49 protein-coding genes (1 of these 49 running past the window's edge) are annotated in these 57,449 nt (G+C 65.0%); 31 read left to right on the top strand and 18 right to left on the bottom strand.

From position 1 onward, the window contains the following. From polA to K359_RS0131890, 5 genes are all read right to left on the bottom strand, one after another. Positions 1 to 2,019, bottom strand: the 5' portion of a protein-coding gene (gene polA / locus K359_RS0131910) for a DNA polymerase I (protein ID WP_029082959.1). Its footprint begins 1,047 nt before the window's first position; only the first 2,019 of its 3,066 coding nucleotides appear in the window; its start codon is at positions 2,017 to 2,019; its stop codon lies off the left edge, out of view. 202 nt (positions 2,020 to 2,221) lie between these two features. Then, positions 2,222 to 2,959, bottom strand: coding sequence for a response regulator (locus tag K359_RS0131905; protein ID WP_029082958.1), 738 nt, complete (start codon positions 2,957 to 2,959; stop codon positions 2,222 to 2,224). Further along, complete coding sequence (locus tag K359_RS0131900) at positions 2,956 to 4,704, bottom strand: DUF3369 domain-containing protein (protein WP_029082957.1); 1,749 nt, start codon at positions 4,702 to 4,704, stop codon at positions 2,956 to 2,958. The genes K359_RS0131905 and K359_RS0131900 overlap by 4 nt, the downstream gene beginning before the upstream one ends. Further along, entirely contained in the window at positions 4,674 to 6,665 is a 1,992-nt protein-coding gene (locus K359_RS0131895) for a HAMP domain-containing sensor histidine kinase (protein WP_156928763.1), read from the bottom strand. The genes K359_RS0131900 and K359_RS0131895 overlap by 31 nt, the downstream gene beginning before the upstream one ends. 97 nt (positions 6,666 to 6,762) lie before the next feature. Next, complete coding sequence (locus K359_RS0131890) at positions 6,763 to 7,719, bottom strand: TRAP transporter substrate-binding protein (protein WP_051346523.1); 957 nt, start codon at positions 7,717 to 7,719, stop codon at positions 6,763 to 6,765. A gap of 216 nt (positions 7,720 to 7,935) precedes the next feature. Between K359_RS0131890 and ugpB the strand changes: the two genes are divergently transcribed. From ugpB to K359_RS53515, 11 genes are all read left to right on the top strand, one after another. Continuing rightward, on the top strand, positions 7,936 to 9,255 hold the full coding sequence (gene ugpB / locus K359_RS0131885) for a sn-glycerol-3-phosphate ABC transporter substrate-binding protein UgpB (RefSeq protein WP_029082954.1): 1,320 nt from the start codon (positions 7,936 to 7,938) through the stop codon (positions 9,253 to 9,255). Positions 9,256 to 9,562: 307 nt separating this feature from the next. Next, complete coding sequence (locus tag K359_RS0131880; protein ID WP_198031208.1) at positions 9,563 to 10,513, top strand: phosphotransferase; 951 nt, start codon at positions 9,563 to 9,565, stop codon at positions 10,511 to 10,513. A 250-nt stretch (positions 10,514 to 10,763) separates the two neighbouring features. Beyond that, the gene (locus K359_RS0131875; RefSeq protein ID WP_029082952.1) at positions 10,764 to 12,386 is read left to right on the top strand and encodes an ABC transporter substrate-binding protein; all 1,623 of its coding nucleotides are present in this window, start codon (positions 10,764 to 10,766) and stop codon (positions 12,384 to 12,386) included. Between the two features lie 308 nt (positions 12,387 to 12,694). Continuing rightward, the gene (locus tag K359_RS0131870) at positions 12,695 to 13,708 is read left to right on the top strand and encodes an ABC transporter permease (RefSeq protein ID WP_029082951.1); all 1,014 of its coding nucleotides are present in this window, start codon (positions 12,695 to 12,697) and stop codon (positions 13,706 to 13,708) included. Positions 13,709 to 13,717: 9 nt separating this feature from the next. Then, positions 13,718 to 14,617, top strand: coding sequence for an ABC transporter permease (locus K359_RS0131865; RefSeq protein WP_029082950.1), 900 nt, complete (start codon positions 13,718 to 13,720; stop codon positions 14,615 to 14,617). A 97-nt stretch (positions 14,618 to 14,714) separates the two neighbouring features. Further along, a complete protein-coding gene (locus tag K359_RS0131860; protein WP_029082949.1) occupies positions 14,715 to 16,499 on the top strand; it encodes an ABC transporter ATP-binding protein in 1,785 nt (594 codons plus the stop codon). Between the two features lie 19 nt (positions 16,500 to 16,518). Beyond that, positions 16,519 to 16,698, top strand: a complete 180-nt coding sequence (locus K359_RS0131855; RefSeq protein ID WP_029082948.1) for a DUF4089 domain-containing protein — start codon at positions 16,519 to 16,521, stop codon at positions 16,696 to 16,698. 7 nt (positions 16,699 to 16,705) lie between these two features. Continuing rightward, positions 16,706 to 18,103: an AtzE family amidohydrolase gene (locus tag K359_RS0131850; protein WP_029082947.1), complete on the top strand. Its 1,398-nt coding sequence runs from the start codon at positions 16,706 to 16,708 to the stop codon at positions 18,101 to 18,103. A 1-nt stretch (position 18,104) separates the two neighbouring features. Further along, on the top strand, positions 18,105 to 18,497 hold the full coding sequence (gene hpxZ, locus K359_RS0131845) for an oxalurate catabolism protein HpxZ (protein ID WP_029082946.1): 393 nt from the start codon (positions 18,105 to 18,107) through the stop codon (positions 18,495 to 18,497). 43 nt (positions 18,498 to 18,540) lie between these two features. Beyond that, positions 18,541 to 19,272: a GntR family transcriptional regulator gene (locus tag K359_RS0131840; RefSeq protein WP_029082945.1), complete on the top strand. Its 732-nt coding sequence runs from the start codon at positions 18,541 to 18,543 to the stop codon at positions 19,270 to 19,272. Positions 19,273 to 19,310: 38 nt separating this feature from the next. After that, a complete protein-coding gene (locus K359_RS53515; RefSeq protein ID WP_156928760.1) occupies positions 19,311 to 19,658 on the top strand; it encodes a DUF2489 domain-containing protein in 348 nt (115 codons plus the stop codon). Between the two features lie 166 nt (positions 19,659 to 19,824). On the opposite strand, the gene atzF is transcribed toward K359_RS53515, so the two are convergent. Beyond that, the gene (gene atzF, locus K359_RS0131830; protein ID WP_051346519.1) at positions 19,825 to 21,645 is read right to left on the bottom strand and encodes an allophanate hydrolase; all 1,821 of its coding nucleotides are present in this window, start codon (positions 21,643 to 21,645) and stop codon (positions 19,825 to 19,827) included. Between the two features lie 204 nt (positions 21,646 to 21,849). Further along, complete coding sequence (locus tag K359_RS0131825) at positions 21,850 to 22,380, bottom strand: MarR family winged helix-turn-helix transcriptional regulator (protein ID WP_051346518.1); 531 nt, start codon at positions 22,378 to 22,380, stop codon at positions 21,850 to 21,852. A 155-nt stretch (positions 22,381 to 22,535) separates the two neighbouring features. Between K359_RS0131825 and K359_RS0131820 the strand changes: the two genes are divergently transcribed. Beyond that, positions 22,536 to 24,398 (top strand): feruloyl-CoA synthase, encoded by a 1,863-nt coding sequence (locus tag K359_RS0131820; RefSeq protein WP_029082942.1) that lies wholly within the window; start codon positions 22,536 to 22,538, stop codon positions 24,396 to 24,398. 419 nt (positions 24,399 to 24,817) lie between these two features. Here K359_RS0131820 and K359_RS0131815 read toward each other — a convergent pair whose 3' ends face one another. Beyond that, positions 24,818 to 25,342, bottom strand: a complete 525-nt coding sequence (locus tag K359_RS0131815) for a MarR family winged helix-turn-helix transcriptional regulator (protein ID WP_029082941.1) — start codon at positions 25,340 to 25,342, stop codon at positions 24,818 to 24,820. An 82-nt stretch (positions 25,343 to 25,424) separates the two neighbouring features. On the opposite strand from K359_RS0131815, the gene K359_RS0131810 reads away from it, so the two are divergent. Then, complete coding sequence (locus K359_RS0131810) at positions 25,425 to 26,627, top strand: cytochrome P450 (protein WP_029082940.1); 1,203 nt, start codon at positions 25,425 to 25,427, stop codon at positions 26,625 to 26,627. A 53-nt stretch (positions 26,628 to 26,680) separates the two neighbouring features. Further along, positions 26,681 to 27,907, top strand: a complete 1,227-nt coding sequence (locus K359_RS0131805) for an ABC transporter substrate-binding protein (protein ID WP_035977477.1) — start codon at positions 26,681 to 26,683, stop codon at positions 27,905 to 27,907. A gap of 151 nt (positions 27,908 to 28,058) precedes the next feature. On the opposite strand, the gene K359_RS0131800 is transcribed toward K359_RS0131805, so the two are convergent. Beyond that, entirely contained in the window at positions 28,059 to 28,724 is a 666-nt protein-coding gene (locus K359_RS0131800; protein WP_029082938.1) for an isochorismatase family protein, read from the bottom strand. A 149-nt stretch (positions 28,725 to 28,873) separates the two neighbouring features. Here K359_RS0131800 and K359_RS0131795 point away from each other — a divergent pair, with 149 nt between their 5' ends. Next, positions 28,874 to 29,824, top strand: coding sequence for a helix-turn-helix domain-containing protein (locus K359_RS0131795; RefSeq protein ID WP_029082937.1), 951 nt, complete (start codon positions 28,874 to 28,876; stop codon positions 29,822 to 29,824). Positions 29,825 to 29,843: 19 nt separating this feature from the next. Here K359_RS0131795 and K359_RS0131790 read toward each other — a convergent pair whose 3' ends face one another. The 3 genes from K359_RS0131790 to K359_RS0131780 all read right to left on the bottom strand — a co-directional run bounded on the left by K359_RS0131790 (position 29,844) and on the right by K359_RS0131780 (position 34,542). Further along, positions 29,844 to 31,508 carry a tannase/feruloyl esterase family alpha/beta hydrolase gene (locus tag K359_RS0131790; RefSeq protein WP_035977475.1) on the bottom strand — a complete coding sequence of 555 codons (1,665 nt, stop codon included), beginning with the start codon at positions 31,506 to 31,508 and terminating at the stop codon, positions 29,844 to 29,846. 238 nt (positions 31,509 to 31,746) lie between these two features. After that, on the bottom strand, positions 31,747 to 33,021 hold the full coding sequence (locus K359_RS0131785; protein WP_029082935.1) for an NAD(P)/FAD-dependent oxidoreductase: 1,275 nt from the start codon (positions 33,019 to 33,021) through the stop codon (positions 31,747 to 31,749). 114 nt (positions 33,022 to 33,135) lie between these two features. Further along, the gene (locus tag K359_RS0131780) at positions 33,136 to 34,542 is read right to left on the bottom strand and encodes an MFS transporter (RefSeq protein WP_029082934.1); all 1,407 of its coding nucleotides are present in this window, start codon (positions 34,540 to 34,542) and stop codon (positions 33,136 to 33,138) included. 182 nt (positions 34,543 to 34,724) lie between these two features. Here K359_RS0131780 and K359_RS0131775 point away from each other — a divergent pair, with 182 nt between their 5' ends. Both K359_RS0131775 and K359_RS0131770 read left to right on the top strand, forming a co-directional pair. Further along, entirely contained in the window at positions 34,725 to 35,033 is a 309-nt protein-coding gene (locus K359_RS0131775; RefSeq protein WP_029082933.1) for a hypothetical protein, read from the top strand. Between the two features lie 29 nt (positions 35,034 to 35,062). Then, positions 35,063 to 35,959 (top strand): sigma-70 family RNA polymerase sigma factor, encoded by an 897-nt coding sequence (locus tag K359_RS0131770; RefSeq protein WP_029082932.1) that lies wholly within the window; start codon positions 35,063 to 35,065, stop codon positions 35,957 to 35,959. Positions 35,960 to 36,136: 177 nt separating this feature from the next. Here the strand turns inward: K359_RS0131770 and K359_RS0131765 are convergent, their stop codons facing one another. Next, a complete protein-coding gene (locus K359_RS0131765; protein WP_051346517.1) occupies positions 36,137 to 36,676 on the bottom strand; it encodes a DUF805 domain-containing protein in 540 nt (179 codons plus the stop codon). Positions 36,677 to 37,065: 389 nt separating this feature from the next. On the opposite strand from K359_RS0131765, the gene K359_RS0131760 reads away from it, so the two are divergent. From K359_RS0131760 to K359_RS0131740, 5 genes are all read left to right on the top strand, one after another. Then, positions 37,066 to 38,238: an ABC transporter substrate-binding protein gene (locus tag K359_RS0131760; protein ID WP_029082930.1), complete on the top strand. Its 1,173-nt coding sequence runs from the start codon at positions 37,066 to 37,068 to the stop codon at positions 38,236 to 38,238. A 316-nt stretch (positions 38,239 to 38,554) separates the two neighbouring features. Then, complete coding sequence (locus K359_RS0131755; RefSeq protein ID WP_029082929.1) at positions 38,555 to 39,472, top strand: branched-chain amino acid ABC transporter permease; 918 nt, start codon at positions 38,555 to 38,557, stop codon at positions 39,470 to 39,472. Then, on the top strand, positions 39,469 to 40,416 hold the full coding sequence (locus K359_RS0131750) for a branched-chain amino acid ABC transporter permease (protein WP_198031207.1): 948 nt from the start codon (positions 39,469 to 39,471) through the stop codon (positions 40,414 to 40,416). Before K359_RS0131755 ends, K359_RS0131750 begins: the two co-directional genes overlap by 4 nt. A 4-nt stretch (positions 40,417 to 40,420) precedes the next feature. Further along, complete coding sequence (locus K359_RS0131745; protein ID WP_029082927.1) at positions 40,421 to 41,188, top strand: ABC transporter ATP-binding protein; 768 nt, start codon at positions 40,421 to 40,423, stop codon at positions 41,186 to 41,188. Beyond that, positions 41,181 to 41,909 carry an ABC transporter ATP-binding protein gene (locus K359_RS0131740; protein ID WP_029082926.1) on the top strand — a complete coding sequence of 243 codons (729 nt, stop codon included), beginning with the start codon at positions 41,181 to 41,183 and terminating at the stop codon, positions 41,907 to 41,909. Before K359_RS0131745 ends, K359_RS0131740 begins: the two co-directional genes overlap by 8 nt. A gap of 147 nt (positions 41,910 to 42,056) precedes the next feature. Here K359_RS0131740 and K359_RS0131735 read toward each other — a convergent pair whose 3' ends face one another. Continuing rightward, on the bottom strand, positions 42,057 to 42,632 hold the full coding sequence (locus K359_RS0131735) for a TetR/AcrR family transcriptional regulator (protein ID WP_029082925.1): 576 nt from the start codon (positions 42,630 to 42,632) through the stop codon (positions 42,057 to 42,059). A 125-nt stretch (positions 42,633 to 42,757) separates the two neighbouring features. Between K359_RS0131735 and K359_RS0131730 the strand changes: the two genes are divergently transcribed. Next, positions 42,758 to 43,855 (top strand): enolase C-terminal domain-like protein, encoded by a 1,098-nt coding sequence (locus tag K359_RS0131730; RefSeq protein ID WP_029082924.1) that lies wholly within the window; start codon positions 42,758 to 42,760, stop codon positions 43,853 to 43,855. 47 nt (positions 43,856 to 43,902) lie between these two features. Here K359_RS0131730 and K359_RS0131725 read toward each other — a convergent pair whose 3' ends face one another. Next, positions 43,903 to 45,339: a glutamine synthetase family protein gene (locus K359_RS0131725; protein WP_029082923.1), complete on the bottom strand. Its 1,437-nt coding sequence runs from the start codon at positions 45,337 to 45,339 to the stop codon at positions 43,903 to 43,905. A gap of 145 nt (positions 45,340 to 45,484) precedes the next feature. Next, positions 45,485 to 46,843: an aromatic ring-hydroxylating dioxygenase subunit alpha gene (locus tag K359_RS0131720; protein WP_029082922.1), complete on the bottom strand. Its 1,359-nt coding sequence runs from the start codon at positions 46,841 to 46,843 to the stop codon at positions 45,485 to 45,487. A gap of 123 nt (positions 46,844 to 46,966) precedes the next feature. On the opposite strand from K359_RS0131720, the gene K359_RS0131715 reads away from it, so the two are divergent. Next, positions 46,967 to 47,752, top strand: coding sequence for an IclR family transcriptional regulator C-terminal domain-containing protein (locus K359_RS0131715; RefSeq protein WP_029082921.1), 786 nt, complete (start codon positions 46,967 to 46,969; stop codon positions 47,750 to 47,752). 6 nt (positions 47,753 to 47,758) lie between these two features. Here the strand turns inward: K359_RS0131715 and K359_RS0131710 are convergent, their stop codons facing one another. Continuing rightward, positions 47,759 to 48,667 carry a helix-turn-helix transcriptional regulator gene (locus K359_RS0131710; protein WP_029082920.1) on the bottom strand — a complete coding sequence of 303 codons (909 nt, stop codon included), beginning with the start codon at positions 48,665 to 48,667 and terminating at the stop codon, positions 47,759 to 47,761. A gap of 174 nt (positions 48,668 to 48,841) precedes the next feature. Between K359_RS0131710 and K359_RS0131705 the strand changes: the two genes are divergently transcribed. From K359_RS0131705 to K359_RS0131685, 5 genes are all read left to right on the top strand, one after another. Continuing rightward, positions 48,842 to 50,374 (top strand): benzoate-CoA ligase family protein, encoded by a 1,533-nt coding sequence (locus K359_RS0131705; RefSeq protein WP_029082919.1) that lies wholly within the window; start codon positions 48,842 to 48,844, stop codon positions 50,372 to 50,374. Between the two features lie 170 nt (positions 50,375 to 50,544). Then, positions 50,545 to 51,354 (top strand): alpha/beta fold hydrolase, encoded by an 810-nt coding sequence (locus K359_RS0131700; protein ID WP_029082918.1) that lies wholly within the window; start codon positions 50,545 to 50,547, stop codon positions 51,352 to 51,354. 166 nt (positions 51,355 to 51,520) lie between these two features. After that, complete coding sequence (boxC, locus tag K359_RS0131695) at positions 51,521 to 53,209, top strand: 2,3-epoxybenzoyl-CoA dihydrolase (protein ID WP_029082917.1); 1,689 nt, start codon at positions 51,521 to 51,523, stop codon at positions 53,207 to 53,209. 149 nt (positions 53,210 to 53,358) lie between these two features. Beyond that, positions 53,359 to 54,810: a benzoyl-CoA 2,3-epoxidase subunit BoxB gene (boxB, locus tag K359_RS0131690; protein ID WP_029082916.1), complete on the top strand. Its 1,452-nt coding sequence runs from the start codon at positions 53,359 to 53,361 to the stop codon at positions 54,808 to 54,810. A gap of 123 nt (positions 54,811 to 54,933) precedes the next feature. Continuing rightward, positions 54,934 to 55,773: an alpha/beta fold hydrolase gene (locus tag K359_RS0131685; RefSeq protein ID WP_051346516.1), complete on the top strand. Its 840-nt coding sequence runs from the start codon at positions 54,934 to 54,936 to the stop codon at positions 55,771 to 55,773. A gap of 141 nt (positions 55,774 to 55,914) precedes the next feature. Here the strand turns inward: K359_RS0131685 and K359_RS0131680 are convergent, their stop codons facing one another. Then, the gene (locus tag K359_RS0131680) at positions 55,915 to 56,715 is read right to left on the bottom strand and encodes an SDR family NAD(P)-dependent oxidoreductase (protein WP_029082914.1); all 801 of its coding nucleotides are present in this window, start codon (positions 56,713 to 56,715) and stop codon (positions 55,915 to 55,917) included. Between the two features lie 239 nt (positions 56,716 to 56,954). On the opposite strand from K359_RS0131680, the gene K359_RS61745 reads away from it, so the two are divergent. Beyond that, positions 56,955 to 57,167, top strand: a complete 213-nt coding sequence (locus K359_RS61745; protein ID WP_156928758.1) for a hypothetical protein — start codon at positions 56,955 to 56,957, stop codon at positions 57,165 to 57,167. Beyond that, positions 57,154 to 57,360, top strand: coding sequence for a hypothetical protein (locus K359_RS0131670; RefSeq protein ID WP_029082912.1), 207 nt, complete (start codon positions 57,154 to 57,156; stop codon positions 57,358 to 57,360). The genes K359_RS61745 and K359_RS0131670 overlap by 14 nt, the downstream gene beginning before the upstream one ends. The last annotated feature ends 89 nt before the right edge of the window (positions 57,361 to 57,449 follow it).

The raw sequence follows: 57,449 nt of genomic DNA, 5'->3' as shown, positions 1-57,449 counted from the left end.
CTGCTTCGGGCTGCCGATATTGACCGGCTCGCCGGCGATCTGCTGGATCTCGGCCTCGACCCGCGCCGCGGTCTGGGCGAAATCACCCGACAGCCGCGACAGCACCTGGCGGTCGATCGAGATGCCGCGCCGCTCCATCCGCGCCAGCACCGACACCAGCGGCCGCTCCAGCGTCTCGTAGACCGTGGTCATCCGCTCGGCGACCAGGCGCGGCTTCAGCACGCGCCACAGCCGCAGGATCAAATCGGCGCTTTCGGCGGCGTATTCGGTCGCCTTGTCGATCGTGACCTGATCGAAGGTCAGCTTGCCCTTGCCGCTGCCGACGAGGCCGCCGTAACTGACGACGGCATGCTCGAACCAGCGTTCGGCGAGCGATTCGAGCGCATGCGAGCCGCGGCCGGCATCGAGCGCGTAGCTCATCAGCTGCGCATCATCGATGTTGCGCAAGGTGATGCCGTGTTGCGCCAGCATCACCGAGGTGAACTTGACGTTGAAGCCGACCTTCTGGATGCCGGCGGACTCCAGCAGCGGCTTCAGTGCGGCAAGCGCCTCGGCCGCCTTGATCTGGCCGGGTGCGAGGCCGGCATCGAACAGGCCGGCGCCGCCGCCGGGCTGGCGGTGGCTGAGCGGCACGTAGCAGGCGTCGTTCGGCGCCAGTGCCAGTGCGAGCCCGGAGAGCTCGCCCTGCATCGGATCGATCGATTCGGACATCGCCTCGATCGCGACATAGCCGGTGTCGGGCACGCGGGCGACGAAGGCCTTGAGCTGGTCGAGGCTGCCGATCGCCTGATACGCCTTGCGGTCGAAGCCGGTGTTGCGGATCGCTTCGCCGCGGGTCTCCGCCAGCGCGGCCGGCGTGCCCTTCAGGCTGGAATTCTTGTCGTCACGGGCGCCGCTCGGCTTGCCGCGACCATTCGAAGCCGGCCTTGCGGGTGCAGCAGCGGTCGATCCGTCTCCGGGCGCCGGCGTGACATCCGACGGCGGCAGCGGCGAGAACACGCTGGCGCCGCTCTTGTTGCCGGGATCGGCGTCGACATTGGCGGGATCGATCTGCGCGTATTCGGCGACGCGGCGGGTGAGGGTGGAGAACTCCATCGCCTTGAGGAAGGCGACCAGCCGGCGCGAGTCGGGCTCGTGCACGGCGAGGTCGTCGAGCGGCACGTCGAGCGCGACCTTGTCGTCGAGCAGCACGAGCTGGCGCGAGATGCGGGCCTTCTCGGCGTTCTCGAGCAGCGCCTCGCGCCGCTTCGGCTGCTTGATCTCGCTGGCGCGGAACAGCAGCTGATCGAGGTCGCCATATTCGATGATCAGCTGCGCCGCGGTCTTGATGCCGATGCCGGGCACGCCGGGAACGTTGTCGGTGGAATCGCCGGCCAGCGCCTGCACCTCGACCACCTTCTCCGGCGGCACGCCGAATTTCTCGATCACCTCGTCGCGGCCGATGCGGCGATCCTTCATCGTGTCGTACATCACGACCTTGTCGTTGACGAGCTGCATCAAATCCTTGTCGGAAGATACGATCGTCGTGGTCGCGCCGCGCTCGCTCGCCAGCCGCGCATAGGTCGCGATCAAATCGTCGGCCTCGAAGCCTGACTGTTCGAGGCAGGGCAGGTCGAAAGCGCGCACCGCCTCGCGGATCAGCGCGAATTGCGGGATCAAATCGTCCGGCGCCGGCGGCCGGTGCGCCTTGTAGTCCGGATAGAGCTTGTTGCGGAAGGTGATCTCCGACTTGTCGAACACGATCGCCAGATGCGTCGGCCGGTTGTCCTCCGGCATGTCGCGCAGCAGCTTCCACAGCATGTTGCAGAAGCCGAGCACGGCATTGACCTGCAGCCCGTCGGATTTGCGGTTCAGCGGCGGCAGCGCGTGATAGGCGCGGAAGATGTAGCCCGAACCGTCGACCAGGAAGACATGGTCGCCCTTCGCCGCGGGCCTGGTAGCAATGGGCTCGGCGGCAACGGGCTTGGGGGCGGTCTTCGGGGCTGATTTGGCGGGGTCTGTGGAGGCTGTTTTCGGCATGGCCGAAACTTAGGGATTTTTGCGCGGATTGACAGCCTTTGCGTCACAGAATCCGCTTGTGCCACACAACCAAATCGTCGTCCTGGCGAAGGCTGGGACCCATACCCACAATGGGTTGTTAGAGGACCGTCGTGCCGCCTGCCGGTTACGACGGCCGCGGCGTATGGGCCCCGGCCTTCGCCGGGACGACAATAGAGAAGAGCTACGCCTTGTCGCCGGTCGGCGAGAACAAATAGCCGCCGCCTCGGATGGTCCGGATCACCGACGGCTTGGTCGGATCGAATTCGATCTTGCGGCGGATCCGCATGATGCGCAGGTCGACGGCGCGGTCGAAGGCTTCCGCATCGCGCGCATTGGCGAGTTCCAGCAACCGCTCGCGCGACAGAACCCGCTTCGGATTGGCCGCGAACACCTTCAGCAGGCCGAATTCGGAGGCCGTCAGCGGGTGCTCATTGCCTTCGTCGTCGCGCAAGGCCTGGGCCTCGAGATCGAGCCATTTGGTGCCGAACCGCACCAATTGCTCCTTTTCGGCCTTCGCGCTGGCCGGTTCCGGCGCCGCAGTCTTCGCGGGGCCGCTCCGCCGCAGCACCGAGCGGATGCGCGCCATCAGCTCGCGCAGCTCGCAGGGTTTTGCGACGTAATCGTCAGCGCCGAGCTCGAGCCCGACCACGCGGTCGATCGGACTGGCAGTAGCTGTCAGCATGATGACGGGGACGTTGATCTTGCTCTTGAGGTCGCGAATGATCGACAGCCCGTCTTCCTCGGGCATGTTGAGGTCCAGCACCACGAGATCGGGCGTGCTGCTCTCGATCTCCTTGCGCAGGCTCTTGCCGCCATCGCACAGCGTCACGCCAAAGCCGTGCATCTTGAGGTAATCGCCGACCATCTCGCGGGCCGGCGCCTCGTCGTCGACGATGAAGATATGCGGGTTCTGGTTCATGATGTCTCTGTCGCCGGCAGTGTAACCGTAAAGGTCGACCCCTGTCCGGGACCGGGGCTCTGAGCGGTCACATGGCCGCCATGCATGTCGATGATGCGCTTGACGATGGAGAGGCCGAGGCCGGTCGAGCTCTCGCCCGCGGTCGGCTTGGCCGACAGCCGCTGGAACCGGCCGAACAGCCGCCCGAGATCCTCGGGGCTGAGGCCGGGGCCCTGGTCGGAGATGCGGATCACGGTGTCTTCGCCCTCGTGGCTGACCGAGACCGTGATCTTGCCGCCGATCGGCGAGTATTTGATAGCGTTGCTGACGAGGTTGTCGATCGCCTCGCGGATCCGGTCGGCGTCGCACATCGTGACGAAATGCTGCGGACCCGAGACCGAGATGCTCTGCTGCTTGTTGACGGCCGAGGGCAAATTGGCCTCGGTGACCTCGTTGACGAGGGCCGCGACGTCGACCGGCTCGCGGCGAATGGTGATGTCGAAGGCATCGGCCATCGCATCCGAGATCAGGTGGTCGACCATCGAGGTCAGCCGCTTGGTCGCATCCCGGATGTGCTCGACCTGCGACGTGACGCTCTCCTTCGGCGAGCCGGCGCCGATCAGTTCGGTCAGCATCTCGGTGCGGCCGAGGATCACGCCGAGCGGATTCTTCAGGTCGTGGGCGACGGTGCCGAGGATCTCGTTCTTGAAGCCGTTGGCGCGCTGCAGCCGCAGCCACTGCGCCGACAGCCGCCGGTTGGCCTGCATCAGCGCGCGGGTGCGCTGCGCGACGCGGTCCTCGAGCTGGCTGTTGGCCTCGTGCAGCTGCTGGTACAGGATCACATTGTCGAACGCGATCGACAGCCGGCTCGAGAAGATCTCGACCAGCGCACGGTCGGTGTCGGAGAGCTGGCGTTCGGCCTGCAGCAGCACCACGACCTCGCGGCCGCTGCCGGTGCGCGAATAGAGCACGCTGCGGTGGTCGGCGAATTCGTTCTTGCGGCGCTGGAATGCGGCCTCCACCATGTGCCGCAGGTCCGCATCGAGCGCCTTCGACGAGGTGGTGCCGATGAAGCGGCTGTAGCAGCCCGAGCAGGCCAGCACCGAGAAATCGCATGCGGCTGCGTTGCCGTCGTCGCGCAGCACCAGGATCCCGGCGCAATCGACATTGAGCAGCGAGGCGAGCTGGGTCAGCACGCCTTCGGCGAGACGCTGCATCGACTTGAAATCGTACAGGGTCGAGGCGGCGTCGATGATGATCTCGAGGCCGCGCCTTGTCTGCACCATGCGCTCGAGCTGCTGGTAGCTGCGCAGCGCGGCCGTCAGCGAGGTGAACAGCTTGTCGGCGGTGAGCTCGGTCTTCGCCTTGTAGTCGTTGATGTCGTACTGCACGATGACGCGCCGCTCCGGCGCCTGGCCGGGCTGGCCGGTGCGCAGGATGATGCGGACGGTCTCGTTCTTGATCTCGCTGCGGATGTACTCGACGAGCTCGAGGCCGGCGACGTCGGTCTCCATGATGACGTCGAGCAGCACGGCTGCGATGTCAGGGTTGTCCCGCATCAGCGTGCGGCCTTCGGCCGCGGAGTAGGCCGAGAGGATCTCCAGCGTCGAGCCGTTCAGATTGTAGTCGCTGAGCGCGAAACGGGTGCCTTCATGGACGGCGTGATCGTCGTCGATGACGGCGATCTTCCATTTGCGGGCCGACGAGTCCTCCGGGGGGCTCTCGGTATCGTCGATCAGTTGGAGGACATCGTCCTGTTCGGCCATTGACTGGTTCCGTCAGCTGCTGCGTCAGTGATCGTGGGCTGGCCCTTGGCGATCCTGGGCATGATAATGCGAAAAGTGGTGCCTTGTCCCACCCTTGACTCCAGCATCATGCGTCCGCCGAGCTGCTGGGTGACCAGGTTATAGACGATATGGAGGCCGAGGCCCGTACCACCTTCGTTGCGGCGCGTCGTAAAGAAGGGGTCGAACGCCTGCCGCTGCACGTCCGGCGTCATGCCAGCCCCGTTATCCGCGAAGATGATCTCGACGTCGTCGGCGCCGCGTCCGCGCGCCGAGATCGTGATGTTGCCGGAGCGGCCGTCGGCGAAGGCATGATTGACGGCGTTGAGGAAAAGATTGGTTAAGATCTGCCCATAGGCGCCCGGATAGCCGTCGATCAGGAGCCCCTCGGGCACGTCGACGGACAGCGCGATGGCGGCCTTCTTCAGGACCGGCCGCAGGCTCGCCACGATCTGGTCGGTCGATTCGCCCAGGCTGAACTGACGTCGCTCGGCATGCGAGCGGTCGACGGCGACCTGCTTGAACGACTGGATCAGTTCGCCGGCGCGCTGCAGATTGGAGACCAGCTGCTGCGAAGCGTCGCGCGAAGCGCGCACGAAGTCATCGAGCTTGGAGCGGCGCAGCGGCTCGGTCTTCAGGTCGTTGTCGAACATCTCGGCGCGGCGGGCAAAGCTCGAGGCCACCGTCAGGCTGATGCCGATCGGGTTGTTGACCTCGTGGGCGACGCCGGCCACGAGGCCGCCGAGCGCGGCGAGCCGCTCGGCATCGATCAGGTTCTGCTGCGCGGCATTGAGCTCGAGCAGCGCGCTTTCGGCCTTCTCCTTGGAGGTCCGCAGCTCGTCCTCGGTCTTGCGCTTGGCGATCGCGTTTTCGCGGAACACCTCGACCGCGCGCGCCATGGCGCCGACCTCGTCCCTGGCCGAGGTGCCCTGCACCGGCCGGTCGAGATCGCCCGAGGTGATCGTGCGCATCGCGGCCATGATCTGCGCGAGCGGCAGCCGGATCGACAGTGCGATCATGACGCCGGCCGACATGATGACGCCGAGGAAGACCACGGCAATCGACAGCACCCGGCGCGAAATCGACGACAGCGTCCTGTCGAAGGTCTCCTGCGCCTTCTGCTCGCGCTGGCGCATCTTCACCGAGAGATCGTCGATCGCGCCGATCGCGTCGGCCTGGCTGGCGTCGATCGAGTTGCGCAACAGGTCGGTGCGGTTGGTGAGTTGTTCGCTCAGCTTGCCGAGCCCGTCGCGCAGCTCGGCGGTCTTGACCTTGAGCCGCGCCAGCGCCATGCGCTGCAAATCGTTCTCGGCCATATCGGTCATGACCGGGATCGTCTTCTCGATCGTGTCGATGTTGCGGCGGGCCTCCTCGGCCGACGACGAGGCGAGCGAGAGGTAGTAGGCGTTGGCGGCGACCAGCAGCGAGGTGAACGCCTCGCGCGACTTGCCGAGCGCGGGCCAGATCAGCGCGTCGCGATGCCCGGTCGCGCCCTCGATGATCGAATAGAGTCCGGCCATGTCCTTGGTCGGCGTCAGCACCTGCTCGTCATAGGTCTTGGAGATCTTGGTCTGCAAGGTACGCAATTCACCGAAGCCGTCGAGGAAACGGCTGGTGACGCGTTCCAGCTGCTCGACCGAGCCCGACAGCATCGGGTCGGTCGAGGCCCGGTTGGTCAGCGTGCCGAGCACGGCCTCGCGCAGCAGCAGGATTTCCGCGAACAGGTCCGGGCTCGGCTGGTTGATGTAGCGGTGGATCAGGTTCTGCAGCCGGCTGGTCTCGCTTTCGAGCTTGGCCAGGATCTTGTCGGATTCCCGCACCTGGCGGACATCCTCCCAGGCGGAGCCGAGCACCTTCGAACCGTTCCAGATCAGCACCGCGAGCACGATCACGACCGCGGAGTTGAGCAGCGCGATCGAAAGAATGCGCCAGCGGATCGGCACCGCACGCAGCAACTGGACGATACGGAAACGGCCCTGCGGCCCAAAGGCCGCCGGCCGCCGTGTCTTCCTGTCCTGTTTGGGTGCAGCCAAGATCCGGTTACTCCATGTTGCGGATGCGTTCGATCAGCGCGGATAGAGCGGGATCGCGCTCGGCCCTGGCATAGATGCCGGCCATCGCCGCCTCGAACGGCTTGCGGTCGAAGTCGGTCACGACCTTGACGCCCGCGAGCTCCGCCTGCTTGCGCGAGCGCTCCTCGAGCTCCCGCCACTTGTCGCGCATATAGATGCTGGAGCGCTGCGCGGCATCGCGGAACATGGTCTGCTCGTCCGGCGAGAGGCTGGCCCAGGCCTTGCGCGACATCACCAGCACTTCCGGGCTCATGGTGTGCCGGGTCAAGGTGTAGTAGCCGGCGTATTTGTAGTGGCCGGTGGTGACGAAGGACGGCCAGTTGTTCTCCGCGCCATCGATCAGCCGGTTGGCGAGCCCGGTCAGCACCTGGCCGTAGGGCATTTCGACCGGCTGGGCGCCGAGCGCGCGGATCACGTCCGACATCTGTTCGGATTGCTGCACGCGCAGCCGCAGCCCCTTGAGGTCGTCGAGCGAGCGCACCGGGCGGACGCTGTTATAGATCGAGCGGGCGCCGGAATCGTAGAAGGTCAATCCGACGAAGCCATGGGCTTCGAAACTGTTCAGGATCTCGGTCCCGATCGGTCCGTCCAGCACATGTTGCAGGTGCTCAAGCGACCGAAACAGGAACGGCATCGCCAGCACGTTGACCGACGGCACCATGGTTCCGATCAGCGCGACGTTGGTCCGGTTCAGATCGATGGCGCCGGCCCGGGTCTGTTCCAGCGTCTCCTTTTCCTCGCCGAGCTGGCGGGAATGGAAGACCACGATGCGGTGCCGGCCGGAGGTCCGCTCGGCGATCAGGCGGTCCATGTAATTCAGTGCCTGAACGGTCGGATAGTCCTCATTCTGGGTATCGGCAGTGCGGAATTCGCGCGCAAAAAGGCTCGCCGAAACCGCTGTCCATAACAGCGCGACGGCAAGCATCATTGTCCGCGAAAGGCCGGCGCGGCGGTACACAGGCTACAATTCCCCTTGTGATTTGTGTCCAGGGCGGGAGAAAAAGGTTCAATGCTTTCTAGCAGAACGTGGGTGGTTCGCCCATCGGCCAAACGTTAAATCCGCGGTGCAACCTGCGGTGTCGATTGAATCCGGGGTTGTGGCGCCTTATGACTGCGCGCTGGCATCGAGGAACAGCTCGTCGTGAAGTTCGCTTTCAAACTCCTGCAACTCACCGTGGCGGCCCTTCTGCTTGTATCGCCCGCGCAAGCTGCGACCGAGATCATGTGGTGGCACGCGATGTCGGGTGAGCTCGGCAAGCAGCTCGAGAAGCTCGCCGCCGATTTCAACACCTCGCAGTCCGACTACCGGATCGTGCCCGTCTACAAGGGCAACTACACCGAAACCGTCACCGCGGCGATCTTCGCCTTCCGCTCGCGCAGCCAGCCGGCGATCGTTCAGGTCAACGAGATCGCCACCGCAACCATGATGGCGGCGCGCGGCGCGATCTATCCGGTGTTCGAGCTGATGCGCGATCAATCGGAAGCGTTCGCGCCGTCGGCCTATCTGCCCGCGGTGGCCGGCTACTATGCCGATGTCGATGGCAACATGCTGTCGTTTCCGTTCAACGCCTCGACGCCGATCCTCTACTACAACAAGGATATGTTCCGTTCGGCCGGGCTCGATCCGAGCCAGCCTCCGAGGACCTGGCCGGAGCTCGGCATCGCGGCCAAGCGGTTGCGCGCCGCGGGCGCAATGTGCGGCGTGACCACGTCGTGGCCGTCCTGGATCAACGTCGAGAATTTCTCCGCCTTCCACAATCTGCCGATCGCGACCAAGGCCAACGGATTCTCCGGGCTCGATGCGCAGCTGATCTTCAACAACCCGCTGCTGGTGCGCCATATCGCGCAGCTCGCGCAGTGGCAGGCCGACAAGACCTTCGACTATAGCGGCCGCGGGCAGTTGGCCGAGCCGCGCTTCCAGAAGGGCGAGTGCGGCATCTTCATCGGCTCGTCGGGCACCCGCGCGGACATCAGGGCCAATTCGAAATTCGAGGTCGGCTACGGCATGATGCCGTACGATCCCGACGTGCAGGGCGCGCCGCAGAATTCGATCATCGGCGGCGCGACGCTGTGGGTGCTGCGCGACCGGCCGCGTGCCGAATACGCCGGGGTGGCGAAGTTCTTCGCCTATCTGTCGCGGCCGGAAGTCCAGGCCGCCTGGCACCAGAACACGGGTTACCTGCCGATTACCCGCGCCGCGTTCGATCTCACCCGCACGCAGGGCTTCTATGATCGCAATCCCGGCGCCTCGATGTCGATCGAGGAGGTCACGCTGAAGCCACCGACCGACAACTCGAAGGGCATCCGCCTCGGCTCGTTCGTCCTGATCCGCGATGTGATCGAGGAGGAGCTCGAGCAGGTGTTCGCCGGCAAGCGTTCGGCGCAGGCCGCGATGGACAACGCCGTCGAACGCGGCAACCGCCTGCTGCGCCAGTTCGAGCGCGCCAATCCGGACCGGTGAGGGTGCACACATCCTCCCTGGATGACGGAGAAGCAGTTGAACAGCCTGGATGAATGTATGACTCAGTGACTGCGCAACAGATTCGGTGTCGTCCCTGCCTAGTGCGCAATTGCGCACGGGAGCAGGGACCCATAACCACCGAAGCTCATGGTTGCGCACCACTGGGACGACGAGTCCCTTTGATAACATCCGCCGCGGAGTATGGGTCCCTGCTCCCGTGCGCAATTGCGCACTAGGCAGGGACGACAGTTGAACAAGCCTTTGCGCGGGGATGACGGGGATAGATTGGGCTACGAGATTCCTTGAAATGATATCCCTTCCATCCATCACCACCTACGACAGCTACCGCGCCTGGCGCAGCGACACGTCGCGCTGGCTGCCGGTCGCGCGCGATATTGCCGACGGCCATGGGCTGTTCTGGCGCACCCCGCATGTGTTCTCGACCGGCACCAATCTCGTCATCGGGCTCGACGGTGAGCTGATCCTGAAACTCTTCCCGCCGTTTCTGCGCCCGCAATTCATCTCCGAACGCGGCGCGCTGGCGGAGCTGCGCGGACGGCTCGGCTTTCCAATCCCCGACCTGGTCGCGGAGGGCGAGCGGGACGGCTGGCCGTATCTCGTCATCACCCGCCTGTCCGGCACCGTCGGCTCGGAGGTGTGGCCATCGCTGTCGGAGCCCGAGCGGGAGCGCGTGCTCGCCGAGATCGGCGCCGTGATCGCAGCGGTGCAGCGCGTGCCGCCAGGCCGGTTGCTAGCGATCGAGCCGCGCTGGGAGGCCTTCATGCGCGGGCAGATCGCGCAGTGCCGGGCGCGGCACGAGCGGCTCGGCCTGCCGGCGAAATTCCTCGCCGGGCTCGATGATCTCTTGCGAGACGCCGCCGAATTGATCCCGATGGCCGCGCCGCCGGTGATCCTGACCGGCGAATACATCCCGGAGAATTTCCTGCTGGGGCGCCGGGCCGACGGCTGGCACGTCGCCGGCCTGTTCGACTTCGGCGATGTCCGGACGGGCTGGGGCGAATACGACCTGCTCGGTCCCAGCGCCTTCATGGCCGCCGGGCATCCGCGGAGGGTGCGCAGCTTGTTCGACGGCTTTGGCATCGCATCTGCGGATTTGACGTTCGCGCTGAAGCGGCGGCTGATGGCGCTATTGATGCTGCACTGGGCCAGCGATCCGCTCCGGCACATCTGCATCGCCGGGTGGCCGGACCGGGTCGACGATTTCGTGCAATTGCAGGAGCTGATCTGGCCGGATTAGCTCTCTTGGCGGGCGGCCCTGATGGTCGGCCAGAAAGCGAGCAGCGCCTATTTTGTGCTTGTTTGTTAAGCAGGCGGCCTTGCTTTGTATGCAATAGGCGGCGGCTACTGCGGTCGGATCAAAATACCTCTGCCGTTTTCTCCCGCCTTTGCCGCGTGTTAGCGGCGACATAAGGATCCATTAAGGGTTGGCACAAACCTTGCGATCCCTGTTCCAAAGCCATTTTCAAAAAAGGCATTTGGAGCATCACATGAAGCGTCGCGATTTCCTCAAATCGGTGTCTGGACTGGCAGCGGGGGCGCTGGCGCCGACCGCGCCCGCGATCTGGTCGCCGGCCAAGGCCGACGCGCGCTCCGAGACGCTGCTGATCGTCTCCGAGGGTGGTCCCAACAATCTCGATATCCACGGCATCGGCACCAACGTGCCCGGCTACGAGGTGTCGTGGAATTGCTACGACCGGCTGATCAGCCACGAGATGAAGAGCGGTCCGGGCGGCGTGCCCTATTACGACCGCGACAAGTTCAAGGGTGAGCTCGCCGAGGACATGAAGATCGACGACATGTCGATCACCTTCAAGCTGCGCAAGAACGCCAAATTCCACGACGGCACGCCGGTCACCGCGAAGGACGTCAAATGGTCGCTCGACCGCGCCGTCTCGGTCGGCGGGTTTCCGACCTTCCAGATGAGCGCGGGCTCGCTCACCAAGCCCGAGCAGTTCGTCGTCGTCGACGACTATACGGTGCGCGTCGACTTCCTCAGGAAGGACAGGCTGACGATCCCCGACCTCGCGGTGATCGTGCCCTGCGTCGTCAACTCCGAGCTGGTGAAGAAGAACGCGAGCGAAAAGGACCCGTGGGGTCTCGAATTCACCAAGCAGCAGACCGCGGGCTCCGGCGCCTACAAGGTGACCAAATGGACCGCCGGTACCGAAGTGGTCATGGAGCGCAACGACGATTGGGTCTGCGGTCCCTTGCCGAAGATCAAGCGCGTGATCTGGCGCATGGTGCCGCAGGCCGGCAACCGCCGTGCGCTGCTCGAGCGCGGCGACGCCGACATCTCCTATGAGCTGCCGTTCAAGGATTTCCAGGAGATGAAGACGAACGGCAAGCTCAACGTGGTCTCGCTGCCGTTCTCCAACGGCATCCAGTATATCGGCATGAACGTGACCAAGCCGCCGTTCGACAATCCGAAGGTGCGGCAGGCGATGGCCTACGCGATGCCGTATCAGAAGATCATGGATGCGGTGCTGTTCGGTCTCGCCAATCCGATGTTCGGCGCCTCAAAGGACAAGCCGACCGAAGTCGCCTGGCCGCAGCCGACAAAATACAACACCGATATGGAGAAGGCCAAGGCGCTGCTCGCCGAGGCCGGCTACGCCAACGGCTTCGAGACCACGATCTCGTTCGACCTGAATTTTGCGGGCGTCAACGAGCCGCTCTGCGTGCTGGTGCAGGAGAGCCTCGCGCAGCTCGGCATCAAGACCACGATCAACAAGGTGCCCGGCGCCAACTGGCGCACCGAGCTGAACAAGAAGGAAATGCCGCTGTTCACCAACGTGTTCTCGGGCTGGCTCGATTACCCCGAGTACTTCTTCTACTGGTGCTATCACGGCAACAATTCCGTCTTCAACACCATGAGCTACAAGTCGCCGGAGATGGACAGGCTGATCGACGGCGCGCGCACGGCTGCCGCAGCCGGCGACACCGCGGCCTATGACGCCGACGTCAAGGGCTTCGTCGATCTCGCCTACGCCGACATCCCGCGCATCCCGCTCTATCAGCCGTTCGTCAACGTCGCGATGCAGAAGAACATCTCGGGCTACCAATACTGGTTCCACCGCCGCCTCGACTACCGCGCAATGGCGAAGGGGTGAGGGCGCATGCTGATCGTCCGCGACACATCCGGAGGTGGTGTGGGTTCAGGTGAGGTGAGCACGCCTCTCAGGCTCCCTCCCCCCTTGCGGGGGAGGGTGGGGAGAGGGGTAAGCCGCGAACGCGCAAAGACGACATTAGGCGGGAAGGCGCCAAACCATTTCGCATCGTCACAAACAACTTCGCTGAGAATCCAATCCCGTTTGGCATCGGAGCAAGCGGTACCCCTCTCCCCAACCCTCCCCCGCAAGGGGGGAGGGAGCCCTGCCAGTCCCGTTGTGGCGTCGCAGCCAGAAACAGCGAGGCCAGCATGCTGACCCTGATCGGCAAGCGGCTGCTGTTCGCGATCCCGTCGCTGATCGGGGTTGTGATCGTGACGTTCCTCTTGACGCGCGCGCTGCCGGGCGATCCCGCGGCGTATTTTGCAGGGCCTGCGGCAACCAAAGAGGCGGTCGACCAGATCAGGAAGAAGCTCGGCTTCGACAAGCCGCTGATCGAGCAGTTCGTCCGCTACAGCAACGATCTCGCCCATGGCGATCTCGGCACCTCGCTGACCACCGGGCAGCCGGTCGCCGCCGAGCTGCGCAATCGCCTGCCGGCATCGGCCGAGCTCACTCTGCTTGGCCTCGTCGTCTCGATCGTAATCGCGATCCCGCTCGGCGTGCTGGCGGCGACACGGCCGGGCTCCTGGATCGACCATCTCTGCCGCGTCACCACGACGGCCGGCGTGTCGCTGCCGGTGTTCTTCACCGGGCTCGTGCTGGTCTATGTGTTCTACTTCCGGCTTGGCTGGGCGCCGGCGCCGCTCGGCCGGCTCGACGTGTTCACCAGCGCGCCGCCGACGGTCACCGGCTTCTATCTGATCGACACGCTGATCGCGCGCGACTTCGAGGCGTTCCGTTCGGCGCTCAGCCAATTGATCCTGCCGGCGGTGACGCTCGCAATCTTCTCGCTGGCGCCGATCGCGCGGATGACGCGCGCCTCGATGCTGGCGGTGCTGGCCTCCGATTTCGTCCGCACCGCGCGCGCCAGCGGCCTGTCGCCCGGCAAGGTGATCGTCACCTACGCCTTCCGCAACGCGATGCTGCCGGTCATCACCACGCTCAGCATGGTGTTCTCCTTCCTGCTCGGCGCCAACGTGCTGGTTGAGAAGGTGTTCGCCTGGCCCGGCATCGGTTCCTACGCGGTCGAGGCGCTGATCGCGTCCGACTTCGCGCCCGTGCAGGGATTCGTGCTGACCATGGCGGTCATGTACGTGCTGCTCAATCTCCTGATCGACATCCTCTATGGCGTGATCGATCCGCGCGTCAGGCTGGAAGGGTAGGGAGGACAGATGAGCAGCGTTGCCCCCACTGTTGAGCCGATCGGTCCCGCACGCACCTCCGGTCTCGCCGCGATCATTGAGCAAACCCGCTACGTCCTCGGCGAGAACAAGGTCACCGGCTTTGCCTTCGCGCTGCTGATCGTGATCCTGTTTGCCGCGCTGTTCGGGCCTTATGTGGTGCCGTACGACCCGCTCGCCTCTGATACCGCGGCCGCATTGAAGCCGCCGTCCGCCGCGCACTGGTTCGGTACCGACCAGCTCGGCCGCGACATCTTCAGCCGCGTCATCGTGGCTACACGGCTCGACACTTTCATCGCGGTCGCTTCCGTCGTGCTGGTGTTCCTGATGGGCGGGCTGGCCGGTATCGCCGCCGGCTATTTCAGCGGCTGGACCGACCGCATCGTCGGCCGCGTCGCCGATACCATCATGGCGTTTCCGCTGTTCGTGCTGGCGATGGGCATCGTCGCAGCGCTCGGCAACACCGTGCAGAACATCATCATCGCGACCGCGATCGTGAACTTCCCGCTCTATGCCCGCGTCGCGCGCGCCGAGGCAAACGTCCGCCGCAATGCCGGCTTCGTGCAGGCGGCGCGGCTCTCCGGCAATGGTGAGTACCGCATCCTGCTCGGGCACATTCTGCCGAACATCATGCCGATCATGATCGTGCAGATGTCGCTGACCATGGGCTATGCGATCCTCAACGCCGCGGGCCTGTCCTTCATCGGGCTCGGCGTCCGGCCGCCGACGGCGGAGTGGGGCATCATGGTTGCCGAGGGTGCGGGCTTCATGGTCTCAGGCGAATGGTGGATCGCGCTGTTCCCGGGCCTTGCGCTGATGATCGCGGTGTTCTGCTTCAATCTGCTCGGCGACGGCCTGCGCGACATCGTCGACCCGCAGCGGAGGACCTGATGACTGTCTCGGCACGGTGTCGCGCTACCTCGCCGCTACTTTGCATGGGGTTGTTTTGCGGATTTTTGGATGATGCATCGCATTGGGGGAGGCGGTCATGACCGCCCAGCCGCTGCTCGACGTCAGCGACCTCACGGTCGAGTTCACCACCCGCCGCGGCATCGTCAAGGCGGTGCAGCACGTCAATATCTCGGTCGGCAAGGGCGAGACCGTCGGCATCGTCGGCGAGTCCGGCTCCGGCAAGTCGGTGACCTCATATGCGGTGATGCGTATTCTCGATCGTGCCGGCCGGATCGCCGACGGCTCGGTGATGTTTTCAGGCATCGACGTCAAGGCGGCGACCGAGAGCCAGATGCGCGATTTGCGCGGCCGCGAAGTCTCGATGATCTTCCAGAATCCGCGCGCCGCCCTCAATCCGATCCGAAAGGTCGGGCATCAGATCGAGGATGTGCTGCGTCAGCATGTCCAGCAGGCGCAGGTCACCGACCGCGGCGAGAAGGCGATCGAGGCACTGGAGCAGGTCAAGATCGCGCGTCCGCGCGAGCGTTATCACGCCTATCCGTTCGAACTGTCAGGCGGCATGTGTCAGCGCGTCGTCATCGCGCTGGCACTCGCCTGCAACCCGCAGCTTCTGATTGCCGACGAGCCGACCACCGGCCTCGACGTCACCACCCAGAAGGCGGTGATGGACCTGATCGTCGAGTTGACCCGGCGCCGCGCGATGTCGACGATCCTGATCACGCATGATCTTGGTTTGGCTGCCGCTTATTGCGACCGCGTCGTGGTGATGGAGAAGGGCCGCGTGGTCGAAACCGCTGTCTCGGCCGACATCTTCGCGTCGCCGCAGCACGACTACACGAAGAAACTGATGCGCGCGACGCCGCGGCTCGGGGTGTCGCTGCGGGATCTGCTGCCGGAGGAAGAGACGAAGTCTCCGCAGCCTATCCCCGTCATGGCCGGGCTTGACCCGGCCATCCATCGACCTTCGCAAGACGCTTCTCCCTCGATGGACCCCCGGGTCAAGCCCGGGGGTGACGAGAGAACACGGCCCCTCCTGTCAGTCGAAAAACTCGTCAAGGAATATCCCCGCCAGGGCGCGGGCTCGGTGCTGGCAAAGCTGTTCGGTCGCAAGCCGCCGCTCGAGGAGGAGATCTTCCGCGCCGTCGATGGCATCAGCTTCTCGATTGATCACGGCGAGAGTGTCGGGCTGGTTGGCGAATCCGGCTGCGGCAAGTCGACGACATCGATGATGGTGATGCGGCTCTTGGACCAGACCTCCGGCCGCATCCTGTTCGACGGCGAGGACATCGGCGCCATCATGCCGCAGTCCTTCGCGCGGCTGCCGCGGCGCAGCCAGATCCAGATGGTGTTTCAGGATCCAACCGACAGCCTCAACCCGCGCTTCACCGCGACGCGCGCTATCGCGGACCCGATCATGCAGCTGGGCGATATCCGCGGGCGTGACGCGCTCCGCGACCGCTGCGAGGAGCTCGCGCGGCTGGTCGGTCTGCCGGTCAATCTGCTGGACCGTTTTCCGCACCAGCTTTCCGGCGGCCAGAAGGCCCGCGTCGGCATCGCGCGCGCGATCGCGCTGCACCCGAAGCTCGTCATCCTGGACGAGCCGACCGCGGCACTCGACGTCTCGGTGCAGGCGGTGGTGCTCAATCTGCTGCAGGACCTCAAGCAGTCGATGGGCATGAGCTATCTGTTCGTGTCGCACGATCTCAATGTGGTGCGCCTGCTGTGTGATCGCGTCATCGTGATGCGCGCCGGTCGCATCGTGGAGCAGGGCACGTCCGAACAAGTCTTGGGCAATCCGCAGGATGCCTATACAAGGGAGCTGCTGACGGCGATCCCGCATCCGCCGTTGCCGGTTGCTTGAGAAATTCATTGGGAGCGAAATGGCCGATCATCTCGACGACTACATGAACGCCGTCGCCCGTGCGATGGCGTTGCCGCTGGAAGACGCCTGGCGTCCCGCGGTGCGCGCCAATCTCGAGGCCTCGCTGCGGTTGGCGCGGCTGGTCGATGACTTCCCGCTGCCGGACGAGATCGTGTCCGCCGCGATCTATTCGACCTGAGACCGCGATGTCCGAAACTCCCACGTTCATGTCGGCCGCCGAAATCGCGCAGGCCGTATCAAGCCGCAAGATGACTGCCCTCGCAGCGACCGAAGCTGCGCTCGCGCGCATCGCGGCGCACGACAAGGTGCTCAACTCCTTCACCGACGTCACCGCCGATCGTGCGCGTGCCAGGGCCAGGGCAGTCGATGCCGCGCTCGCGGTAGGCCAATCGGTCGGCCCGCTCGCCGGCGTTCCCTTCGCGGTCAAGAACCTGTTCGACGTGCAGGGGCTCTCGACCCGCGCCGGCTCGAAGATCAACCGCGACCTGCCGCCGTCGCCGCGCGATGCCGCGCTGATCGAGCGGATGGAAGCGGCCGGCGCCGTGCTGGTCGGCGCGCTCAACATGGGCGAATACGCCTACGACTTCACCGGCGAGAACGTGCATGACGGCCCGTCGCGCAATCCGCATGACCCGACGCGGATGACCGGCGGCTCCTCGGGCGGCTCGGGCAGCGCCGTCGGCGGCGCGCTGGTGCCGATTGCGCTCGGCTCCGATACCAACGGCTCGATCCGCGTACCCTCGTCGTTCTGCGGCACCTTTGGCCTGAAGCCGACCTATGGCAGGTTGTCGCGCGCGCGGTCCTATCCGTTCGTCGCGAGCCTCGACCATCTCGGTCCGCTGGCGCGCAGCGTGAAGGATCTCGCGCTCGCCTATGACGCCATGCAGGGACCTGACGGCGATGATCCCGCCTGCATCGTGCAGTCGATCGAGCCGACCGTGCCGTTGCTTGCCAATGATGTCGGCCGGCTGCGCGTTGCGATCGCCGGCGGCTATTTCCAGCAGAACGTGTTTCCGGAGGCTGTCGAAGCGGTCGCACGCGTGGCGAAGGCGCTCGGTGCCACGCAGACAGTGGAGCTGCCGGAGGCGGCGCGCGCCCGCGCCGCGGCCTTCATCACCACCACCACCGAGGGTGCCGCACTGCATCTCGATCGCCTGCGCAAGCGTCCCAATGATTTCGATCCGGCGGTGCGCGACCGCTTCATCGCGGGTGCGATGGTCCCGGCCGTCTATGTCGACAAGGCGCAGAAATTCCGCCGCTGGTTCCGCGCCAAGGCAGCGGAGCTGTTCCAGTCGGTCGACGTGATCCTTGCGCCGGCGACGCCGTGCACCGCGCCGAAGCTCGGCCAGGTCAATTTCACGCTCGACGGCGTCGAGCTGCCGGTGCGCGCCAATATCGGCATCCACACCCAGCCGATCTCCTTTATCGGCTTGCCGGTCGTGGCCGTGCCGGTGCCGCTCGAGCCGATGCCGATCGGCGTGCAGATCATCGCCGCGCCCTGGCGCGAGGACATCGCGTTGCGGGTCGCCTACATGCTGGAACAGATGGGCGTTGCTGCGGCACCCGCACCGAGAGGACTCTGATATGGACATTGATCTTCCCGACGTGGTCGCCGAAGTCACCGCGCAGTTCCAGCGCTACGAGAAGGCGCTGGTGTCGAACGATGTCGCGGTGCTCGACGAGCTGTTCCGCAACGACAGCCGCACGCTGCGCTATGGCATCGGCGAGAACCTCTATGGCTATACCGAGATCATGGCGTTTCGCGCCGGGCGCTCGCCGGTCGGCCTGATGCGCAAGATCGACCGCACCGTGATCACGACCTATGGCCGCGACACCGCAATCGCCTCGACGCTGTTTTACCGGGACAGCACACCGGGTAGAGTGGGGCGGCAGATGCAGACGTGGATTCGCTTCCCCGAGGGCTGGAGAATCGTCGCGGCCCATGTCAGCGTCATCGACGAGCCCAAGACTACTTGAACAACGGCGTTTGAACCGGACTGCTTGAAAGGACGCTTGAGGCATGAGCCTGGACGATCTTCCGACGCGTATGCCGCCGGGCGCCGAGCCCGACGCGGCCGTGCGCCGCGTCGATCGCCCGTCGTCGCTCACCGACAAGATCACCCGCGCCGAAGAGCTGCGGCTGCAACTCGCCGACGAGATCGTGCGCGGCACGCTGCCGCCGGGCGCCGGGCTCGACGAGACCGACCTCGCGCGCCGCTTCAACGTCTCCCGCACGCCGGTGCGCGAGGCGCTGCGGCAGCTTGCCGCCAGCGGCCTGATCGATGCCCGCGCCCATCGCGGCGCGGTGGTGGCGCGGCCGTCCCTTGAAAGGCTCACCGGCATGTTCGAGGCGATGGCCGAGCTGGAGGCGATGTGCGCCGGCCTTGCCGCCGAGCGGATGACGCCGGCGGAGCGCCACGCGCTGGAAGCGGTCCATGAGGAGCTGCGGGTCTTGAGCTACACCGGCAATCCCGAGCGCTTCCACGAGGTCAATGAGCGCTTCCACAACGCGATCTACGCCGGATCGCAGAACGCCTATATCGCCGAGATCACCCTGGCGACCCGCGTGCGCGTGCAGCCATTCCGCCGCGCCCAGTTCCGCAACCTCGGGCGGCTGGCAAAATCCCACGCCGAGCACGACCGCGTCGTCGTCGCCATCATGCGCGGCGACAAGCCAGGTGCCGCCGCCGCAATGCGCGCCCATATCGAGCAGGTGCGCGGCGAATACGAGACCTACGCGGTGTCGGTGTAAGGCACGACCAGAGCAGGCTGCAAAGAAAGGGCGTCACCTTGAGCCATGACGAATCCAAGATTGCTGCAGCGCGCCGAAGCATATTTGAAGCTGCGCAAGATATGCTCGCGGGACGGCTTTCGTACATCGAAGGAGCAAGAAAAATCTGTCCAGCCCGCTTCGCGTGGGGGCTGGATGAATGGGACCCGGATTTGGTGCCCTTCGTCGGCATTTTCTCCGAAACGGATGCGCTGCCGGTGGGCGATGAGAGATCACTCTGGCAAAAGTCGGCGCTGGAGGCTCTTGCGCCGGAGATAGCTCGAATGGAGGCTTGGGCCCGGAAATTTGGAGAGCCTCATTCTAAAAGCCTCGTAGAGCGTTTTTCCTGCGGAGAAATTGAATTGTAGCGGCGAGTATGGAGCCCTCCTTACCTCGCCCCGCTTGCGGGGAGAGGTCGGATCGCATCGTTAGATGCGATCCGGGTGTGGGGGGACAGGTCTTTCGGTAGTCACGGAACGTTGAGAGAAGCCCCTCCCCGCAAGAGCGGGGCGAGGGAGCACACCATTCCCGCGGTTACGCCTTCACCTTCTCCGCCATGAACGCCCGCCAACCGCCATAGGCGGAAATATCCTTCGCGCCGTTGATTGCGGCGGGCTCGACGATGAAGCCCTTGGCCTGCCGTCCGTCGGCGAGCCTGATCGTGCCGATCGAGAGCGGCGGCGGAATCGCGGCAACGAATTTTCCGAACGCGGCCGGCGACATCGCCCAGAGCTCGAGCTTGATCGCGTGTCCTGCGTCGCCCTCGATGCGCAGCATGCCGGGCTTCGGCGGCGTGGTGTCGAGTGCGTAGAGCCTGTAGTCCGGCGCGGTGACCGCCTCCTCGAGCAGGCGCGCATCCAGCGTCGTCAGCTCGTGGTTCAGCGCCATGCCGGAGAGATGCGCGCCGACCACTGCGATGGTGATCTCGTCGGCCCCGGCCTGCGCCGGCACTGCGGCGAGCGGTGGCTGCGGCAGCGCCTTGGCGCCGATGGCAAGTCCGGTGTCGGCGTGGAACACGCGGCCGATGCCGGCAAGCTCGGCATCGCGGCCGGCGGGCGCGAGCAGCGTGATGCCGAACGGCGCACCGTCGGGCCGCATCGCCGCCGGCAGCGCGAGGCCGCAGAGATCGAGCAGGTTGACGAAATTGGTGTAGGTGCCGAGCCGCGAGTTCAGCTCGATCGGGTTGGCCAGCACGTCAGCGGTGGAATAGACGGTCGGGGCCGTCGGCAGCACGATCGCGCCACACTGCGCAAAGGTGCGCTCGGCGACACGGCGCAGCGCCTGCAGGCGGTACAGCGCAGTGAACGTATCCGCCGCCGTGAGCCGCGCTCCGCCGATCGTGATCTCGCGCGTCACCGGATGGATTGCGTCCGGCGACGACGCCAAGAGGTCACGGATCACGAGATAGCGCTCGGCGACCCACGGCCCCTCATAGAGCAGCCGCGCGGTTTCGTAGAACGGCTCGAGATCGAACTCGACGAGGTCGGCGCCAAGCGACTGCCAGCGCTTGCATGCCTCGCCATAGGCTTTCTCGGCCTCGCGGTCGCCGAAGAAGATCAACTGACCGCTTTTGGGAATGCCGAGCTTCAGCTTGGCCGGAAACGTTGCCAGTGATGCCAGCGGCCGGTCGCGCGAGAACGGATCGGCTTCATCCGGCCTGGCCATCACGGCGAGCGCGGCCATCGCATCGTCGACGGTCAGCGAGAACACCGAGATGCAGTCGAGCGTTCGGCACGCAGGCACGAGTCCCGCGTTCGAGATCAGCCCGAGGCTCGGCTTGAGGCCGACGATGTTGTTGAGCATCGCCGGCACCCGGCCGCTGCCGGCGGTGTCGGTGCCGAGCGACAGCGCGACCAGTCCCGCGGATACCGCGACCGCGGAGCCCGAGCTCGATCCGCCGGGCACGAGATCGCCGCGCACCGGATTTTTGGGAATGCCGTAGGGCGAACGCACGCCGACCAGGCCGGTGGCGAACTGGTCGAGATTGGTCTTGCCGATGATGATGGCGCCGGCCGCGCGCAGCCGGGCGACCGCGGTGGAGTCGTGCGCCGGCATGTAGGAGAAGGCCGGGCAGGCTGCGGTGGTCGGCAGGCCCTTGACGTCGATATTGTCCTTCACGGCGACCGGCACGCCGTAGAGCGGCAGCGTCGGGTCGGCGAGGCGCCCGGCCTCGGCGAGCGCCTCCTTTTCGTCGCGCAGGCTGATGAAGATGGCGGGATCGTTGTGCTCGCGGATGCGCTGGTAGCTGCGCGCCACCGTTTGGGCCGGCGTCATGGTCCCGGCGCGATGCGAGGCGACGATCGCGGCGACAGTTTCAGTCACGTGGTTGGCCCCGTCTGTTGAGCGGCAAGGCATCGGATGTCCTGCGCGAGGGAATTGTAGCCTGATCGAAGCAAGCAATGTGCCATTGTGTACAATTCGAATGCGCTCGCGTCACGGCAAATTATTGTACGATATCAATTGTTTGAAGCGGTCGCCAGCAACTGCTGCAGACTCGCCTGCGAATGCTTCTGCCTAATCTTAGGGCAGGTCTGATCAAGCCGAAATCTGAGCCGGAGGTCAGGTGAAGCAGGCAAGGATCTGCAGCAGCCGCTCGCGGTTTTCCTTGCCGATCTTCGCGGCGACATGCCGCTCGTGCTCGGCGGCGAGCCGCTTGAACTGGGCCAGCGCGGTCCTGCCGCGCGCGGTCAAATGCAGCGCATGGGTGCGGCGGTCGGTGGCGGAGGGGATACGGCTGACGAAGTCGCGTTCTTCCAGGCTGTCGAGCAGATGAACCAGCCGCGCGCGCTCGATCCCGAGCCGCTTGGCCACCGCCATCTGGCTCAGGCCCGGATTGGCGCCGATCACGGTCATGACCGAATATTGGGTCGGACGGATATCGGCCGCCGCCAGCGTCTTGATGAAGTCCTGGAAGATCCAGAGTTGGAAGCGCCGCACCGCGTAGCCGGCGTGGCCGGCCAGCGCGTCGAGGCCGATCTCGTCGCCGTTGTCGCCGCGATGTGCCCGGCCGTTCGCCGCCCGCGCCTGGGGGCGGCGGATTGCCGCTCCGGTTCCTGCCGCCTTGCGCAACGTCTTTTGCTGGCTTGCCATGGCGGCGATGCTAGCGCGCCCGAGGCGCAAGGGAAAGATTGTTGTTGACGACAACAATTGTTGCTCGCAACTTTGTAGCCAAAGAGCCCGGCCGGGACCGCGATGCTGCACGATGTTGCAGCGCGGTCCTGCAAGATGCGGGCGAGGAGGAAATTATGACGATGGCCGCCAGCGCAGACAATCCAGACCGCCTGTTCGCGACGCCCGCGATCGTTGCCGACCGCCGTCAAGACGGCAGCATCCTGGTTCGATCCACCATGCCGCTGAAGCAAGGTGCCCGCTGCATCGGCGACTGGCTGGAGCATTGGGCGCGGCAGGCGCCGGATCGCATCTTCCTCGGCGAGCGCGCCAGTGCCGAGGCGCCCTGGAGCACGGTCAGCTATCGCGATGCGCTCGGAATCGTGCGCCGCGCTGCATCGTGGGTGCTGGCGCAAGGGCTGAGCGCCGACCGGCCGCTCGTCATCCTGTCCGACAACGGCATCGATCACGCACTGTTTGCGCTCGCCGCCCAGCATGTCGGCGTGCCTTCGGCCGCGATCTCGCCGGCCTATTCGCTGATGTCGCGGGATTTCGACAAGCTGAAGAGCATGATCGAACTGCTCGATCCCGGCGCGATCTATGTCACGGGCACAAAGCTGTTCGCGCCGGCACTTGCCGCGATCGAGCCGCTGCATCGGGCGACCCTCGTCAGCGGCAATCCCGGCGATGCCGACGCAATGCCGTTCCGCACCGTCGCAACGACGCCGGAAGCGCCCGAGATTGCAAAAGCCTTCGCGGCGGTGACGCCGGACACGATAGCAAAATTCCTGTTCACCTCGGGCTCGACAGGCACGCCGAAGGCCGTGATCAACACCCAGCGCATGCTGACATCGAGCCAGCAGGCCAAGGCGCAGACCTGGACGTTCCTGGATCAGTCCGGTGGCGAGCTTGTGATCCTGGACTGGCTGCCCTGGAGCCACACCTTCGGCGCCAATCACAATTTCAATCTGGTGCTGCGCAACGGCGGCACGCTCTATATCGACGGCGGCAAGCCGGCGCCCGGCCTGTTCGCGACCTCGCTCGCCAATCTGCGCAGCGTGGTGCCGACGGTCTATTTCAACGTGCCGCGCGGCTTCGACATGCTGATCGCGGCGCTCCGCACCGATGGCGAGCTGCGCCGCAAATTCTTCGAAGGAACCAAATTCGCCTTCTATGCCGGCGCGGCGCTGCCGCCGAATCTGTGGGACGCGCTGGAGGAATTGTCGCTGCAAACCGTGGGGCGGCGCTTGCCGATGGTGTCGGCCTGGGGCTCGACCGAAACCTCGCCGCTCGCGACCGATTGTCACTTCCTCGCCAAACGCTCCGGCAATATCGGCGTGCCGATCCCCGGCACCGAACTCAAGCTCGTGCCGTCGGGCGACAAGCTCGAGGTGCGCGTGCGCGGGCCCAATGTCACGCCGGGTTACTGGAAGGCGCCCGGGCTCACCGCCGAGGCCTTCGACGACGAGGGCTTTTACAAGATCGGCGACGCCGTCACCTTCGCCGATCCTGACAGGCCCGATCTTGGCCTGTTCTTCGACGGCCGCGTCGCCGAGGATTTCAAGCTCAATTCAGGAACCTGGGTCAGCGTCGGCACCTTGCGCGTCGCGGGCATCGCGGCACTGGCCCCGCTTGCGCAGGACATCGTCGTCACTGGTCATGGCCGCGACGAGGTGCGGTTCCTGGTGTTTCCGAACATTGCCGCCTGCCGCGCACTGGCGGAACTTTCCGAGAGCGCCGACGTGCGAGAGGTGATCAGCCATCCTGCGATCCGCTCCGCGATCGGGCAGGGGCTGGCAAAACTGAAGGCGCAAGGCGGCCATTCCTCCGGCCACGCCACCCGTGCGCTGCTGCTGGCCGAGCCCGCCTCGGTCGATGGCGGGGAGATCACCGACAAGGGCTACATCAACCAGCGCGCCGTGCTGACGCGCCGCGCCGCAGCAGTGGCGGTCCTGGAGGACGGCGCGTCGGCCGAGCCGATCGCCTGCGCGGGCTCGTGACGTGATTTGTACCGGTAGGGTGCTGGCAGGGCGCCACGTACACCGCCGTCGTCCCTGCGAAAGCAGGGACCCATATTCCGCGGCCGACGTTGTGTACAAAGGTCGTCGTTCCGCTGGCGCGCAATAATCAGCATTGGTGGTCATGGGTCCCGGCTCGGAGGCCGGGACGACACCGAGTTTGTGGAACGTCTGGCGGACCATACACTTGAGCCGTCCGCACCGGTTCCCCGGAGCCTTGCCCCGCAAGGGTTCGTATTTTTAGTTGCCATGGCAACTAAGCTGTGCGAGTTTCCGTGCCAATCGGGACAGGGCCGGTCAACGGCCACGCGTTTGGGAGGAAAATGTTGCGCAGCAGCGCGCGAGCGGCACGCATGGAAGACCGGGCGAATATCGCGGTGGCGCAGGGTGCCGCCGTACGGTCAGGTCGTGCTTTGCCCGGTCACGGCGCCGAGATTCTCGTGCAACCGGCGCAACAGGTCGATCAGCACCTCGCGCTCGTCCTTTTTCAGGCACGACAGCAGCCGCCGCTCGCGCTCCAGCGCCGCGACGATCACCTTGTCGTGGATGGCGCGGCCGCGCGCGGTCAGCGTGATCGAATGGGTGCGGCCGTCGTCGGGCGCCGTGCGGATCGTCAAAAGCCCGCGCTTCTGCAGCGCCGCGAGGTTGCGGCTGACCGGGCCCTTGTCGAAGCCGATCACCTGACAGATCCGCGAGGCCGGAATCCCCGGCTCGATCGCCAGTTGCGAGATGATTCGCCACTCGGTGACGTTGACGCCAAAGTTCTTCTGGTAAAAGGCGGTGGCGCTGTTCGACAGCTTGTTGCCGATGAAGGTGATGAACGCCGGCACATAGCGATTGAGGTCCAGCAGCGGGCCGTCGGTGGCGTCTGCGGGATCGGCCGGTCTCGGCCGGCGGGGCTTTCGGGGGAGGGGCTGACTGCTCATTTCTCAAATCATCGCTGCGAAACTGCTCGGGAGCAATAGACATGCGGCCCGTGTTGACAAGATCAAACCTCGGGAGGTCCCGATGACTGCAACGGCAGGGACGTCCGTCCCGCACCTCGACGTCGATCCGTTTGCGCTCGAATTCTTCGCTGATCCGTTCCCGACCCATGAGCGGCTGCGCGAGGCCGCACCCGTGGTCTATCTCGACAAGTTGAACGTCTACGGCGTGGCCCGCTATGCCGAGGTCCATGCGGTCCTGAACGATCCCGCGACCTTCTGCTCCAGCCGCGGCGTCGGCCTCAGCGACTTTTCCAAGGAGAAGCCGTGGCGGCCGCCGAGCCTGATCCTGGAGGCCGACCCGCCGGCGCATACCCGCACCCGCACGGTGCTGAGCTCGGTGCTGTCAGCGACCGTGATGAAGCAGCTTCGCGGGCGATTTTCCGCCGCCGCGGAGGCCCGCGTCGATGTGCTGTTGGAGAAGCGCCGTTTCGACGCGATCGAGGACCTTGCGGAAGCCTATCCGCTGTCGATCTTCCCGGATGCGCTGGGCTTGCGGCCGGAGGGCCGCGAGCATCTGCTGCCTTACGCAAGCCTGGTGTTCAACGCCTTCGGGCCGCCGAACGAGCTCCGCAAGCAGGCGATCGAGCGCTCGGCGCCGCATCAGGCCTATATTGCCGAGCAGTGTCAGCGCGACAATCTCACCCCGGGCGGCATCGGGGCCTGCATCCACGCCCATGTCGATAGCGGTGCCATTACCGCGACCGAGGCGCCGCTGCTGGTGCGCTCGCTGCTATCGGCCGGTCTCGACACCACCGTCAACGGCATCGGTGCCGCCGTCTACTGCCTTGCCCGCTTCCCCGACCAGTTCGAGAGGCTGCGCGGCGACCCGACGCTGGCGCGCAACGCTTTCGAGGAAGCCGTGCGGTTCGAAAGTCCGGTCCAGACGTTCTTCCGCACCACGACCCGCGACGTCGAGCTCAGTGGCGCCAGCATCCCCGAAGGCGAGAAGGTGCTGATGTTCCTGGCTGCGGCCAATCGTGATCCGCGCCGCTGGGAACAGCCCGATAGCTACGACATCACGCGTCGTACGTCGGGCCATGTCGGCTACGGTTCGGGCATCCATATGTGTGTCGGCCAACTTGTCGCCCGCCTCGAAGGCGAAGTGATGATGGCGGCGCTCGCGCGTCGTGTCGCCAAGATCGAAATATCAGGCGAGCCAAAGCGCCTTTTCAACAACACACTGCGCGGGCTCAGCAGCCTGCCGGTCGAGATCACGCCGGCCTGACGAGAAGCTCAATACCGGCAAAGGTTGGTTGAGGAAACAGGGGAGTGGATAGGATGAGGGGCTTCGGAGTTGGGCGATTTAGGATTGGACTTGCGCTGGCACTGGCCTGCGCCGCAGGCAGCGCACGCGCGGAGATTTCCGGCGATGTGGTGCGCGTCGGCGTGCTCAACGACATTTCCGGCATCTTCCAGGACACCAACGGCATGGGCTCGGTGGAAGCCGCGCGCATGGCGGCGGAGGATTTCAACGGCGGGGCTAAGGGCATCAAGGTCGAGATCGTCTATGCCGATCACCAGAACAAGGCCGACGTCGGATCTGCGATCGCGCGCAAATGGCTCGATGTCGAAGGCGTCGATGCCATTGTCGACGTGCCGAACTCGGCCGTCGGCCTCGCCATCAACACCATCCTGCGCGATAGCAGGATGACGTTCCTGGCGTCGTCGACCGCAAGCTCCGATCTCACCGGCAAGGCCTGCTCGCCGAACACCATTCAATGGGTCAACGACGCCTGGGCGACCGGCAACACCACCGCGGCCGCGATGATGCAGCGCGGCGGCAAGGACTGGTATTTTGTGACCGTCGACTACGCACTCGGCAAAGGCATTGAAGCTGAAGCGACGAACTATATCGAGAAGCACGGCGGCAAGGTCCTGGGATCGAGCAAGCATCCGCTCGGCACATCGGACTTCGCGTCCTTTCTGCTGCAGGCGCAGAACTCGAAAGCAAAGGTGATCGGGCTCGCCAATGCCGGCGGCGACACCATCAACGCGGTGAAGCAGGCGGCCGAGTTCGGCATCCAGCAGGGCGGCCAGACCATGGTCGCGTTCCTGCTGTTCGTGAACGACGTCCACGGCATGGGCCTGAAGGTCGCGCAGGGCCTGCAGCTGCTGGAGGCCTTCTACTGGGACATGAATGACGACACCCGCGCGTTTGCAAAACGCTTCGCCGCGCGTCCCGGCATGAACGGCAAGATGCCGAGCGGCAACCAGGCCGGCGTCTATGCCGCGACGCTCGCCTACCTCAACGCGGTTGCCGCCACCGGCAGCGACGACGCCAAGGCCGTGGTGCCGCAGATGAAGACCTTCAAGGGCATGGACAAGCTGTTCGGCGAGACCGCGATCCGCCAGGACGGCCGCGTCGTCCACCCGATGTACCTGTTCGAGGTGAAGAAGCCGGAGGAGTCGAAATACCCTTACGACTATTACAAGCTGATCGCGACCATCCCTGCCGACCAGGCCTTCCGCCCGCTGGCCGATGGCGGCTGCTCGCTGGTGAAGTGAGGCGCGCTCCGTTTGCCTCGCCCCGCTTGCGGGGAGAGGATGACGCGCTCGAAGAGCGCGGCGGGTGAGGGGGACCCTCCACGAGTCGCAATCGTGGATGGAGCCCCTCACCCCGACCCTCTCCCCGTAAGAACGAGGAGAGGGAGAAGACCTACGCCGCCTTCGGGCTCGCTGCACCGTCCGTCACCTTCACCCGCGCCAGCATCTCGGCCGCCGTCATCACATGCGCTGTCGAGAACGCGAGGATCGTCAGCGTGGCGCGATGCACCTGCTCGGCTGACAGAGCGCCCTGGCCGACATCCGGATAGTCGAACGTGCCCGTCGCATCCGACAGGAAGACCACCTTGTAATTGTGGAACATGGCGTCCCGCGCGGTGGCGTGGCAGCAGTTCTCGGTCGTCGTCCCTGAAATGATGACCGTCGTGATGCCCCATTCGCGCAGGATGAGGTCGAGGTCGGTGGCGAAGAACGCGCTGTAGCGGTGCTTCTTGATGACGTGCTCGCTCGGCGCGGGTGCGAGGTCATTGAAGATCTCGACGCCCGCGGTGCCATCGACCAGCGACGACCGGTCGGCGATGGGCGAATAGAGATCGTCATAGAGCCCCATGTCGCTGCCGTCGCGGCGATGCACATGCGCGGTGTAGATGACGCGGATGCCCTTGTCGCGACAGGCCTTCAGCGTTTGCGCCAGCCGGGGCACCATGGCGGCCGCTTGCGCGGAACGCAGCTTGGCGCCCTCGGCCACGAAATCGTTCTGCATGTCGACAACGATCATGACGGTTCGGGCGGGATCGATGATGTCGCATTGGTAGCCCATGTGGTGTCTCCTCTTCTAAAGGGAGATATTTCTACATCCCCCGCGGCAGCCGTTCTTGGCTGCGCCGGCCAATCGCTGGCCTGTGCTTGCCAGAACCGGGCGGCGGACGCAGAATATCCCGCTGCCGGGTTGGGTGGGAGCAAGGTCCGATGCAGACCCCAGATCACACAGTCGTCGCGCAAACGCTTGTCGCGCCAGGTGACAGTTTCGACCGCTGGCATCACGTCACCTGCCGCGAGTTCTCGTTGACCGAATGCCGCCGGGTCGCCGACGAGGCGTTTGCCGCGTCGATCTCGATCCGCAATTTTGGCCCGCTTGCGATCAACGACATCTGGTCGTCGACCCCGGCGGCCGACCGGATCCGGGTGGTGCGCAGCGCGAGCGACGTCCGCCGGGACCCGCGCGACTATTTCATGCTTTGGCTCACGTTGCGCGGCGAGGTCGGCTTTACACAGGGCGGGCGCGAGGTGCAGATGCGCCGCGGCGATCTCATGCTCCATGACCAGGCGCAGCCGTTCACGCTCGAATTCGCCCCGAGCGCGCGTTCGATCATGGTGTCGATCCCGCGGCCGCTGCTGCTCGCGCGCCTGCCGGATGCGCAGCGCCTGACCGCACGGCGGGTCGGCAACGATTCGAAAGTGGGAGCGCTGGCGGGATCGCTGATCGGCCGGTTGACGCGGCTCGATGATGCGGCGGGACCGGCTGCGGTACGGCTCGGCGCCTCGGCGCTCGACATTTTCGCAACGACGCTGCAAACCGAGCTGACGGATGACATGCCGCGGCACGGCGACGAACGGCTGGCGCGGGTCAAGGGCTACATTCTCGCCAATCTCGACGATTCCGAGCTCGATCTCGATGCGATCGCCAAGGCGCAGCATATGGCGCCGCGCACGCTCAATCGCCTGGTCGCGCGCGAGGGTACGACGCCGATCCGCTGGCTCTGGCAGCAGCGTCTCGCCGGCGCCTACCGGGCGCTGGCCGAACGACGCTTCAGCCACGTCACCGATGTCGCGTTGAGTTTCGGCTTCAGCGACGTCTCGCATTTCAGCCGCGCCTTCAAGGCCGCGTTCGGCCGGTCGCCCCATCAGGTGATGGGGTGACGCGCGGATCGACCTTTCGTCACGGCGCGCAGGAGAAACTCGACGCCGCGATCACCGGTCCAGTCTTGTGGTGCGGCCAGGCCGGCCAGCGGCACAGCGGCAGCGCGCGCAACGTCTCGAAACCCGGCGCCTGCACTTTCTGCTCCGTCACTTCCAGATCGGCGGGCGTCTTGCCGTTCTCGACCCAGTCGACCAGCACCGCCAGCATGTCGACATTCGCCGGCGCGCCGGAGCCGACATGGTCGACGCCGGGCGCGGTGTAGAGCCGCGCAAACTCCGCCGTCTTCTCCTTGCCGAGCGTCTTCTCGACAGTCTCGAAATAGCGGATGCCGGCATAAGGGCTTTGCGCATAATCGGCCATGTGCTCGAGGATCACGAGCTTGCCGCCATGGGTGTGGAAGCGGCTGAGATCCGTATCGGTTGAATCCATCAGCGCGGAGACCTGCCGCACGCGATCCTTGTAGTCCTCCGGCCTGTAGGTCGTGACGTCGAGTTTTGGATCGCGCGCGAAGACATACTGGATTCCGCCGGCGCCGTAGATCCAGGCGATGCCGTTGGTGGGCGCGGGCGGTTGCGCCGGCGCCGTGGTGCCGAGCCACCACGCCTTCCATCCGCCGGTCGGGCCGAATGCCGGTGTGTTCTCGCCGGACACGCCCCAGCCCGGATAGTCGTCGAGCCCGTTGGCGAGCGGGAACGAAAATTTGTAGGTCGCATGCAGCGTGTCGATCGCCGCGATCTGCTTGTCGGTCAGACAGTCGTCGCCGCTCTGGCCCGCCGCGCATGCCAGCGAGGCCGGCTTGAACGCGGCCTTGCAGCCGACCGGGTCCTGCACCAGCGCGTCGTCGGAGCCGTCCTGTCTGTCGCAGGCCTTCAGCACGGCATCTGCCACCAGCTTCACCTGGGCCGGGCGGATCCAGCCGTCGCCCATCGTGACAAGGCCCGAGCGGGTGCCGGCATGCTGCAGCCCCACCCAGTTGATCACGGGCACGCGCGCGAAAATGCCGTCGAAATCGTCGGGGTAGCGCTGCGCCATGGTCAGCGCCTCGCGGCCGCCTTCGGACGATCCCATGAAATACGTCTTCGCCGGCGGTTTGCCGTAGGCGCGCACAACAAGCGTCCGCGCTGCGTCGCGCACTTTCTTGTAGGCCTTGTGCGAAAAATTCTCGAACGCCTCGTCGTTGAGCGCGAACAGCTGGGGCGGCTCGCCGGGCTTCGACTCGTGGCCGGAATCGGTGCCGACGGTCGCGAAGCCGAGTGCCAGCGGCGAGGATTTGTCGAACGGATAGGCCGGCGGCAGGCCAAGGCCGCTGATCAGCACGCCGTTGAAGCCGCCGCCGCCATACTGCAGCGAGCGGCCGTTCCACTCCACCGGCAAGTTGACCTCGAACTTGATCGGCGGTGCCGTGGGATCGGCGGGATCGATATGGGCGAGCACCTTGCAGAAGGCGGGATTGGCCGGGACGACGCGGCCGGATGGTGTCGGTCCCTTCTCGGCAACCGCGAGCGGCGACGGCGCCTGGAGCATTGCGCTATCGACCTTGATCGTGCCATCGGCGGGGCCGGCAAGTCCGCTACAGGTGGCCACGGGATCGGCGAGCATCTGCGCCGCCGCCGCGTCGCCTGCGAATGACGTCAGCGTGGCAAGCGAAGCCGCAAGCGCCCATGCGCGCGCATCGATCTGCATTGTTTCCTCCCCGCAATAATTGTTGCCGTGGCAAGTATTTCACGCGAGGGGTCGGTGCACAATGGTTGCAAGCAGTTCCGTCATCCCCGCGCAAAGGCTCCGCCTTTGTCGCTGGAGGTGCTCGCGAAGCGAGCCTCGAAGGATGCACGGCCACCAGCTCGGCCGTCGACCCTTCGAGGGCCGCCGAAGAGGCGGCCACCTCAGGGCGACGGTGCGCAGGGGCTGCGCGGAGCAATGCCTACTGCGCGACCTTGCTGCTGCCTTGGGTGATCAGCCGCGCGGCGCGCTGGTTGCGGGCGTGGACCCAGAGCCAGCTCAGCGCGACGCTGAGGCGGTTGCGCAGGCCGATCAGGAAGTAGATGTGGGCGATGCCCCAGATCCACCACGCGAGCGCGCCGCGCAGCTTGATCTTGCCGAAGTCGATCACGGCGAGCCGCTTGCCGATCTGGGCGAGGCTGCCGGCATGCTTGTAATGGAACGGCGGCAGCGTTTCGCCCTTCAGCCGCGCCTTGATCAGGGCTGCGGCGTAGCGTCCTTCCTGCTTTGCGGCCGGCGCGATGCCGGGCACCGGATTGCCGTCCGGGCCCTTGATGGTGACGGTGTCGCCGACGGCGAAGATATCGGGATGGCCGGGCACGGTGAGATCCGGCTCGACCTGCAACCGGTGCGCGCGATCGGCCGGCGCGTTCAGCCATTCGGCGGCGCGCGAGGCGCGCACGCCGGCGGCCCAGACGATGGTGCGCGCCGCGAGCTTCTTGCCGCCATAGACCACGCCGTCGGCCGCGCATTCGGTGACCGCTTCGCCGAGCACCACCTCGACGCCGAGGCTCTGCAGCGCGCGCTGCGCATAGGCCGAGAGATCGTCCGGGAAACCGGCCAGCACGCGCGGGCCGGCCTCGATCAGCACCACGCGCGCCATCCGCGTGTCGATGTGGCGGAAGTCGCGCGGCAGCGTGTCCTTGGCGAGGTCGGCGATGGTGCCGGCCATCTCGACGCCGGTCGGGCCCGCGCCGACCACGACGAAGGTGAGCAGCGCCGCGCGCGCGTCCGGATCGGTCTCGCGCTCGGCGCGCTCGAACGCAACCAGAATGCGCCGCCTGAGCGTGGTGGCGTCCTCCAGCGTCTTCAGGCCGGGCGCGAACGGCTCCCATTCGTCATGCCCGAAATAGGCGTGGCGCGCGCCGGTGGCGAGGATCAGCGTGTCGTAGGGAATGCTGCCGCCGTCATCGAGCTGCACCTGCTTTCCGGCCGCATCGACGCCGCAGACATTGGCAAACAGCGTCGTCACCTCGGGCCGGTCGCGCAAGAGATAGCGGATCGGCCAGGCGATCTCGCTGGTCGCAAGCGATGCGGTCGCGACCTGATAGAGCAGCGGCTGGAACAGATGGTGGTTGCGGCGGTCGATCAGCGTGATCTCGACCGGCGCGCCGGAGAGACCGAAGGCGGATTCCAACCCGCCGAAGCCGGCGCCGACGATCACCACGCGATGAGGTTTGGCCGGCGCTTGCGTCATGAGATGTCGCTCTCGGTTCCGAACGGCTTCGTCATTTGATTATGTAGTCATTCGCAGCCTCATTCCAACACGAAATGCCCGATCGCCCGATAGCGAAACCCAATCGTTGCAACGTCATGCATCCTGCGGCGCGGCTGCTGCGACGGCTCGTCGCCGCATCGGCAGGAATAGTCCCGCGACAGCGCCAGCAAACGACAGCGTTGCTGCAAGGCTCATCGCGGGAGCAAATCCGCTGGTGAAATGTCCGGATGAATCGGCGGCGCCATTGGCTACGAGGCTCGCCACCAGCGCCGCGATGCCGAACATGCCGCCGAGGAAGCGGCCCATGTTGAAGATACCAGACGCCTTGCCCATCTCGCTGACGGCAACCGCGCTCAGCACCGCGTTCTGCGCAGCCGGCATCGCCATCGAGACGCCGACGCCAGCGAGCACCAGCGGCGCAACCAGCGCGGAATAGGACACCGACGGGCCCACGATCTCGCTGATCCAGCCGAGCCCGATCGCCTGCATTAGCAGACCGGTGACGACCAGCGAGCGCTCGCCGAACCGGTTGACGGCGGCGCCGGCGATCGGTGCCGTGACGAACAGCGTCGCCGTCCACGGCAATAGCCGCAGCCCGGCGCCGAAGGCGTCGAAGCCGAGCGCGATCTGCAGGAACTGCGGCAGCAGGAACAGCACGCCGTACATCGCGGCATAGAACAGCACGCTTGCGGCCATGCCGGAGGCGAACGGTCTTGCCGCGAACAGCCGCATCGGCACCATCGGGTTCGTCGCACGCAGCTCCCACAACACGAACATCACAGCCAGCGCGGCGCCGGCGATCAGCGCGCCGGTCACCTCCGCGCTGGCCCAGCCGACGCTGTTGCCGCGCAACAGGCCCCAGACCAATGCCAGCGCGGCGAGCGCGACCAGCGACAGTCCCGCGACGTCGAGCGGCGCTGCCGGTCCAAAACTTTCGCGCAGGCGCGCCAGCACGAGGGTAATCGCGACCAGGCCGATCGGCAGGTTGATCCAGAAGATCCAGCGCCAGCCGAGATGCTCGGTGATGAAGCCGCCGATCGCGGGGCCGATGATCAGCGCGCATCCGGTGACGCCGCTGAAAATGCCGAGCGCGCGGGCGCGTTCCTCCCGGCCGAAGGCGCCGCTGAGGATCGCCATCGCCAGCGGCATCACCAGCGCTGCGCCTGCGCCCTGCAGGGCGCGGGCGGCGATCAGTGCCGCGGCGTTGCCGGCCAGCGCGCAGGCCACCGATGCCACCACGAACAGGCCGATCCCGGCCGCGAACATTTTCCGGCGCCCGAAGCGGTCGCCGAGCGCGGCGCCGGTCAACAGCAGCACCGCGAAGGTCAGGTTGAAGGCGTTGACGGTCCATTGCAGCGTCTCCACCGGACTGCCGAAATCGGCGCGGATGGTCGCGAAGGCCGTGGTCATGATCATGGCGTCCAGCGCCATCATGAAGGATGCCAGCGCGGTGAGGCCGAGCACCCAGCGCTGTTCGGCGCGCTCTCGAGGGGTCTGCATGGTCGTTCTCCGTTGGCGTGCGGCAAGGTTGCGGCGCGCTTCGCAGGCCAGGACGAACCGGGGCCGGCAAAGGATGCGGCCGAAAATAACTTTTGACGGACCGCATCCTTTGGCGGTCGGCAAACGTCCTTGGGTCTGACGCGGCCTGTTCCGGCCGCAGAGATCGAGCCAAGGAGGTTGCGATGAGACGGACCCTGATCAGGTACAAGGCGAAGCCGGAGATGGCCGAGAAGAATGCCGAGCTGGTTTCGGCGGTGTTCGCCGAGCTGAAGGCGGCAAAGCCGGATGGCGTGCGCTATCTGACCTTGCGGCTGGAGGACGATACCTTCATCCACATGGTCGAGACCGCGGCCGACGACGGCTCGAGCCCGATCCCGAAGCTCGCGGCGTTCCAGGTCTTCCAGGACGGCATCCGCGATCGTTGCGCCGAGCCGCCGCTGGTTCGCAGTGCCGTGATTGTCGGCAATTATCGTATGCTGGATGAGCCGTGAACCGAGTGAACCGACTTGGCGGAGCCATCATGACGTCACCACCCCAAGCGCCTGAAGCGACCGAGGTCGACGCGCTGCTGGCGGCGATGCGGCCCAGGCTGCATCGCTACTGCGCCCGTATGGTCGGATCGGTCATCGATGGCGAGGATGTGCTGCAGGACGCGCTGATCAAGGCGGTGGAGGCCTTTGCGTCCGCAGCGCCAATCCAGAACGTGGAAGCCTGGCTGTTCCGGATCGCGCACAACACCGCGCTCGATTTCCTCAGGCGGCGCAATCGCCAGGACGCGCTCCACGCGCCGGAGGAGGTGGACATGATGGCCGGAGAGCTCGATGATGTCAGCCGCCGCGAGATCGCAGCGGCGAGCCTGCGCACTTTCATGCGTCTGCCGGTGGCGCAGCGCTCCAGCGTGATCCTGATGGACGTGCTCGGTTGCTCGTTGCAGGAGGTCTGCGGCATCATGGATTTCAGCCTGCCCGCGGTGAAGGCGGCGCTACACCGCGGACGGACGCAGTTGCGGGATTTCGCCCGCGAGCCCGACGACGCGCCGCGGCCCGGCCTGTCGCCGGCCGATCGCAACAGGCTGAATGCCTATGTCGGCCGCTTCAACGCCCGCGACTTCGACGCCATCCGCGCCATGATCGCCGATGACGTCAGGCTCGAGCTCGTCAATCGGACACGGCTCAACGGCAAGGCCGAGGTGTCGCGCTACTTCGGCAATTATTCGAAGATCCACGATTGGCACCTGGTGACCGGACAGGTCGAGGGACGCCCCGCGATCCTGGTGTTCGACCCGGACGCACGAGGCGCGCCGCCGCGCTCGTTCATGCTGCTCGACTGGTCGGCCGACAAGGTTGCGACGATCAGGGATTTTCGGCATGCGGACTATGCGATCGATGGCGCCGAATGGGTGGTGGATAAAGGGTGACCGGTCGGCGCTCCGCGCGTTGCGCAATGATCGCGCCACAAACTCAGCGTCGTCCCGGCCTCCGAGCCGGGACCCATAACCACGAATGACAATCGTTCTTGCACGCTGGGGCCTCAGCGCTCTTCAACAATCCAATCCTGTGGTTATGGGTCCCTGCCTTCGCAGGGACGACGGCCGCTACCGCGTCTTGCCGCCGAACTCGCCGCTGGCGATACGCGCAACGCGGTTGCCGGCTGCGGCCGGGGTGCTGCCCCTGCTTGAGAAGCCGTCATCGCCCGTCTCATGTGGCGCTTCGCCGAGGCGTTCGCCGGGCCAGAACGTCAGGGCCAGCATCAGCGCAAGGTTGACGAGCGTGCCGACCGTCGTGCCGGTGTGCTGGTAGGTCAGCGCATATTCCGGATATTTTCCGGCGACGACCCGGTCGATCACGACGAGCGCGATCCAACCCACCATCACGCAGACCGGGTCCCATCCGATGTCGCGGATACGCATCGATTGCAGCATGAAGGTCATGGCAAGCACGACATAGAAGCCGATCAACAGCGGCATGCTGTTGGCGGCTTGCGCCAGCAGCACATCCGTCCGGCCGCTCGCCGGTGCATTGCCGGTGATGCCGAACACCAGCATCAGGTAGCCGCAGCCGACCACGAAGCTGAAGAAGAAATAGGCCAGCCGGCCGAGCCGGGCGTTGAAGCCGAAAATGTAGTTCAACAACATGCGACGCGTCCCTTTGGACCGAGCCTCGTCCGGCGATGCTTTCGAGAGCATGAAGTCCGGGACGGCTTCCCGGGACGTGGTTTCCGAGCGCTTTACCGAATCCTTAAAGCCTGCTGCAGTGCGGCGGCGGTCTCCGGAGGGAGCGGGGTGCGACAATCGTTGCCTACGCAACCGGCATTATATTTCTTGCTTTGCCCGGTTTAGACGAATTATGATGCACAGTGCTCGGGTATGCGCCGAAGGTTCTAATAGGGTGCCGTCGGTTCATGCTTGCTGCAGACTTGCGATATCGCGCACAAAACACGTCACAGAACGACGCGCGTATAGCGTGACCCCCGGGCCCTCGTGATCGAGCCTGGCGGGATCTTTGGTTGAGGAGGGGAGTGAATATGAAAAAGGCATTTTGGCTGGCAGGCGCCATGGCACTGGCGCTCGCGCAGCCCGCGACGGCGGCTGACAGCGTCAAGATCGGCTTTGTCTCGACCTTCAGCGGTCCGACCGCCGTGATCGGCAACGACATGCGCAATTCGTTCGAACTCGCGCTCGACCATCTCGGCCGCAAGATCGACGGCAAGCCGGTCGAGGTGATCTACGAGGACGACCAGCAGAAGCCCGATGTCGGCAAGCAGAAGACCGAGAAGCTGGTGCAGTCCGACAAGGTCGACTTCATCGTCGGCTACATCTGGTCGAACGTGCTGCTGGCGTCGCTGAAGACCGCGGTCGATTCCAAGACCTTTTTGATCTCGGCCAATGCCGGTCCGTCGCAGCTCGCCGGCGAACTGTGTTCGCCCTACGTGTTCTCGACCTCCTGGCAGAACGACCAGACCCCGCAGGCGGTCGGCACCTACATGAACCAGAAGGGCGTCAAGTCGGTATTCCTGATCGGCCCGAACTACGCCGCGGGCAAGGACATGCTGGCCGGCGTCAAGAGCACCTTCAAGGGCGAGGTGGTCGGCGAGGAGTATACGGTGTGGCCGAGCCAGCTCGATTTCTCCGCCGAACTCACCAAGGCGAAGAATTCCAAGGCCGAGTCGATCTTCGTGTTCTATCCGGGCGCGGCCGGCGTGCAGTTCCTGAACCAGTATGCGCAGGCCGGCATCAAGCAGCAGATCCCGCTCTATACCGCCTTCACCATCGACGAATTGTCGCTGCCGCTGCAGAAGGACAATGCGCTCGGCGTTCCCGGCGCGCAGCAATGGGTCAACGATCTGCCCAACGAGGAGAACAAGAAGTTCGTCGCCGACTACCGCAAGAAGTATCCGGGCCTGCGCCCGACGTTCTACGGCGCGCAATCCTATGACGCTGCCAACCTCATCAACAGCGCCGTGGTCGCGGTGAAGGGCGACCTGACGAAGAAAGACGCGATGAAGGCCGAGATGGAGAAGGTGAACTTCAAATCGGTGCGCGGCCTGTTCAAGTACGGCAACAACCACATTCCAGTCCAGAACTTCTATCTGCAGGACGTGGTCAAGGACGCCGACGGCCAGCTCTCGCTGAAGACGGTCGCGACCATCGTCAAGGATGACCAGGATCGCTTCCACGACAAGTGCGCGATGAAATAACTCTTGGGCAATCTTGGCCCGAGCCTTGCTTTTCATTCACCTCGCCCCGCTCCTGCGGGGAGAGCATAGGCCGCCTCCGGCGGCCGTTCTTGAAGAAGAACGCCGAAGCAAAGCTTCGGCTATGCGCGAAGCGATTGGGTGAGGGGCTCCTTCCACGAGTTCGATTCGTGGAGATGGCCGCTCACCCCAACCCTTTCAGGGCGAGCTTTGCTCGTCCCGGCCGCGCAAGAGCGGGGCCGAGGGAGAACAACAAGCCGTAAAAGCGGCAGCGCATGCGCGCTGCCGCTGTTTTGTTTCAGCCCGATATGAAGGATCCATGTACCTCGTCGTCGAACAACTGCTGAACGGCCTGCAATTCGGCCTGCTGCTGTTCCTGCTGGCAGCCGGACTGACGCTGGTGTTCGGCATCATGGACTTCGTCAATCTGGCGCACGGCTCGCTCTACATGATGGGCGCCTATTTCGCGGCGACCTTCGTGGCCTGGACCGGCAGTTTTGTTCTTGGCGCGCTGATGGCGCTGGGCGCCACGCTGCTGCTCGGCATCGCGCTCGAATATGCCGCGCTGAGGCATCTCTACGGCCGCGACCATCTCGACCAGGTGCTGGCGACATTCGGCCTGATCCTGTTCTTCAACGATGCCGTCCGGCTGATCTGGGGCCCGGCCGGTCTCGCGCTGCCGCTGCCGGTCTGGCTCACCGTTCCGGTGCAGATCATTCCCGGCGTGTACTATCCGGCCTACCGGCTGATGATCATCGTGGTCGCGCTGGCGGTCGCAGCATTGCTCTATCTCGTCGTGATGCGCACCCGCGTCGGCATGCTGATCCGCGCCGGCGCCTCCAACCGCGAGATGATCGGGGCGCTCGGCATCAACATCAAGCTGCTGTTCACGTTGGTGTTCGGCCTTGGCGCCGCGCTCGCCGGGCTCGCCGGGCTGATGCAGGCGCCGATCCTCACCGTGCAGATTGGCATGGGCGAGAACATCCTGATCCTCGCTTTCGTCATCATCGTGATCGGCGGCATCGGCTCGATCCGCGGCGCGTTCATGGCCGCGGTGTTCGTCGGCATCATCGACACGATGGGCCGAGCCTTCCTGCCCGACCTGCTGCGCAAGGTCTTGAGCGGGGCTGCGGCCTCCACCGCGGCGCCGGCGTTGTCCTCGATGCTGATCTATCTCTTGATGGCCATCATCCTCGTGCTGCGGCCTGAAGGGCTGTTCCCGGCGGCCAAACGATGATGCCCAAGCTCAACGCCTCCAATTCCGTCGCGGCGCTGCTCTGCGCTGCCCTGGTCTTGCTGCCGGTCTATTCGGCGGTGACCGGCAACATCTTCATCCTGACGCTCTTCACCCGCATCGTGATCTTCGCGCTGGCCGCCGCCAGCCTGAACCTGATCATGGGCTATGGCGGCATGATGAGCTTTGGCCACGCCGCCTATCTCGGCATCGGCGGTTATGCCGTCGGCATCCTCGCCACTGAAGGCATCGGCTCCGGCTTCATCCAGTGGCCGGTGGCGCTCGCGGTCTCGGCGCTGTTCGCGTTGGTGATCGGCGCGCTGAGCCTGCGCACCCGCGGCGTCTACTTCATCATGATCACGCTCGCCTTTGCGCAGATGGCCTATTACATCACCTCCGGCCTGTCGCGTTACGGCGGCGACGACGGCCTCACCGTCTACAAGCGCAGCGATTTCGCCGGCCTGATCGACCTCTCGAACCGCACCCAGTTCTATTACCTCTGCCTGGCCTGCCTGTTCGGCGGCCTCTATCTGATCTGGCGCATCGTCAATTCGCGCTTCGGTCTCGTGGTGCAGGGCGTCCGCTCCAACGAGCAGCGCATGCAGGCGATCGGCTTCCATGCCAACCGCTATCGCCTGGTCTGCTTCGTGATCGCGGGCACCATCTGCGGCCTTGCCGGTGCGCTGCTTGCCAACAACACCGACTTCGTCAGCCCCGCCGTGATGTACTGGACCCGCTCCGGCGACCTCATGGTGATGGTGATCCTGGGCGGCATGGGCTCCCTGTTCGGCCCTGTGATCGGCGCGATCGTCTATCTCCTGCTCGAGGAGCTGCTGTCGCAGGTCACCGAATATTCGGGACTGATCCTCGGTCCGGTGCTGCTGTTGATCGTGCTGTTCGCGCGCGGCGGCATCATGGGCCTGCTCGGGAGGATGCGCCGTGCCTGATTCCCTGGCTGAGCCCCTGCTCCGCGTCGAAAATCTGGTCCGTCGCTACGGCGGCATCACCGCGACCGACAACCTCTCGATGGAGGTGGTGCCGGGCGAACTGCACGCCATCATCGGCCCCAACGGCGCCGGCAAGACCACGCTGATCAGCCAGCTCACCGGGCAGGTGATGCCGAACTCCGGCACCATCCGCTTCGCCGGCCGCGATGTCACGGGCCTGCCGTCCTATAAGCGCAGCCGGCTCGGGCTGGCGCGCTCGTTCCAGATCACATCGCTGCTGAAGGATTTCTCGGCGATCGACAATGTCGCGCTGGCGGCGCAGGCGCACGACGGCCACTCCTTCCGCTTCTGGGGCAATGCGCGCAAGGAGCGGCGTCTGCGCGACGCCGCGCGCGCGGCGCTGGAGCGCGTCGGCCTCGGTAAGCGTGCCGATGTGCTGGTGTCGCAATTGAGCCATGGCGAGCAGCGCGAGCTCGAGCTCGCGGTCGCGCTCGCCACCAAGCCGCAGCTGTTGCTGCTCGACGAGCCGATGGCCGGGCTCGGCGTCACCGAATCCGCGCGGATGGTTGCGCTGCTGAAAGAGCTGCGCAAGGAAGTGACCATCGTGCTGGTCGAGCACGACATGGAGGCGGTGTTCGCGCTGGCCGACCGTATCACGGTACTGGTCTATGGCCGCGTCATCGCCTGCGACGTGCCGGATGCGATCCGCAAGCATGAAGAGGTCAAGCGCGCCTATCTCGGCGAACAGCATGCGGTGACAGGCCATGGCTGATATCAAAACCGCTGAAACCCTGCTCGAAGTCGATGGAATCGAGACCTGCTACGGGTTGAGCCAGGTGCTGTTCGGCCTGTCGCTGCAGATCAGATCGGGCGAGATGGTCGCGCTGATGGGCCGCAATGGCATGGGCAAGACCACGACCATCCGCTCGATCATGGGCCTGACGCCAGCGCGATCGGGCGCGATCCGCTTCGCCGGCGAGGCGGTGCGCGGCCTGGCGTCCTACAAGATCGCAAAGCTCGGCATCGGCCTGGTGCCCGAGGGACGCCAGATCTTTCCGAACCTGACGGTGCGCGAAAATCTCGTCGCCGCCTCGGGCAACCGGTTCGGCGCCTCCAATCCCTGGACCATCGACAAGATCCATGCGCTGTTTCCGCGGCTCGCCGAACGCACAGGCAATATGGGCGTCACGCTGTCCGGCGGCGAGCAGCAGATGCTCGCGATCGGCCGCGCGCTGATGACCAACCCAAAACTCCTGATCCTCGACGAGGCCACCGAAGGCCTTGCGCCCCTGATCCGCGGCGAGATCTGGAGCTGCCTGTCGATGCTGAAGGGACGCGGGCAGTCGGTGCTCGTGATCGACAAGAACGTCGGAAACCTCGCCCGCATCGCCGACCGCCACTACATCATCGAGCGCGGCAAGGCGGTGTGGAGCGGGACCAGCGAGCAGCTGATCGCCGAGCCGGAGCTGCAGCACAAGTATTTGGGGATTTGAGCAGCAAGCATTGCCGTATAGCCGTCATCCTGAGGAGCCTGCGTAGCAGGCGTCTCGAAGGATCGATGGCCCGGCTGGTGGCCGTGCATCCTTCGAGACGCGCTACGCGCTCCTCAGGATGACGGATCAGAGAGGCGTGCTGCCGCCTCACCGCGAAGAGCTTCGCAGCAGTCGTTTGGCTGCATCGGCCGCGGCCGCCGCATAGGCCCGATCGCCATGCACCAGCATCAAGGAGATCGCGCCCTCGGAGAGCAGCCAGATCTCGCGCGCACGGCGGTGAGCCTCGCGGACGCCAGCCCGCTTCAGCAAGTCGCCGAGGTGGGTTTCAAGCAGTGCTTTGTGCCGACGCGCAATTGCCCGTGCGGGATGGCCGGGGAGATCGGCCAGTTCGATGACCAGCCTGGTAAATCCCGAGCCGGCCCATCGCGGCCGGTCCGCCCAGACCGCGAGGTCGCGGAATAGGCCGTCAACGATCGCCGCCGGCGAGCCGGACAGCTTGTCACCGAACGTGGCGAACGCGGCCAAGGCCAATTCGTTCTGGGCTTCCAGCACGAAGGCGAGCAGCTGATCCTTGCTTTGAAAATGATTGTAGAGCGTGCGCTTCGTGACCCTCGTCGCCGCTGCGATTTCGTCCATGCTCACGCGGCTATATCCGCGCTGGCGAAACAGGACGTAGGCGGCAGCAAGGATGCGCTGTCGTGTCGGTTCTGCAGATCGTGCCATGCAGTCACCCCAGAGTATACCAGGTAGTGAATTTACACCGGCCGAAAAACCGATTGGAATGGCATCTGTGACTTTTTCAGCCCGTTGTAATCAGTTTCTTCCCTCGCGCTGCGAAGGCAATCGTCATGCCCGACCCATTGACGCTCAGAGAAATCAGAGCCCGTCCGGTGGTGCTCAAGCTGAAGCGGCCTGTGGTCGCGCGCATTGTCACGATATCGGAGTGGCCGCTCGTTCTCATCGATCTCGTGACCGAGGAGGGCATCGTCGGGCGAAGCTATCTCGAGCCCTATATCGTGAAATCGATGCGATATCTGGTTCCCGCACTTCACGACCTCAGCGAGTTGCTCAAAGGTCGAAGCGTGGCGCCAGTCGAGCTCTTCGAGGCAGCGCGCAGATCCCTGCACTTTGTCGGCTACGAGGGATTGTCGATGATCGCCGCGTCGGGTCTCGACATGGCTGCGTGGGATGCGTTGGCGAAGGCCGCAAACAAGCCGCTGTGCGTGCTGTTAGGTGCTACGGTCGGCGCCGTGAGGTCCTACAACAGCAACGGCCTTTGGTTGAAAGAGCCGGCCGCCGTCGCAGCCGAAGCCTTGGAGTTGCGGGACGAAGGAGGATTCTCCGCTCTGAAATTGCGGCTCGGCCGAAGCGATCCGCGCGAAGATTTGGCGACGCTCGACGCGGTGCGCAAAGCGGTCGGTGAGCGCATGCATCTGATGGTCGACTACAACCAGGGGCTAAATCTCGCCGAAGCCATCGAGCGCTGCCATATGATCGACGACCATGGCCTCGACTGGATCGAAGAGCCCGTGCTCTACGACAATCTCGACGGGCACGCCCAGCTTGCGGCAGAGCTGAAGACACCGATCCAGATCGGGGAGAACTTCTATGGCCCGAGGGAGATGCACAAGGCGATCGCGAAGAAGGCTTGCGACCTTGTGATGCCTGATTTCATGCGCATCGGCGGAGTGACGGGCTGGATGCGCGCGGCAGCGATCGCCGGCGCAGCGGGCATACCGATATCAACGCATCTTTATCCGGAAGTCGCCGCTCACGTCATGCGTGCAACGGAGACCGCGCATTGGCTGGAGTGGCAGGATTGGGCCGATCCAATTCTCGAGCGGCCATATGAAATAAAGGATGGCCTTTTGCATATTCCCGACGCGCCCGGCCTCGGCTTGGAATGGAACGAACGGGCTGTTGCCGCAAACCTCGCGAGTCTCTAGCCGCAGAGTGGGTTGGTTCGAGGGGGTGCCCCGCGCGTGGCTCCCCCTCAAAACATCTCGAAATACTCGCGGTGCTCCCAGTCCGACACCTCGGCCTGGAAACGCTCGATCTCCGCATTCTTGATGAAGACGTAATAGTCGACGAACTCTGGTCCCAGCGCCCCGCGGAAGAACGGATCGTCGTTGAGTGCGAACACCGCTTCGCGCAACGATTTCGGCAGCAGCGCGGCCTTGGTCTCGTAGGGCGTGTCGGCGGACGGGCCAGGATCGAGCTTGCGGTCGACGCCGTCGAGGCCGGAGAGGATCTGGCTTGCCATGTAGAGATAGGGGTTGGCGGCTGGCTCACCGATCCGGTTCTCCAGCCGCGTCGCCGGATCGCCGGCACCGCCGAGCACGCGGATCATCACGCCGCGGTTGTCGCGGCCCCAGATCGCGCGGTCCGGCGCCAGCGAATAGGAGCGGTAGCGCTTGTAGCCGTTGATGGTTGGCGTCGTGAACACGGTAGAGGCCCGCGCGTGCTCGATCAGGCCGGCGAGCCAAGCGCGGCCGAGCGGGCTGAGCGGCTCGCCGGCTTCCTTGGCCATGAAGACGTTCTCGCCATTGGCGCGCGACACCAGCGACTGGTGCAGGTGCCAGCCCGAGGCAAACACGTTCGGCAGCTTCGGCCGGCACATGAAGGTCGCGTGATAGCCATGGCGGCGCGCGATCTGCTTCACCGCGGAGCGGAACAGCACCATGGTGTCGGCCGGTGCGAGCCCGACCGTCGGCGCGAAGGTGAATTCGCACTGGCTCGGGCCAAACTCGACCTCGACCGAGCGCAACGGCAGGTCGAGCGCGAGGATGTCGCGGCGGATGATCTCGAGCGCCGGCTCCATCAGATCGTAGCGCTGTTCGGTGAGGTACTGATAGCCGTGCGACAGCAGGCTCACCGACGGCGGCCGTCCGGGCTGGCCGGCATCCTCCGGCGCCATATGCGCATCGTCGAGCTTGAACAGATGGAATTCAACCTCGAGGCCCGCGACGAAATCGTAGCCGCGGTCTCCGAGCTGATCGAGCACCTTGCGATAGAGGTTGCGGGTCGCGAACGGCACCGGCCGTCCGTCGCTGAAATAGAGATCACAGAGCACCCAGCCGGTGTTCTCCGCCCAGGGCAGCACGCGGAACGTGGTGGGGTCGGCGACCATCAGCACGTCGGCCGCGCCCTCCATCTCCTTCATGCCGAAGCCGCCGCCGGCGGTGAACACCGGAAACACCGTCTTGTGCGAGGTGTCCTTGGCGAGCATCGTCGTGGTGATCGAGCAGCCACCCTCCAGCGAGCGCACCGCTTCGCCGGCGATCAGCGTCTTGCCGCGCAGGATGCCGTGCTGGTCCGGGAATGAGAGGCGGATGACCTCGAGGTTCTTTTCCTCGACGATGCGGCGGAGGCGGTTCGCGGCCTCCTTCTGCTCATCCGACCACAGGCCGTGACGCTCGACAAAGCTCAAGGCGTTACCCCTCTCTCAGTCGTCATTGCGAGGAGCTCGCGACAAAGTTGCACGCAATTTTGCGCTGAAGCGACGAAGCAATCCATGTCTCGCCAAGCGGCACGATGGATTGCTTCGCTTCGCTCGCAATGACGGAAGGACATGACTACTCCGCCGCCGTCAGATGATGCACCTTGCCTGCGATCTCGCGCGGCACTGGAGCGGCCCACGGCGCGCCGCGGCGGCGCTTGACGTCGACCTCCATCCAGTAGAGCTCCCAGCCTAGCGTCGGCCCGATGCCGTCCATCGTCGCCGGGCCCTGGATGCTGCGCGCCGAGGCGTCGTCTAGGAACAGCATCGGCTTCTCGCCGCCGGCAACCTTCTCGATCTCTTGCCGCAGCAGGCGGCGGTACTGCACGATCGCCTTGTCGCTCTGGCCGAGATGCTCGTTGGTGCGGTCCTGGATCGCCCCCATCGATTCCACCGCCCACTGGTCGTGGACGTTGATGTCGGTACCCATGCCGGTATAGGTCTCGGTCGCCTGCTCGTGCGGATCGAAGCCGTAATCGTTGCTGCGGTTCTTGCGCGACTTGTAGTCGGGCAACGTGTAGAGCTCGAGCCGCTGGTCGCGCATCTTCTGCTTGTCGACCGGCGCCGCGTAGCTGGTGAAGATCGCATACCAGTAGCAGTTCTCGTCATCGACCGGCACGTGCCACTGCGTGATCGTCATCTCGGTCGACATCGGAATGACGAAGCCGTGCGGGAACAGCTGATTTGTCACCCGCACATGGGTGCGCTCCTCGTCGAGCTCGCGCAGCGCGATCAGGCGCAGGCCGTATTCGGTGTGCTCGACATTGATGATCGGCCGATCATATTCGCGCAGGATTTTGGTCATCGGCATGTCAGAGCCGGCGGATGCGCCGCGGAACTGCTTGCCGTAGGCGGCCGAGGTGTCCTCGTCCTCGAAGAAGCGATGCAGGAAGGAGGCGTGCGCCGGATCGATGCCGACCTCGAGCGCCTGCAGCCAATTGCAGTTCATGTGGCCCTTGAACGCGAAGGTGTGGCTGTCGGGTGCCACGAAGCAGTCGAGCTCCGGAAATGCCGGCGGGGTGCCTTCGCCGAGATAGGCCCAGAGGATGCCGCTCTTCTCGACCACCGGGTAGGAGCGCTGCTTGATGCCCTTGCAGAGCTGCGAGCCGGCAGGCTCGGCCGGCGTCTCGATGCATTGACCTGATACGTCGAACAGCCAGCCGTGGAAGGCGCAGCGCAGCCCGCCATGCTCGAGCCGGCCGAAGGCGAGGTCGGCGCCGCGATGTGCGCAGTGGCGGTCGATCAGCCCGTAGCTGCCGTCCTCGCCGCGGAACAGCACGAGGTTTTCGCCGAGCAGTTTGACCGGCCGCACCGGGCGCGGTCCCTCCAGTTCGTCGACCAGCGCCGCCGGCTGCCAGTACATCCGCATCAGCTTTCCGCAGGGGTCTTTGCGGCCGGTGCGGGTGATCAGATCGTTCGCTTCCTGGCTCATCATGGCGGCGTCTCCCGGATTTGGATTTGTTCGCCTATTGAACTTATGTGCGAATTATGCCATGTCTAATTCCAACAGCAAGCGCAATTTTTGAACCGTTCAAAGCCCAACCCAAACCTAAACCTCATGCCCAAGCTGAAGCGCAACGATCAGGACGAGCGCGCCACCGATTTCGTCGAGGCCCTCGATCGCGGTCTGCGGCTGTTGCAGGTGTTCGGCACCGTCTCCGGCCCGGCGACCTTGAGCGATCTGGCGCGCGCCGCCGACCTGCCGCGCGCCACCGCGCGCCGCATCCTGTTCACGCTCGCGCATGGCGGTTTTGTCGCGACCGACGGCAAGCTGTTCACGCTGACGCCGCATGTGCTGACGCTGGCGGGCTCGTTCCTGCAATCCAACCAGGTGGTGACGGTGCTGCAACCGGTGCTCGATCGCATCGCGACCGCGGCCCAGGAGATCGCGTCGCTCGCATTGCTCGACGGCGATGATGTCGTGTTCGTCGCGCGCTCGAGCCCGACCCGCGTGTTCTCCGCCGGTCTCGATATCGGCTACCGGCTGCCGGCGTTCTGCACCTCGGTCGGTCGCGCGATGCTTGGCCGGCTCGCCGATGCCGAACTCGCGGCGCGGCTGAAGGCGATGCGCCGCGATCCGGTGACGCCGCAGACGGTCACCGATCCAAAAAAACTGCTGGCCGTCATCATCGCCGATCGTGCGCAGGGCTATTCACTGGTCGACCGCGAGGCCGAACCGCATTTCCGCTCGATCTCGGTCCCGGTGCGCCGCTACGACGGCACCATCGTCGCCGCGATCAACATGGGCGCGCATGTCGATCGCGTACCGAAGCAGGAATTGATCGACCGTTTCCTGCCGCTGCTGCGCGACGGCGCTGATGATGTGAAGAGTAGGCTGCTTTAGCTCGGGCTACAGCGCCACGCTGCGCAGCCCGAACGAGCGCGCCTCGTTCTGCAGCACCGGCCGCACTGAATCGATCAGCCGCGCCGCGGCGGCGTCGACCGAGAGGCCGGCGGTGTCGACCACCGCCGATGCGCGTGCATAAAGCGGTTCGCGGCTGACCAGGATGTTGCGCAATTCGGCCATCGCCGAGCGGTCGTCGGCCATCGGGCGCAGATCGCCCTGGCGGCGGACGCGCGCCATGTGCTCCTCCGGCTCGGCCTTCAGCCAGATCGTGTAGAATGACGACAGGATCAGGTCGAAGGTCAGGGCCTCGGAGACGATGCCGCCGCCGGTCGCCAGCACCATCAATTCGTTGCGTGCCAGCAGCTGCGTCAGCGCGGCCTGCTCCATCCTGCGAAAGCCTTCCTGGCCGTACAGGGCGATGATCTCCGCGACCGAGAGGCCGTTCTGCGCCTCGATCTCCTTGTTGAGCTCGACAAAGCTCCAGCCGATCTTCTTCGCCAGCATCCGGCCCAGCGTGGTCTTGCCGGCGCCGCGCAGACCGATCAGCGCGATGCCGGAGAACGAGGCGCGGCGCGGTGCCAGCGGGCTGCTGCCGGCGAGGATGTCCTTGGCCTGCGCGATCTGGTTCGGCGAAGCTTTGCGCAAGAAGTCGCGGATGACAGCCCAATCCGGGATCGGTTCGCTCGAGGGAATCAGGTCCTCGAGATGCGCGCCCATCGCGCCTGCGACACGGCGCAGCAGCACGATCGAAACATTGCCTTTGCCGCTCTCGAGCTGGGCGATGTAGCGTTCGGAAATGCCGGAGACCTTGGCGAGCACCTTGCGCGACATGCCGGCCAGGCCGCGCGTCGTGCGCACACGCTGGCCGAGCTGCTCGAGGAAGTCGGTTTCCGGATCGTTGGCTGCGGTCATGATCCCTGTGCGACGTGCGGGTTCTGTTCAGGCTGGAATCAGACCCAAGCTTTAGGAAACATAGTGCCGATGAGGATTGACAGCAAGCCAATGTGGTGGCTTTGTATGAATTATAATTCTAAAAACTTGACGGGAGGGGGCAGGCGCGACGCGCTTTTGCCTGAGGAGCGGGCCATGACTTACAACGCAGTGACCTGGCTGCTCGATCGCAATGTCGATGAAGGCCGCGGCGACAAGGTCGTGTTCGACGACACGGTGTCGCAAATCACCTATGGCCAGCTGCAGCAGCAGACCCGCCGCCTCGGCAACATGCTGCGCCGGCTCGGCGTCCGCCGCGAGGAGCGGGTCGCCATGATCATGCTGGATACGGTCGATTTCCCGGTCGTGTTCCTGGGCGCGATCCGCGCCGGCGTGGTGCCGGTGCCGCTCAACACGCTGCTGACATCAGAGCAATATGCCTACATCCTCGGCGACTGCCGCGCCCGCGTGTTGTTCGTCTCCGAGGCGCTGCTGCCGGTCGTGAAGGACATCATCGGCCGCATGCCCGACCTCGAACATGTCGTGGTCTCCGGCAAGGACACGCACGGCCACAAGAAGCTGTCCGACGAGATCGCGCGCGAGGGCGACGTGTTTGCCACCGCGCCGACCCATGCCGACGAGCCGGCATTCTGGCTCTATTCGTCGGGCTCGACCGGCATGCCGAAAGGCGTGCGCCATCTGCATTCCAACCTCGCCGCGACCGCGGAGACCTACGCCAAACAGGTGCTCGGTATCCGCCAGGACGATGTCGGCCTGTCGGCGGCAAAGCTGTTCTTTGCCTATGGGCTCGGCAATGCGCTGACCTTCCCGATGTCGGTCGGCGCCACCACGGTGCTCAATTCGGAGCGTCCGACGCCGGCGGTGATGTTTGCGCTGATGAACAGGTATCATCCGAGCATCTTCTTCGGCGTGCCGACGCTGTTCGCGGCGATGCTCAACGACGAGGCGACCAAGGCGCAGACCGGCGGCAATCGGCTGCGCGTCTGCACCTCGGCCGGCGAGGCGCTGCCGGAATCGGTCGGCAATGCCTGGAAGGCGCGGTTCGGCGTCGACATTCTCGACGGCGTCGGCTCGACCGAGCTCTTGCACATCTTCCTGTCGAATGCGCCCGGCGACATCAAATACGGCTCGTCCGGCCGTCCGGTGCCCGGCTACAAGGTGCGGCTGGTCAACGAGATCGGCGCCGATGTCGCCGACGGCGAGGTCGGCGAGCTCGTGGTCGATGCGCCCTCGGCCGGCGAGAGCTACTGGAATCAGCGCGCCAAGAGCCGCGCCACCTTCGAGGGCGCCTGGACTCGCACCGGCGACAAATACACGCGCGACGCTGACGGCCGTTACACCTTCTGCGGCCGCGCCGACGACATGTTCAAGGTCTCGGGCATCTGGGTCTCGCCATTCGAGGTCGAGAGCGCGCTGATCACCCATCCCGCGGTGCTCGAAGCCGCCGTGGTGCCGGAGGCCGATCCGGAAGGGCTCTTGAAGCCGAAGGCCTATGTGGTGCTGCGGCCCGGCAGCTCGGCCGATGGTCTGAATGAGGCGCTGAAGGAGCACGTCAAGCAGAAGATCGGCCCGTGGAAATATCCGCGCTGGATCGACGTGGTCGACACTCTGCCGAAGACGGCGACCGGCAAGATCCAGCGGTTCAAATTGCGCGACGGTGCGCACTAGCGTTTCCCGGCGTCGTCCCGGCCTAGTGCGCAATTGCGCACGGGAGCCGGGACCCATAACCACAGGCTTTAGTTGTTGCGCGATAGCCGTTGAACAGCATCCCTCAAAACGAAGGCCGCGGCGTATGGGTCCCGGCTTTCGCCGGGACGACGAGTGAGGAAGGCCCCACTATGCAGAATTTGAACCCCTCAGGCTTCCTCAGCATCGACGGCGCCGAGCTCGAATACCGCATGATCGGTCCAATGCCCGAGAAAGCCCCGACCATCGTGATGCTGCACGAAGGTCTCGGCTGCGTCGGGCTGTGGGGCGATTTCCCGGAGAAGCTGCAGGCGGCGACCGGGGCCGGCGTGTTCGCCTATTCGCGCGCGGGCTATGGCGCCTCGTCGCCGGCGAAGTTGCCGCGTCCGGTCGATTACATGCATCGCGAGGCGCTCGACGTACTGCCGAAGCTGCTCGATCGGATCGGCTTCCGCCGCGGCCTCTTGCTTGGGCACTCCGATGGCGGATCGATCGCGGCGATCTATGCCGGCTCGCATCAGGACCATCGCCTGCACGGGCTCGCATTGATCGCGCCGCATTTCATCGTCGAGGACATCTCGGTCAACTCGATCGCCGAGACCAAGACCGCGTATCAGACCACCAATCTGAAAGAGAAGCTGGCGCGCTGGCACAAGGATGTCGACAGCACCTTCTTTGGCTGGAACGACGCCTGGCTCGACCCAAAATTCCGCGACTGGGATATCTCCGACTATCTCGCCTATATCCGCGTCCCCGTCCTGATCGTGCAGGGCGCGGAGGATCAATACGGCACGATGCGGCAGGTCGAGATCGCCGAGGGCGAGTGCTACTGCCCGGTCGACGCCGCGGTCATCGAAGGCGCCGGCCACTCGCCGCATCGCGAGGCGCCGGCAGTGACGCTGGATTCGGTCACCGAATTCGCCAAGGCGGCACTCCGCGACGACCGGACCTTGGCGGCCTGACATTTGGTGCCGGTGCCAGGCCATTGGCCGAGCGGGCGAATTTCCCGAACATGAAACAAAATGCATGTTTTCGCGTTTTCAACTGGACCAGATCGAAAACATGCATTATTGTGCATGAGGACTGAGACGACGAACCTTCAAAACGAACAACAGATAAGGGTGGCCCATGGCTGGTGACGATCGCGTCCTTGCAGGCGGGGCGAAGTACATCGACTTCCAGACCGATCCGTCGCGTTACCGCCACTGGAAGCTCGACATCGCGGGTGACGTCGCGACGCTGACCATGGACGTCGACGAGAACGCCGGCCTGTTCGAGGGCTATCAGCTCAAGCTCAATTCCTACGACCTCGGCGTCGACATCGAGCTCGCCGATGCCGTGCAGCGGCTGCGCTTCGAGCATCCGCAAGTGAAGGTCGTGGTGATGCGCTCGGGCAAGAACCGGGTGTTCTGCGCCGGCGCCAACATCCGCATGTTGGCGGGCTCGACCCACGCCCACAAGGTCAACTTCTGCAAGTTCACCAACGAGACCCGCAATGGCCTCGAGGATTCCAGCGAGAATTCCGGCCAGAGCTTTATCACCCTCGTCAACGGCACCGCGGCCGGCGGCGGCTATGAGCTGGCGCTCGCGACCGATCACATCATGATGGCCGATGACGGCGCTGCCGCCGTCGCACTGCCGGAAGTGCCACTGCTCGCGGTGCTGCCCGGCACCGGCGGGCTTACGCGCGTCGTCGACAAGCGCAAGGTGCGCCGCGACCACGCCGACTTCTTCTGCACCATCGAGGAAGGCATCAAGGGCAAGCGCGCCGTGTCCTGGCGTCTGGTCGACGAGATCGCGCCGAACTCCAAGCTCGAGGGCAAGCTTGCCGAGCGCGTCAAGGAATTTGCAGCGAAGTCGAAGCGCAACGGCACCGGCAAGGGCATCACGCTGGCGCCGCTGACGCGCACCATCGATGACAGCGCGATCCGCTACGGCTTTGTCAGCGTCGATATCGATCGCGCCGCGCGCATCGCCACGATCTCGATCAAGGCGCCGGAAACTGCGGCGCCCGCCGATATCGACGGCATGATCGCGCAAGGGTCTGCGTTCTGGCCGCTGCAGGTCGCCCGCGAACTCGACGATGCGATCCTGCATCTGCGCATCAACGAGCTCGAGATCGCGATGCTGGTGTTCAAGAGCCATGGCGACCGCGCCAATGTCGTGTCCTACGACGGGTTCCTGGAAGCCAACAAGGCGCACTGGCTGGTCAACGAGGTCAGGCACTACTGGAAGCGCGTGCTCAAGCGCATCGACGTCACCTCGCGCACGCTGGTGACGCTGGTCGAGCCGGGCTCCTGCTTCGTCGGCACGCTCGCCGAGCTCGTGTTCGCCGCCGACCGCTCCTACATGCTGATCGGCCAGAAGCAGGGCGACAACCGCCCGCCGCCGGCGATCGAGCTGACGGCGATGAATTTCGGGCCGTATCCGATGAGCCATGGCCTGACCCGGCTGCAATCGCGCTTCCAGGCCGATCCATCGGATATCGAGCGCGCACAGGCATCGATCGGCAAGGCGCTCGACGCCGAAGAGGCCGAGGAGCTCGGTCTCGTCACCTTCGCGCTCGACGACATCGACTGGGACGACGAGGTCCGCGTGTTCTTCGAGGAGCGCACCTCATTCTCGCCCGACGGCCTCACCGGCATGGAAGCAAATCTGCGCTTCGTCGGTCCCGAGACGATGGAATCGAAGATCTTTTCCCGTCTCACCGCGTGGCAGAACTGGATCTTCCAGCGGCCCAACGCGGTCGGTGAAGACGGCGCGCTGCGGCGCTACGGCACCGGCCAGAAGGCGCAATTCGACATGACGCGCGTTTGATTTTGTGTCCCGGGCGCTGCGCGGCACGCGAGTGACGCGCTGCAGAACCGGGACTTATGTGGACCACGAATCAATGGGTCCCGGCCCTGCGGCGCACCGCTTCGCGCTGCACCGCGTCCGGGACACGAGACCCAGCAAGGAGCACGGCCATGAACATGAACATCATGAACGTCGATTACTCGACCAAGATTCCGAACAATGTGAATCTCGCCGAGGACCGCCAGGTGCTCAAGGCCCTGGAAGGCTGGCACCCCGGTTACATGGACTGGTGGAAGGACATGGGGCCGGATGGCTTCCAGGAATCGCTGGTCTATCTGCGCACCGCCTATTCGGTCGATCCGCGCGGCTGGGCCAAGTTCGATTACGTGCGCATGCCCGAATATCGCTGGGGCATTCTCCTTGCGCCACAGGAGGAAAATCGCGTCATCCCGTTCGGCGAAGATTTTGGCAAGCCGGCCTGGCAGGAAGTTCCCGGCGAGCATCGAGCGATGCTGCGCCGCCTGATCGTGATCCAGGGTGACACCGAGCCGGCCTCGGTCGAGCAGCAGCGCCATCTCGGCAAGACCGCGCCCTCGCTTTACGACATGCGCAACCTGTTCCAGGTCAATGTCGAGGAAGGCCGCCATCTCTGGGCGATGGTCTACCTCCTGCAGAAGTATTTCGGCCGCGACGGCCGCGAGGAGGCGGATGATTTGTTGCGCCGCCGCTCCGGTGACGCGGACTCCCCGCGCATGCTCGGCGCCTTCAACGAGGCGACGCCGGACTGGCTGTCGTTCTTCATGTTCACCTATTTCACCGACCGCGACGGCAAGATGCAGCTGCATTCGCTGGCGCAGTCGGGCTTCGATCCGCTGTCGCGCACCTGCCGCTTCATGCTGACCGAGGAAGCCCACCACATGTTCGTCGGCGAGACCGGCATCACCCGCGTCGTGCAGCGCACCTGCGATGCGATGCAGGAAGCCGGCATCACCGATCCGACCGACATCGCCAAGGTCCGCGCGCTCGGCGTGATCGACCTGCCGACCATCCAGAAGAAGCTGAACCTGCATTATTCGCTGTCGCTCGACCTGTTCGGCTCCGAGGTCTCGACCAACGCCGCGAATGCCTTCAATGCCGGCATCAAGGGCCGCTACAAGGAAACCACAATCGAGGACGATCACCAGCTCAAGAACTCGACCTATCCGGTCATGAAGATGGTGGATGGGCAGATCAAGATGGTCGACGAGCCGGCGCTGACCGCGCTCAACATGCGGCTGCGCGACGACTACACGCAGGATTGCGTCAAGGGCATGCTGCGCTGGAACAAGGTGATCTCGAGCGCGGGCTACGACTACAAGCTCGCGGTGCCGAACACGGTCTTCCATCGCCAGATCGGCGAGTTCAGGGACGTCCATGCCACCCCCGATGGCCTGCTGATCGACGACGCCACCTGGGCCAAGCGCAGGAACGACTGGCTGCCGTCGACCGAGGACGGCGACTTCATCGCCTCGCTGATGAAGCCGGTGACCGAGCCGGGCGAGTTCGCCTCCTGGATCTCGGCGCCCAAGGTCGGCATCGACAACAAGCCCGGCGATTTCGAGTATGTGAGGATCGAGAGCTGATTCTCTCCGGACGGAGAGAGCAGGAAAGGGGCGAGCCGAAAAGGTCCCAGGCTCGCCCCTTTTCCTCGTCGAGAGCAGTACGCTTGCTTGTGTCGTCGTGGCTTGGGATTTCGGGGTGCTGTCATGAGTGAAGAGAGTTTTCCGGGTCCGGCGCTGCGTCCGTTGCAGCTTCGGATTGGGGCGCAGACGATCGCAGGTTTCGAGAGTGGCGGCACCGGCCGCCACATCCTGCTCGTCCACGGCAATTCGTCGTCGTCGCGGATCTGGCAGAAGCAGCTTCAGGGACCGCTCGGCGCCAAATACCGGCTGGTTGCGATCGACCTTCCCGGCCATGGTGCATCGTCGCCGGCGCCCGATCCGGAGCACGGCTATTCCGGTGCGGGCTATGCGGATTGCATCGCCGCCGCCGCGCGGGAACTCAGCCTGAAGGATGCGGTCATGGTGGGCTGGAGCCTCGGCGGACACGCCGTGCTGAACGCGGCCGCATCGCTGCCGACGGCGGCCGGACTGATGATCTTCGGCACGCCGCCGATCAGCAAGGCGCCGGATGGATTTTCCGGCTTCAAGGGGCTGTCGGCCACCATCTTCACGCCGGCGCCGAGCGACGCGGAGATCGAGGAGTGGGGGCAGTCGGCCTTTGCGCCGGGCTATGCGCCCCGCCCGTCCTTCCTCGAAGCTGATTTCCGCCGCACTGACGGCAATGCGCGGGGCTATCTCGGTGCCAGCGTGCAGGCCGGCCGCTTCGCCGACGAGGTCGAGATCGTGCGCAATCTCAAGATTCCGTTCGCGATCGTGCAGGGCAGCGAGGAACAGATCGTCGATCTCGGCTATCTGCAGCGGCTGTCCGCGCCGACGCTGTGGCGCGGACAGGTTCAGGTGATCGAAGGCGCGGGCCATGCCACGCAATGGGAGCAGGCCGAAGCCTTCGACCGGACCCTCGACGCGTTTGCTTCGAGCCTTTGAGCTGACCTGTCATCACCCGCGAAAGCGGGTGATCCAGTATTCCAGAGACAGTGTCGTAAGGCACAAGACCCCCGCAGCATGCTGCCATGTCTTGGTCAAGCCGGGGCGTGACAATCAGACAATGGCGACTGCGGTCGTGACCTACCCCGCGATCTCCAGCCCCGCGGTCGCGTAGACCACGCCGCCATCGACTGCAATCGTGTTCCCGACTACGTAGTCGCCGGCGCGCGAGGCGAGGTAGATCGCCACACCCGCCATATCCTCGTCGGTGCCGACGCGCTTCGCCGGAACGCGCTTGGCGACCTCGTCGGCGTGGTCGCGCGCGGCCTTGTTCATGTCCGACTTGAAGGCGCCCGGCGCGATCGCGGTGACGTTGATGTTGTCCTTGATCAGCCGCGTCGCCATCCGCCGCGTCAGATGGATCACCGCAGCCTTGCTCGCGGCATAGGAATAGGTCTCCATCGGGTTGACGAAGATGCCGTCGATCGAGGCGATGTTGATCACCTTGCCCGGCTTGTCATGCGTCGCCGCGGCACGCAGCGGCTTGGCCAGCGCCTTGGTCAGGAAGAAGATCGACTTGACGTTGAGGTTCATTACCTTGTCCCAGCCGCTCTCCGGGAATTCGTCGAAATCGGCGCCCCATGCCGCGCCGGCATTGTTGACCAGGATGTCGAGCTTCGGCTCGCGCTTGATGATCTCGCCCGCGAGCTTTTCGCAGCCCTCGACGGTCGAGATGTCGATCGGCAGCGCGATGCACTCGCCGTCATATTCGGCAGAGAGCTCCTGGGCGGTGGCTTCGCACGGCCCGGCCTTGCGCGCGGTGATGTAGACCTTGGCGGCGCCCTGCGCGAGGAAGCCGGCCGCGATCATCTTGCCGATGCCGCGAGATCCTCCGGTGACCAGCGCGACGCGCCCCGTCAGTGAGAACAGATCCTTGAACATGTTGCCTCCCTTGCTGTGGCAAGCGTTCTGGCCGTGTTGGCGGAGCTAGTCAAGGAACCGCCGCGGCGGATGAACCTGCTGCCCGATCAATCCAAGGAATTGTCTTGATCGATATGCCCGCAGAGATCGTGCGTCGATTCGATCAAGCTTTCTTGAGATGTGATGCGTTGAACAAACGGGTCAGTCGCTTTGACGTATCAAGCACGTGGGGTGGAATTCCAGGACAAGGAGTTCCAAGAATGAAGCACATTTCATTGCCGGTGACGGGTGTGATGCCTGTCACCCTTATTCAATCGGGCCGAAGGCGGAAGGGCCTCTTCGCAGCAATCCTTGGCGCAATTCATGTCTCGCGACGGATCCAGACGCGCCGCGTTTTGAAGCAGTATCGGCATCTGATCGACCGCGCCGATCGCCACCGTACCAATCTGGAGGGCGCTCATGTCCATCGGTGAGCGGTCGACGACGCGCAAATCGATCATCCGTCTCCCTGACATCAGCGAGATCACGCTATTGATCGTCATCGCGATCGGATTTCTTGTCCTGCATTTGCTCACTGCGACGCTTTTGATGCCTGCGGCCGCAGGCGATCCGGCCGAGCCCCAGCCAGCCGCGCCGCAAGAGGTGAGGGCGGTTCACACCGACTAGAGCATTTTCCGATCACGTTGCGTCGTAACCAGCCGCGACGAGATAATTTTGGCATTCCTCGGGTGAGAAGCGCTTGAGAGCGTTGGCGA

The organism is Bradyrhizobium sp. th-b2 (assembly GCF_000426785.1).
Lineage (GTDB): Bacteria > Pseudomonadota > Alphaproteobacteria > Rhizobiales > Xanthobacteraceae > Bradyrhizobium > Bradyrhizobium septentrionale.
Note: the sequence above shows the minus strand (reverse complement) of the source record. Positions and strands in the feature narration are given on the sequence as shown.

Coding starts and splice junctions, on each gene's coding strand:
- K359_RS0131890 (WP_051346523.1), bottom strand. CDS start 7,719: ATGCTTGCCGTCGCGCTGTTATGGACAGCGGTTTCGGCGAGCCTTTTT.
- K359_RS0131805 (WP_035977477.1), top strand. CDS start 26,681: ATGAGGGGCTTCGGAGTTGGGCGATTTAGGATTGGACTTGCGCTGGCA.
- K359_RS0131820 (WP_029082942.1), top strand. CDS start 22,536: ATGACGATGGCCGCCAGCGCAGACAATCCAGACCGCCTGTTCGCGACG.
- K359_RS0131880 (WP_198031208.1), top strand. CDS start 9,563: ATGATATCCCTTCCATCCATCACCACCTACGACAGCTACCGCGCCTGG.
- K359_RS0131800 (WP_029082938.1), bottom strand. CDS start 28,724: ATGGGCTACCAATGCGACATCATCGATCCCGCCCGAACCGTCATGATC.
- K359_RS0131750 (WP_198031207.1), top strand. CDS start 39,469: ATGATGCCCAAGCTCAACGCCTCCAATTCCGTCGCGGCGCTGCTCTGC.
- K359_RS0131760 (WP_029082930.1), top strand. CDS start 37,066: ATGAAAAAGGCATTTTGGCTGGCAGGCGCCATGGCACTGGCGCTCGCG.
- hpxZ (WP_029082946.1), top strand. CDS start 18,105: ATGGACATTGATCTTCCCGACGTGGTCGCCGAAGTCACCGCGCAGTTC.
- K359_RS0131785 (WP_029082935.1), bottom strand. CDS start 33,021: ATGACGCAAGCGCCGGCCAAACCTCATCGCGTGGTGATCGTCGGCGCC.
- K359_RS0131875 (WP_029082952.1), top strand. CDS start 10,764: ATGAAGCGTCGCGATTTCCTCAAATCGGTGTCTGGACTGGCAGCGGGG.
- K359_RS0131790 (WP_035977475.1), bottom strand. CDS start 31,508: ATGCAGATCGATGCGCGCGCATGGGCGCTTGCGGCTTCGCTTGCCACG.
- K359_RS0131775 (WP_029082933.1), top strand. CDS start 34,725: ATGAGACGGACCCTGATCAGGTACAAGGCGAAGCCGGAGATGGCCGAG.
- K359_RS0131825 (WP_051346518.1), bottom strand. CDS start 22,380: ATGGCAAGCCAGCAAAAGACGTTGCGCAAGGCGGCAGGAACCGGAGCG.
- boxB (WP_029082916.1), top strand. CDS start 53,359: ATGAACATGAACATCATGAACGTCGATTACTCGACCAAGATTCCGAAC.
- K359_RS0131900 (WP_029082957.1), bottom strand. CDS start 4,704: ATGGCCGAACAGGACGATGTCCTCCAACTGATCGACGATACCGAGAGC.
- K359_RS0131755 (WP_029082929.1), top strand. CDS start 38,555: ATGTACCTCGTCGTCGAACAACTGCTGAACGGCCTGCAATTCGGCCTG.
- K359_RS61745 (WP_156928758.1), top strand. CDS start 56,955: ATGAAGCACATTTCATTGCCGGTGACGGGTGTGATGCCTGTCACCCTT.
- K359_RS0131710 (WP_029082920.1), bottom strand. CDS start 48,667: ATGACCGCAGCCAACGATCCGGAAACCGACTTCCTCGAGCAGCTCGGC.
- K359_RS0131715 (WP_029082921.1), top strand. CDS start 46,967: ATGCCCAAGCTGAAGCGCAACGATCAGGACGAGCGCGCCACCGATTTC.
- boxC (WP_029082917.1), top strand. CDS start 51,521: ATGGCTGGTGACGATCGCGTCCTTGCAGGCGGGGCGAAGTACATCGAC.
- K359_RS0131865 (WP_029082950.1), top strand. CDS start 13,718: ATGAGCAGCGTTGCCCCCACTGTTGAGCCGATCGGTCCCGCACGCACC.
- K359_RS0131850 (WP_029082947.1), top strand. CDS start 16,706: ATGTCCGAAACTCCCACGTTCATGTCGGCCGCCGAAATCGCGCAGGCC.
- K359_RS0131770 (WP_029082932.1), top strand. CDS start 35,063: ATGACGTCACCACCCCAAGCGCCTGAAGCGACCGAGGTCGACGCGCTG.
- K359_RS0131795 (WP_029082937.1), top strand. CDS start 28,874: ATGCAGACCCCAGATCACACAGTCGTCGCGCAAACGCTTGTCGCGCCA.
- K359_RS0131740 (WP_029082926.1), top strand. CDS start 41,181: ATGGCTGATATCAAAACCGCTGAAACCCTGCTCGAAGTCGATGGAATC.
- K359_RS0131685 (WP_051346516.1), top strand. CDS start 54,934: ATGAGTGAAGAGAGTTTTCCGGGTCCGGCGCTGCGTCCGTTGCAGCTT.
- K359_RS0131815 (WP_029082941.1), bottom strand. CDS start 25,342: ATGAGCAGTCAGCCCCTCCCCCGAAAGCCCCGCCGGCCGAGACCGGCC.
- K359_RS0131705 (WP_029082919.1), top strand. CDS start 48,842: ATGACTTACAACGCAGTGACCTGGCTGCTCGATCGCAATGTCGATGAA.
- K359_RS0131870 (WP_029082951.1), top strand. CDS start 12,695: ATGCTGACCCTGATCGGCAAGCGGCTGCTGTTCGCGATCCCGTCGCTG.
- K359_RS0131730 (WP_029082924.1), top strand. CDS start 42,758: ATGCCCGACCCATTGACGCTCAGAGAAATCAGAGCCCGTCCGGTGGTG.
- K359_RS0131905 (WP_029082958.1), bottom strand. CDS start 2,959: ATGAACCAGAACCCGCATATCTTCATCGTCGACGACGAGGCGCCGGCC.
- K359_RS0131780 (WP_029082934.1), bottom strand. CDS start 34,542: ATGCAGACCCCTCGAGAGCGCGCCGAACAGCGCTGGGTGCTCGGCCTC.
- K359_RS0131855 (WP_029082948.1), top strand. CDS start 16,519: ATGGCCGATCATCTCGACGACTACATGAACGCCGTCGCCCGTGCGATG.
- K359_RS0131670 (WP_029082912.1), top strand. CDS start 57,154: ATGTCCATCGGTGAGCGGTCGACGACGCGCAAATCGATCATCCGTCTC.
- K359_RS0131765 (WP_051346517.1), bottom strand. CDS start 36,676: ATGTTGTTGAACTACATTTTCGGCTTCAACGCCCGGCTCGGCCGGCTG.
- K359_RS0131700 (WP_029082918.1), top strand. CDS start 50,545: ATGCAGAATTTGAACCCCTCAGGCTTCCTCAGCATCGACGGCGCCGAG.
- K359_RS0131720 (WP_029082922.1), bottom strand. CDS start 46,843: ATGATGAGCCAGGAAGCGAACGATCTGATCACCCGCACCGGCCGCAAA.
- K359_RS0131810 (WP_029082940.1), top strand. CDS start 25,425: ATGACTGCAACGGCAGGGACGTCCGTCCCGCACCTCGACGTCGATCCG.
- K359_RS0131860 (WP_029082949.1), top strand. CDS start 14,715: ATGACCGCCCAGCCGCTGCTCGACGTCAGCGACCTCACGGTCGAGTTC.
- atzF (WP_051346519.1), bottom strand. CDS start 21,645: ATGCCTTGCCGCTCAACAGACGGGGCCAACCACGTGACTGAAACTGTC.
- K359_RS0131735 (WP_029082925.1), bottom strand. CDS start 42,632: ATGGCACGATCTGCAGAACCGACACGACAGCGCATCCTTGCTGCCGCC.
- K359_RS0131840 (WP_029082945.1), top strand. CDS start 18,541: ATGAGCCTGGACGATCTTCCGACGCGTATGCCGCCGGGCGCCGAGCCC.
- K359_RS0131680 (WP_029082914.1), bottom strand. CDS start 56,715: ATGTTCAAGGATCTGTTCTCACTGACGGGGCGCGTCGCGCTGGTCACC.